Annotated in this window: 65 protein-coding genes and 1 pseudogene (1 of these 66 cut by a window edge); 17 read left to right on the top strand and 49 right to left on the bottom strand. The window is 56.5% G+C overall.

Annotated elements, in window-relative coordinates:
• Positions 1-390: 390 nt before the first annotated feature.
• Complete coding sequence (locus BFP92_RS09265) at positions 391-1,578, top strand: MFS transporter (RefSeq protein WP_065929249.1); 1,188 nt, start codon at positions 391-393, stop codon at positions 1,576-1,578.
• A gap of 94 nt (positions 1,579-1,672) precedes the next feature.
• Here the strand turns inward: BFP92_RS09265 and BFP92_RS32020 are convergent, their stop codons facing one another.
• The gene (locus BFP92_RS32020) at positions 1,673-1,894 is read right to left on the bottom strand and encodes a hypothetical protein (protein ID WP_083221725.1); all 222 of its coding nucleotides are present in this window, start codon (positions 1,892-1,894) and stop codon (positions 1,673-1,675) included.
• A gap of 146 nt (positions 1,895-2,040) precedes the next feature.
• Complete coding sequence (locus BFP92_RS09260) at positions 2,041-2,409, bottom strand: DUF6124 family protein (protein ID WP_065929248.1); 369 nt, start codon at positions 2,407-2,409, stop codon at positions 2,041-2,043.
• A 310-nt stretch (positions 2,410-2,719) separates the two neighbouring features.
• On the opposite strand from BFP92_RS09260, the gene BFP92_RS30320 reads away from it, so the two are divergent.
• The 4 genes from BFP92_RS30320 (at position 2,720) to BFP92_RS09240 (ending at position 5,294) form a co-directional block, all read left to right on the top strand.
• A complete protein-coding gene (locus tag BFP92_RS30320) occupies positions 2,720-4,018 on the top strand; it encodes a hypothetical protein (RefSeq protein WP_083221724.1) in 1,299 nt (432 codons plus the stop codon).
• Between the two features lie 254 nt (positions 4,019-4,272).
• On the top strand, positions 4,273-4,515 hold the full coding sequence (locus BFP92_RS09250) for a CopG family ribbon-helix-helix protein (RefSeq protein ID WP_017848887.1): 243 nt from the start codon (positions 4,273-4,275) through the stop codon (positions 4,513-4,515).
• On the top strand, positions 4,505-4,789 hold the full coding sequence (locus BFP92_RS09245) for a type II toxin-antitoxin system RelE/ParE family toxin (RefSeq protein ID WP_065929247.1): 285 nt from the start codon (positions 4,505-4,507) through the stop codon (positions 4,787-4,789). Before BFP92_RS09250 ends, BFP92_RS09245 begins: the two co-directional genes overlap by 11 nt.
• 292 nt (positions 4,790-5,081) lie before the next feature.
• The gene (locus BFP92_RS09240) at positions 5,082-5,294 is read left to right on the top strand and encodes a hypothetical protein (protein WP_065929246.1); all 213 of its coding nucleotides are present in this window, start codon (positions 5,082-5,084) and stop codon (positions 5,292-5,294) included.
• Here the strand turns inward: BFP92_RS09240 and BFP92_RS31120 are convergent.
• Entirely contained in the window at positions 5,291-5,623 is a 333-nt protein-coding gene (locus BFP92_RS31120) for a hypothetical protein (RefSeq protein ID WP_139114045.1), read from the bottom strand. The genes BFP92_RS09240 and BFP92_RS31120 overlap by 4 nt on opposite strands.
• Between BFP92_RS31120 and BFP92_RS09235 the strand changes: the two genes are divergently transcribed.
• Positions 5,622-6,575 (top strand): hypothetical protein, encoded by a 954-nt coding sequence (locus BFP92_RS09235; protein WP_065929245.1) that lies wholly within the window; start codon positions 5,622-5,624, stop codon positions 6,573-6,575. The genes BFP92_RS31120 and BFP92_RS09235 overlap by 2 nt on opposite strands.
• Positions 6,576-6,760: 185 nt before the next feature.
• On the opposite strand, the gene BFP92_RS31115 is transcribed toward BFP92_RS09235, so the two are convergent.
• The 37 genes and pseudogenes from BFP92_RS31115 to BFP92_RS09050 form a co-directional block, all read right to left on the bottom strand.
• Positions 6,761-7,006 carry a hypothetical protein gene (locus tag BFP92_RS31115; protein WP_139114044.1) on the bottom strand — a complete coding sequence of 82 codons (246 nt, stop codon included), beginning with the start codon at positions 7,004-7,006 and terminating at the stop codon, positions 6,761-6,763.
• Positions 7,003-7,398: a hypothetical protein gene (locus BFP92_RS09225; RefSeq protein ID WP_139114043.1), complete on the bottom strand. Its 396-nt coding sequence runs from the start codon at positions 7,396-7,398 to the stop codon at positions 7,003-7,005. The genes BFP92_RS31115 and BFP92_RS09225 overlap by 4 nt, the downstream gene beginning before the upstream one ends.
• Before the next feature lie 10 nt (positions 7,399-7,408).
• Positions 7,409-7,762: a hypothetical protein gene (locus tag BFP92_RS09220; RefSeq protein ID WP_065929242.1), complete on the bottom strand. Its 354-nt coding sequence runs from the start codon at positions 7,760-7,762 to the stop codon at positions 7,409-7,411.
• Positions 7,763-8,667: 905 nt separating this feature from the next.
• Positions 8,668-9,462, bottom strand: coding sequence for a DNA adenine methylase (locus BFP92_RS09210; protein ID WP_065929240.1), 795 nt, complete (start codon positions 9,460-9,462; stop codon positions 8,668-8,670).
• Positions 9,463-9,611: 149 nt separating this feature from the next.
• Positions 9,612-10,154 carry a lysis system i-spanin subunit Rz gene (locus BFP92_RS09205; RefSeq protein WP_065929239.1) on the bottom strand — a complete coding sequence of 181 codons (543 nt, stop codon included), beginning with the start codon at positions 10,152-10,154 and terminating at the stop codon, positions 9,612-9,614.
• Entirely contained in the window at positions 10,136-10,699 is a 564-nt protein-coding gene (locus BFP92_RS09200; protein ID WP_065929238.1) for a glycoside hydrolase family 19 protein, read from the bottom strand. The genes BFP92_RS09205 and BFP92_RS09200 overlap by 19 nt, the downstream gene beginning before the upstream one ends.
• 47 nt (positions 10,700-10,746) lie before the next feature.
• Complete coding sequence (locus BFP92_RS09195) at positions 10,747-11,793, bottom strand: phage late control D family protein (protein ID WP_065929237.1); 1,047 nt, start codon at positions 11,791-11,793, stop codon at positions 10,747-10,749.
• 93 nt (positions 11,794-11,886) lie between these two features.
• Complete coding sequence (locus BFP92_RS09190) at positions 11,887-12,093, bottom strand: tail protein X (protein WP_065929236.1); 207 nt, start codon at positions 12,091-12,093, stop codon at positions 11,887-11,889.
• On the bottom strand, positions 12,068-12,913 hold the full coding sequence (locus BFP92_RS09185; RefSeq protein WP_065929235.1) for a phage tail protein: 846 nt from the start codon (positions 12,911-12,913) through the stop codon (positions 12,068-12,070). The genes BFP92_RS09190 and BFP92_RS09185 overlap by 26 nt, the downstream gene beginning before the upstream one ends.
• A gap of 11 nt (positions 12,914-12,924) precedes the next feature.
• Complete coding sequence (locus tag BFP92_RS09180) at positions 12,925-16,089, bottom strand: phage tail tape measure protein (protein WP_065929234.1); 3,165 nt, start codon at positions 16,087-16,089, stop codon at positions 12,925-12,927.
• A 150-nt stretch (positions 16,090-16,239) separates the two neighbouring features.
• Positions 16,240-16,524, bottom strand: a complete 285-nt coding sequence (locus BFP92_RS32015; RefSeq protein WP_065929296.1) for a phage tail assembly protein — start codon at positions 16,522-16,524, stop codon at positions 16,240-16,242.
• A 39-nt stretch (positions 16,525-16,563) separates the two neighbouring features.
• Positions 16,564-16,839, bottom strand: a pseudogene (locus tag BFP92_RS32010) (phage tail assembly protein); the annotation flags it as partial.
• Between the two features lie 14 nt (positions 16,840-16,853).
• Positions 16,854-17,357: a phage major tail tube protein gene (locus BFP92_RS09170; protein WP_065929233.1), complete on the bottom strand. Its 504-nt coding sequence runs from the start codon at positions 17,355-17,357 to the stop codon at positions 16,854-16,856.
• A gap of 12 nt (positions 17,358-17,369) precedes the next feature.
• Positions 17,370-18,536, bottom strand: coding sequence for a phage tail sheath subtilisin-like domain-containing protein (locus tag BFP92_RS09165; RefSeq protein WP_065929232.1), 1,167 nt, complete (start codon positions 18,534-18,536; stop codon positions 17,370-17,372).
• Between the two features lie 102 nt (positions 18,537-18,638).
• On the bottom strand, positions 18,639-19,070 hold the full coding sequence (locus BFP92_RS09160) for a tail fiber assembly protein (protein WP_065929231.1): 432 nt from the start codon (positions 19,068-19,070) through the stop codon (positions 18,639-18,641).
• The gene (locus BFP92_RS32005; RefSeq protein ID WP_083221722.1) at positions 19,067-20,683 is read right to left on the bottom strand and encodes a phage tail protein; all 1,617 of its coding nucleotides are present in this window, start codon (positions 20,681-20,683) and stop codon (positions 19,067-19,069) included. Before BFP92_RS32005 ends, BFP92_RS09160 begins: the two co-directional genes overlap by 4 nt.
• A complete protein-coding gene (locus BFP92_RS09150; protein WP_065929230.1) occupies positions 20,680-21,369 on the bottom strand; it encodes a phage tail protein I in 690 nt (229 codons plus the stop codon). Before BFP92_RS09150 ends, BFP92_RS32005 begins: the two co-directional genes overlap by 4 nt.
• 1 nt (position 21,370) lies before the next feature.
• A complete protein-coding gene (locus BFP92_RS09145) occupies positions 21,371-22,252 on the bottom strand; it encodes a baseplate assembly protein (protein WP_065929229.1) in 882 nt (293 codons plus the stop codon).
• The gene (locus BFP92_RS09140) at positions 22,249-22,575 is read right to left on the bottom strand and encodes a GPW/gp25 family protein (protein ID WP_065929228.1); all 327 of its coding nucleotides are present in this window, start codon (positions 22,573-22,575) and stop codon (positions 22,249-22,251) included. Before BFP92_RS09140 ends, BFP92_RS09145 begins: the two co-directional genes overlap by 4 nt.
• A 5-nt stretch (positions 22,576-22,580) precedes the next feature.
• Positions 22,581-22,859: a hypothetical protein gene (locus BFP92_RS09135; protein WP_065929227.1), complete on the bottom strand. Its 279-nt coding sequence runs from the start codon at positions 22,857-22,859 to the stop codon at positions 22,581-22,583.
• 56 nt (positions 22,860-22,915) lie between these two features.
• A complete protein-coding gene (locus BFP92_RS09130; protein WP_065929295.1) occupies positions 22,916-23,449 on the bottom strand; it encodes a phage baseplate assembly protein V in 534 nt (177 codons plus the stop codon).
• A 29-nt stretch (positions 23,450-23,478) separates the two neighbouring features.
• Entirely contained in the window at positions 23,479-23,994 is a 516-nt protein-coding gene (locus tag BFP92_RS09125) for a hypothetical protein (RefSeq protein WP_065929226.1), read from the bottom strand.
• Positions 23,994-24,653: a hypothetical protein gene (locus BFP92_RS09120; protein WP_065929225.1), complete on the bottom strand. Its 660-nt coding sequence runs from the start codon at positions 24,651-24,653 to the stop codon at positions 23,994-23,996. The genes BFP92_RS09125 and BFP92_RS09120 overlap by 1 nt, the downstream gene beginning before the upstream one ends.
• Positions 24,650-24,970, bottom strand: coding sequence for a head-tail joining protein (locus BFP92_RS09115; protein ID WP_065929224.1), 321 nt, complete (start codon positions 24,968-24,970; stop codon positions 24,650-24,652). The genes BFP92_RS09120 and BFP92_RS09115 overlap by 4 nt, the downstream gene beginning before the upstream one ends.
• 2 nt (positions 24,971-24,972) lie before the next feature.
• A complete protein-coding gene (locus BFP92_RS09110) occupies positions 24,973-25,968 on the bottom strand; it encodes a major capsid protein (protein ID WP_065929223.1) in 996 nt (331 codons plus the stop codon).
• A gap of 61 nt (positions 25,969-26,029) precedes the next feature.
• Entirely contained in the window at positions 26,030-26,368 is a 339-nt protein-coding gene (locus BFP92_RS09105; RefSeq protein ID WP_065929222.1) for a head decoration protein, read from the bottom strand.
• Entirely contained in the window at positions 26,365-27,507 is a 1,143-nt protein-coding gene (locus BFP92_RS09100) for a head maturation protease, ClpP-related (protein ID WP_065929221.1), read from the bottom strand. The genes BFP92_RS09105 and BFP92_RS09100 overlap by 4 nt, the downstream gene beginning before the upstream one ends.
• Positions 27,504-28,985 (bottom strand): phage portal protein, encoded by a 1,482-nt coding sequence (locus BFP92_RS09095; protein ID WP_065929220.1) that lies wholly within the window; start codon positions 28,983-28,985, stop codon positions 27,504-27,506. The genes BFP92_RS09100 and BFP92_RS09095 overlap by 4 nt, the downstream gene beginning before the upstream one ends.
• Entirely contained in the window at positions 28,985-29,191 is a 207-nt protein-coding gene (locus tag BFP92_RS09090) for a phage head-tail joining protein (protein ID WP_065929219.1), read from the bottom strand. Before BFP92_RS09090 ends, BFP92_RS09095 begins: the two co-directional genes overlap by 1 nt.
• A 1-nt stretch (position 29,192) precedes the next feature.
• Positions 29,193-31,217, bottom strand: coding sequence for a phage terminase large subunit family protein (locus BFP92_RS09085; RefSeq protein WP_065929218.1), 2,025 nt, complete (start codon positions 31,215-31,217; stop codon positions 29,193-29,195).
• A gap of 3 nt (positions 31,218-31,220) precedes the next feature.
• Positions 31,221-31,823 carry a terminase small subunit gene (locus BFP92_RS09080; protein WP_065929217.1) on the bottom strand — a complete coding sequence of 201 codons (603 nt, stop codon included), beginning with the start codon at positions 31,821-31,823 and terminating at the stop codon, positions 31,221-31,223.
• A 205-nt stretch (positions 31,824-32,028) separates the two neighbouring features.
• A complete protein-coding gene (locus tag BFP92_RS09075) occupies positions 32,029-32,373 on the bottom strand; it encodes a phage holin family protein (protein WP_043046669.1) in 345 nt (114 codons plus the stop codon).
• Between the two features lie 527 nt (positions 32,374-32,900).
• Positions 32,901-33,266 (bottom strand): PA0613 family protein, encoded by a 366-nt coding sequence (locus tag BFP92_RS09070; protein ID WP_065929216.1) that lies wholly within the window; start codon positions 33,264-33,266, stop codon positions 32,901-32,903.
• Positions 33,259-35,478, bottom strand: coding sequence for a VapE domain-containing protein (locus BFP92_RS09065; protein WP_065929215.1), 2,220 nt, complete (start codon positions 35,476-35,478; stop codon positions 33,259-33,261). The genes BFP92_RS09070 and BFP92_RS09065 overlap by 8 nt, the downstream gene beginning before the upstream one ends.
• Positions 35,468-35,695 carry a TraR/DksA family transcriptional regulator gene (locus BFP92_RS09060; protein ID WP_065929214.1) on the bottom strand — a complete coding sequence of 76 codons (228 nt, stop codon included), beginning with the start codon at positions 35,693-35,695 and terminating at the stop codon, positions 35,468-35,470. The genes BFP92_RS09065 and BFP92_RS09060 overlap by 11 nt, the downstream gene beginning before the upstream one ends.
• The gene (locus BFP92_RS09055) at positions 35,688-36,206 is read right to left on the bottom strand and encodes a phage regulatory CII family protein (protein ID WP_065929213.1); all 519 of its coding nucleotides are present in this window, start codon (positions 36,204-36,206) and stop codon (positions 35,688-35,690) included. Before BFP92_RS09055 ends, BFP92_RS09060 begins: the two co-directional genes overlap by 8 nt.
• A gap of 329 nt (positions 36,207-36,535) precedes the next feature.
• A complete protein-coding gene (locus BFP92_RS09050; protein WP_065929212.1) occupies positions 36,536-36,796 on the bottom strand; it encodes a hypothetical protein in 261 nt (86 codons plus the stop codon).
• 78 nt (positions 36,797-36,874) lie between these two features.
• On the opposite strand from BFP92_RS09050, the gene BFP92_RS09045 reads away from it, so the two are divergent.
• Complete coding sequence (locus BFP92_RS09045) at positions 36,875-37,600, top strand: LexA family protein (RefSeq protein WP_065929211.1); 726 nt, start codon at positions 36,875-36,877, stop codon at positions 37,598-37,600.
• A gap of 14 nt (positions 37,601-37,614) precedes the next feature.
• Here the strand turns inward: BFP92_RS09045 and BFP92_RS09040 are convergent, their stop codons facing one another.
• The 3 genes from BFP92_RS09040 to BFP92_RS09035 are packed head-to-tail and all read right to left on the bottom strand — an operon-like array spanning position 37,615 to position 39,658.
• On the bottom strand, positions 37,615-38,328 hold the full coding sequence (locus tag BFP92_RS09040) for a hypothetical protein (protein ID WP_139114042.1): 714 nt from the start codon (positions 38,326-38,328) through the stop codon (positions 37,615-37,617).
• Between the two features lie 33 nt (positions 38,329-38,361).
• On the bottom strand, positions 38,362-38,808 hold the full coding sequence (locus BFP92_RS30300; protein WP_083221721.1) for a hypothetical protein: 447 nt from the start codon (positions 38,806-38,808) through the stop codon (positions 38,362-38,364).
• Complete coding sequence (locus tag BFP92_RS09035) at positions 38,792-39,658, bottom strand: hypothetical protein (protein WP_065929294.1); 867 nt, start codon at positions 39,656-39,658, stop codon at positions 38,792-38,794. The genes BFP92_RS30300 and BFP92_RS09035 overlap by 17 nt, the downstream gene beginning before the upstream one ends.
• A gap of 429 nt (positions 39,659-40,087) precedes the next feature.
• On the opposite strand from BFP92_RS09035, the gene BFP92_RS09030 reads away from it, so the two are divergent.
• The 5 genes from BFP92_RS09030 (at position 40,088) to BFP92_RS09010 (ending at position 42,430) form a co-directional block, all read left to right on the top strand.
• A complete protein-coding gene (locus BFP92_RS09030) occupies positions 40,088-40,669 on the top strand; it encodes a hypothetical protein (RefSeq protein WP_065929209.1) in 582 nt (193 codons plus the stop codon).
• A 9-nt stretch (positions 40,670-40,678) separates the two neighbouring features.
• Entirely contained in the window at positions 40,679-40,963 is a 285-nt protein-coding gene (locus BFP92_RS09025) for a phage antirepressor KilAC domain-containing protein (protein WP_065929208.1), read from the top strand.
• 155 nt (positions 40,964-41,118) lie between these two features.
• A complete protein-coding gene (locus BFP92_RS09020) occupies positions 41,119-41,445 on the top strand; it encodes a pyocin activator PrtN family protein (protein ID WP_065929207.1) in 327 nt (108 codons plus the stop codon).
• Positions 41,446-41,492: 47 nt separating this feature from the next.
• Positions 41,493-41,891 (top strand): FliH/SctL family protein, encoded by a 399-nt coding sequence (locus BFP92_RS09015; RefSeq protein WP_065929206.1) that lies wholly within the window; start codon positions 41,493-41,495, stop codon positions 41,889-41,891.
• Entirely contained in the window at positions 41,888-42,430 is a 543-nt protein-coding gene (locus BFP92_RS09010) for a phosphohydrolase (protein ID WP_065929205.1), read from the top strand. Before BFP92_RS09015 ends, BFP92_RS09010 begins: the two co-directional genes overlap by 4 nt.
• Before the next feature lie 245 nt (positions 42,431-42,675).
• On the opposite strand, the gene BFP92_RS31705 is transcribed toward BFP92_RS09010, so the two are convergent.
• Positions 42,676-43,257 carry a hypothetical protein gene (locus BFP92_RS31705; RefSeq protein WP_065929204.1) on the bottom strand — a complete coding sequence of 194 codons (582 nt, stop codon included), beginning with the start codon at positions 43,255-43,257 and terminating at the stop codon, positions 42,676-42,678.
• 71 nt (positions 43,258-43,328) lie between these two features.
• Here BFP92_RS31705 and BFP92_RS09000 point away from each other — a divergent pair, with 71 nt between their 5' ends.
• Complete coding sequence (locus BFP92_RS09000; protein WP_170875827.1) at positions 43,329-45,032, top strand: DNA cytosine methyltransferase; 1,704 nt, start codon at positions 43,329-43,331, stop codon at positions 45,030-45,032.
• A complete protein-coding gene (locus BFP92_RS08995) occupies positions 45,029-45,295 on the top strand; it encodes a pyocin activator PrtN family protein (RefSeq protein WP_065929203.1) in 267 nt (88 codons plus the stop codon). The genes BFP92_RS09000 and BFP92_RS08995 overlap by 4 nt, the downstream gene beginning before the upstream one ends.
• Positions 45,296-45,920: 625 nt before the next feature.
• Here BFP92_RS08995 and BFP92_RS30280 read toward each other — a convergent pair.
• Both BFP92_RS30280 and BFP92_RS08980 read right to left on the bottom strand, forming a co-directional pair.
• On the bottom strand, positions 45,921-47,300 hold the full coding sequence (locus BFP92_RS30280; RefSeq protein WP_083221718.1) for an AAA family ATPase: 1,380 nt from the start codon (positions 47,298-47,300) through the stop codon (positions 45,921-45,923).
• A 52-nt stretch (positions 47,301-47,352) separates the two neighbouring features.
• The gene (locus BFP92_RS08980; protein WP_065929200.1) at positions 47,353-48,486 is read right to left on the bottom strand and encodes a site-specific integrase; all 1,134 of its coding nucleotides are present in this window, start codon (positions 48,484-48,486) and stop codon (positions 47,353-47,355) included.
• 102 nt (positions 48,487-48,588) lie between these two features.
• Here BFP92_RS08980 and dusA point away from each other — a divergent pair, with 102 nt between their 5' ends.
• Entirely contained in the window at positions 48,589-49,608 is a 1,020-nt protein-coding gene (dusA, locus tag BFP92_RS08975) for a tRNA dihydrouridine(20/20a) synthase DusA (RefSeq protein WP_065929199.1), read from the top strand.
• A 364-nt stretch (positions 49,609-49,972) separates the two neighbouring features.
• Entirely contained in the window at positions 49,973-50,899 is a 927-nt protein-coding gene (gene tal / locus BFP92_RS08970; RefSeq protein WP_065929198.1) for a transaldolase, read from the top strand.
• Between the two features lie 197 nt (positions 50,900-51,096).
• Here tal and rssC read toward each other — a convergent pair whose 3' ends face one another.
• Positions 51,097-51,579, bottom strand: coding sequence for an anti-sigma factor antagonist RssC (rssC, locus tag BFP92_RS08965; RefSeq protein ID WP_010212025.1), 483 nt, complete (start codon positions 51,577-51,579; stop codon positions 51,097-51,099).
• Positions 51,579-52,760 (bottom strand): two-component system response regulator RssB, encoded by a 1,182-nt coding sequence (gene rssB, locus BFP92_RS08960; RefSeq protein WP_065929197.1) that lies wholly within the window; start codon positions 52,758-52,760, stop codon positions 51,579-51,581. The genes rssC and rssB overlap by 1 nt, the downstream gene beginning before the upstream one ends.
• 276 nt (positions 52,761-53,036) lie before the next feature.
• Here rssB and BFP92_RS08955 point away from each other — a divergent pair, with 276 nt between their 5' ends.
• Complete coding sequence (locus BFP92_RS08955) at positions 53,037-53,333, top strand: PilZ domain-containing protein (RefSeq protein WP_065929196.1); 297 nt, start codon at positions 53,037-53,039, stop codon at positions 53,331-53,333.
• A gap of 63 nt (positions 53,334-53,396) precedes the next feature.
• Here BFP92_RS08955 and BFP92_RS08950 read toward each other — a convergent pair whose 3' ends face one another.
• On the bottom strand, positions 53,397-53,932 hold the 3' portion of the coding sequence (locus tag BFP92_RS08950) for an MlaA family lipoprotein (RefSeq protein WP_065929195.1). 154 nt of this gene lie beyond the right edge of the window; only the last 536 of its 690 coding nucleotides appear in the window; its start codon lies beyond the right edge, outside the window — the gene reads right to left on this strand; it ends in the stop codon at positions 53,397-53,399.

Genomic DNA, 53,932 nt, shown 5'->3' with positions numbered 1-53,932 from the left:
CTGCAGGCCGTAGGGTGGGCACACAAGGCCGACGTAGCGACCTCACTGTTTTTGTCCCTTCTGCGCTGACTTCTTATCATTATTGGCTTCAGCTACCTGGGCGACAGCCAACCGCCGGGACGTATACGGGTGTACGCACCGGGGAAAGACTAGACCAAGACGGCGCGCAGAATATCACGCTGAACCGCCTTTATGCGCCGTTTGGCCAATTGACAGCGCTAAATCGCGGCTTTTAACGCGCAAGTGTCAAGCGTCACAGCCGCGACCTGGGGTCACAGGGTGTTTAATCAAACTGAACGCTGGCGCAAAACGCTGTTCTAGACACTTTCGTGGCGGCTTGCGTAGCATCGGCCACTGACCTTCGTGCACTTTTTTCCTACAGAGTTACCCATGACTACCCAGCAAACACCCGGGCACGTACTGCCCGCGCGCAGCGCCGCCAAAATGGAAGCGGCCATGGCCGTGGGCGCCTTCGCGATCGGCACCGGCGAATTCGCCATCATGGGCCTGATGCCCGACATCGCCCAAAACCTGAATTTGAGCGAACCCCAAGTCGGGCACGCCATCAGCGCCTACGCCCTCGGCGTGATGGTCGGCGCGCCACTGCTGGCGATCCTCGGCGCCAAACTGCTGCGCAAACACATGCTCTTACTGCTGATGGGCCTTTACGCCCTGGGCAACCTCGCCACCGCCTTCACCCCGACCTTTGGCTCGTTGGTGGCCTTCCGCTTTATCAGCGGCCTGCCCCACGGCGCCTACTTCGGCATCGCCGCCGTCGTCGCCTCCAGCATGGTGCCCAACGACAAACGCGCCGGCGCCGTGGCCCGCGTGATGATGGGCCTCACCCTCGCCATGCTGCTCGGCAACCCCATCGCCACCTTCCTCGGCCAACACCTGGGCTGGCGCTCGGCGTTCGCGCTGGTCAGCGCCATCGCCCTGTGCACCATCGCCCTCGTCTGGCAATTCGTCCCCGACCGCCACGACGAACCGCGCAGCGACCCGCGCAAAGAGCTGCGCGCCTTCACCAAACCCCAAGTGTGGATGGCCCTGTCCATCGGCGCGATTGGCTTTGCCGGCATGTTCTGCGTGTTCAGCTACCTCGCCCCGACCATGCTCGAAGTGACCAAAGTCTCGCCCCAGTGGATCCCCTTCGGCCTCGCCGCCTTTGGCGTCGGCGGCATCATCGGCAACATCGCCGGCGGCAAACTGTTCGACCGCCTGCAATTTCGCGCCGTGGGCTGGATTATGGTGTGGTCGATGGCCGTACTGATCTTCTTCACCTTCGCCGCCAGCTCGCTGTGGAGCGTACTGCTGGGCATCGGTTTGGTCGGCACCATGATTGCCATGGCCGCGCCGCTGCAAATCCGCCTCATGGACATCGCCCACGAAGCCCCAAGTTTGGCGGCAGCGTCCAACCACGCAGCGTTCAACCTGGCAAACGCGCTGGGGCCGTGGTTTGGCGGGATGGCGATTACAGCGGGATATGGGTGGACCAGCACTGGCTACATCGGCGCGGCTACAGCGTTGGTCGGCCTGGGCATCTACTTGATCGCCCGCCGCATGAAAGGCGGCCACTGACATTTTACAGGCCACCCCGGCTCCAATGTGGGAGCGGGCTTGCCCGCGATAGCGGTGGGTCAGTCACCAAATCAATGACTGCCCCACCACTCCATCAATCATCATGCAACAACCCCGACCCATACTCCCCATAACTACTCCCCAACCCACTCCCGCCAAAACTCATCTTGGTCGCCTTGCTCGGGCTATGGTCCCCAAACGCCTGGCATCCGCCAGTAAAACAAGGGTCACCCCTCCCGCCCGACGACCCCGTCGAACAAGCGCCCAACAGCAACGCACCAGCAATCAGCGCGACTTTAACCAGGTTCGAGATCATGTTTTCAGTTCCCTGTGGGCTGGAGGCACGGGGGTCCTCTCTTGAAGAGAGATCGTAGACCTCAAAGGCACTGGGGATTATGAAATTTTGCGCGGTGACAGCAGGGGTTCAGGTTGCCGCCTTGGGGTAAGGCGGCGGGGTTGGGGTCAGGCGGTGGCTGGGTTGGCAGCCGGTGCGACTTGCTCTTGGGCGCGGGCGACGAGTAGAGCGCTTAGGTCGATGAGTTGCTGGATGCCGAGGATGATGGCGCGGTGCGGGTCTTCGAGGTCGAAGGCCAGGGTGGCGGTTATTTGGTTGGCGGAATCGAGGTGCTCGGCGGCGTTGGCTAGGAGGGTTTCGGTGTCGATGTTGGGGCTGACGGAGAATAGGTTGCCGGGTGGGAGGTCGACGGGGGCGGCGTTGTCGTCAGATGGCGGCAGGTAATGATAAATTGCTCGTTGGGCAGCCGTTTGTAACTTGGCATCGACGGGTGCAGTCTTTTGATCGATATGAGGATTGCGTGATTTGTTAGGCATGGGCGAAGCTCCAATATTTTTCGGGAGTTAAAACGCCTTAGCAATACGGACTTCCACCTCCGGCCGCTGGGTTTGCAGCGGCTGGAGTAGGTTAGCTATGGGCGGTCTGACGGGCAAGCCGAGATAGTCGTAGGAGTTCTCCTGGGGCATCGTGGCCTGACAGCCGAAACAATTCTGCTCAACACATCTATATCGATGGCTTCTGGTGAGGCCAGCTACGCAAGCCACGAGGGAGCGGCATTTTCTAATATTTAAGCACGCTAGCAATACGAGCATTTAAAGTTGACACTAATCTCATAGAGATACAGGCATGAACCCCATCAGAGTTGAATTTAAAGAAAACGTGAAAGACACCCTGTATAGACAAGCAGGTGGGAGGTGCTCGATCCCAAGATGCACCAATCCGACAATGGGGCCATATTACAACATAAAAGGCTCAATAAACTTAGGAATGGCGTGCCACATTTTTAGTGCTTCCGAGAAAGGCCCGCGAGGTCGCGGAGGTATGGATAATGATTTCATTGGAAGCGAACGCAACGGTCTCTGGTGTTGCTCTTTGCACGGCACGTTGATCGACAAGGCCAATGGCAAAGACTATCCTGCAGCGGAACTTTTTGCATGGAAGGCACTTGCAGAAGCCCGAATTTTAAAGCAGATGATTGACAAACCTTCCCCACCAGGATGGGTTGATTCTATTGAGTCTGTAAAGTTCTCAAACTCTAAAGTCCCTCCCAGCGCAAAACTTTCTAGAAACACTATAATTTTCGGAGACAACGCTACTGGCAAAAGCTCTTTAGTAGAAGCTGCCGGGGCGGTGAGTAACTCAAGGCATGGTGAGAGATTTAAAGGTATAAGGGAAGTTAGAAAAGAAGGCCAAAGACCGGCAGAATTTACAGCTAGAGTTACCTACTCAACTGTCGACATACTGAGTAAGAAAGTTGATATAAAAATTTGCGGTGAAACTTTGACACGCTTTGAGAACGACGTGCCTTGCCTGCTTCCTCCAGGCGATATATCGGTCATAGTTTGTTCATCTCGAAACACCTTAATGGTGCGCGGAGAAGACCATATTGACTTTTTGAGTCGATATTTAGATGTAGATAAGAGCGCTCTTATGGCCATCATTGGATTAGGAGGAGGACCACTTCTTGAAGGAGACCTAAGGTTTCGGCATGCCTGCAAACTTAGTGAGGAGAGCGAAGACGAATATGTAGAAATTTACAAAGAGAACAATGAACCCTATATGGAGTTAGAATTCAGACACCTGCACGAAGAGTATTGGCTTAGCTTTGATTGTTTATCCGGAAGCGAGAAAGGCAAATTACTAGCCGGCCTATTAATAACCAAAGCAAAAGAGGTCAGCAAGCAACGACTGACGTTACTCCTGATCGACGGGGTAATTTCAACACTTGACAAGCAAAACTTTGAAAAACTACTCCAGACGCTATCCGCCACTTCCTTTCAAACAGTAATTGTTCTCCCCCCCTACCGAGAAAGTGACGTTATAGAATTCGACGGCAGCACTTTCAAGCTTAAGGAATCGGATTATTTGAAATCTTGGAAACTCGTTATCCTTGAACGCCCTCCCAGAGAAACAACCAAGATATAGAAATTTAATCACTTTTTTCACCGTTTAGCTAAGAGTGCCGCCTGGGACGCAGCGCTCTCGATCATTCTCGCTAGAATCAAGTCGTGAGCCAGGTTTTCCGCAGATATCGGGGTCAAGATATCGGGGTCAGACCACGATACTCCGGCAGTGATGTGGAACGAATCACTCCCGGATACACCTAGCGACGACCTGCCGATTCAAGCCGGCACTCCACGGTGTAAGATGCCCCATAACCATCCATAATCGAGGCCGCCATGACTGGAATCTCCCTAAACCTCCCGGAAGACCTGTCCAACTCTCTCGCCGACCTGGCCAAAACCAACGGCCAGACTGCGACCTACCTGGCGATGGACGTCCTCCGCGACTACATCGAACACGAAAAAACGCTGACCGCTCAAATCGAGCTGGCAGTAAAAGAAGCCGATCAAGGCAAATTCGCCACCGATGACCAAGTGGCAGCGATGCGCGCCAGGCGCTGGAGCAGGAATGCGGGTTGAGTGGCTTGAAAAAGCACTCAAAAATCTGGAAGACGAAGCAAACTATATTGCTCTCGAAAATCCAAAGGCAGCTGACGACTTCTCCGATGCCATTTTCGCCAGCGTCGACAAGCTAGCTCAGTTTCCCTCGATGGGCCGTGAAGGTCGGGTCAAACACACCCGAGAATGGGCGGTACCCAACTGGTCCTATCTGATCCCGTATCGAGTACGCGGTGATCGCCTGCAAATCCTCGGCATATTCCACACACGGCAACGTCCGCGCTCGAAGTGGTGAAGGCCGCAATATAAGCGCCTCCCACACCCAAGACCCATCCCTGATAAACTGCGCCCCATTCACCCCGCTGACTCAGATCCCCCCATGCCCCTACAAGCCGCCCCACTCTCCCGCCGCTTCTCAGTCGCCCCCATGATGGATTGTGCGCAGTACTCCACCAAAGCACCGGCTGCATTGACCAACCTACTGAAACTTCTTCGCTTTGTAGCAATTTCTAAGCAAGCTGTAATTACTGCCTGACAAGAGCAGTACCGATACTATGCTTATGCCTTTCTTGAATGGAGTCGATACCATGCCAGATGATTATTCGCTGTCGGATGTACTAGAGAGGATGCACAGCAACCAGCTGGCCTTGGAGGCAGCCTTGATGGAGCTAACACTGCATGTCGAACAGCAAGGTGCGCCAGAGGTGGGGGATAACGTCCGCGGGGCGCTGGACACGATTGGTGAAAACGCCGGCCACATCAAACAGGGTTTGGCCAAGCTTAGAACCAAAAATCTTTAACCGGCGCATACGCCGATGTGCTCGAGCACTAAAGGCATGGCAAGCGAAATGCCGTCCTTACTGGTGTTTGTAACGCTTTTATCGAACATTTGTAAACGCATAGCTGGTAATGAATGGCATGGATTGGCGTATGAATTGCCCAATTTTTGCCCCACAAGTTCTGCGCTAAAAGGAATGTAAGCATTCCTGACAGGCTTTTTTTCGGCCAAGACTGTACACCCAAATCTTGGATGAGCTGCCAGCACCACTGGTCCCTGACGACCTTCAAAAGCAATCGCCGCTCTCAGCGAGAGAGGGCTGATTTCGGAGCGCCAAGAAATGAGAAACATGAGTGCATCTGATTTTTGGAAAAACTTTCGGCTTGGCGAGGAGCTCCACATCGCAGGATCGTTCATCTACAACGGTCTGCGTCGATTCCACGAACTGCAATCGCTTGATCACACCGATGAACTATTCGAGTTCCTTTACGATCTGTCGGTCGGTATCGAACGGCTCTTGAAGATCGCTGTGGTTCTGCATGAGCATACTACGACGATAGATCAGGATGCACTAGAGAAGTCTCTCATTACGCACAACCACTTAGAATTGTTGGTGCGTGTGCGCAAGCATGTTCCGATCAACTTCGGTAAGCCGCAGAATGAACTTCTGCAGCTCTTGAGTGCATTCTACAAAACACTGAGGTACGACCGGTTCACTCTTAACTCGGCCTACAAAGGTAGTAGGGAAGCCCAGGCGATTCGTAAACTACTGAATAAGAACCTACGTATTGAATGCCCCGAAAGAAACCCTTTACTTGGCACAACCAATGAGGACAAGTTCCGCTCTTTCATTAGCAGGACGGTTTTGAAGATTTCGCAGACGATCTACAAAGTTATCGACGACCGCTCCAGCGCGCTTGGTTTGTATACCTACGAACTCAGACACGGTTCAAAGGCAGAAAGCGTGTTCCTACGCGGGGTAAAAATAGGTGACGAGGACGTACTATGGAAAGAGCTACTTATATTTTTTATGAGTGTGGATTCAATCACGGGCTACCTGAAATTCCTCAAAGGGATTAAGCCGTTGGGCTTTGACCCTGCCTTAGTCAGTGACTACCTCGACTGCTTCAAGTCAGATGCGTCGAAGGCTGCAGTTATGGACGAGTTGGAGTTTCACTACGAAGAAATGGATGCCGAGGAAAGGAAGCAGCGGCTCGAAATCATGGGAGTTATTGGCGCGCCGACTGTCTATTTTTACGACAATGACGAAGATGAGACGATAGAGAGCGAAGACAATCCCTGATCATTGTCCGTTCCCTGTATCCAGATGACACGAAAGACCGTAAAGGTCCAAACGCGCTAACTGGAGATGAAATTGTGTTGGGATGTGTATATGGATTTGCCCCTTTCTTGCGTCCTACATACCGCTTAATCTATTTCAACAAATCCGCCTACTTCCCAGAAGATGAACAGAAGGCGGAATCTAGATCATTTTCGAGTCTTCTTTTCAATTTCAGAACGACTACGCTGCGCACTCGCAGCAGCACGCTTTTCTTCGAGCTCATTCGAGAGCTGTTCAACTTTCCCAAGATTTTTGCGAAACTGGTTAATTACTTCTGGATTTCCTTGCCGGAGTTGCTGACCAGCAATACGTGCGTAAGTCTTATTACCAGCCATAACTCCACGCAAGAAGTGATCTTGGGCATCTAGCAAGCCTTTTTCAATTTCGCTCATATTACCACCTCATCGAGTTTAGCCACGATCACCCCAACATTTTCTGCTGGATTCAAATCCATATCAAATGGATAAATCACCCATCCATCATCGAGATCTACCTTGGACTCAACATCTAAGCTAAATCCAATTTTTTTCGAGACGAACAAGAGAGTTGTCTTCTTCCCCAGAACATTAAAAAGCCCATCTAACTGCACTCTAAATTTAATTGATCGCGAATTTAGAATACCTTTAACCTTTTTAATGAACATTAATTTTTTCTGGACAACATCTGAGTCAGAGATAAAATGACTGTCAAGCAGCGCTAGCAAACCCTCTACTTCATTTAAATTTTTTGAAAATTCAGGGCGTAGTTTGGGTTTCCTATCGCTAATACTTATTACATTAGTCATATCTTACCTGCTAAGCTCTTTTCTGCATATCCGACATAAACTCGTCTACGGGAGCCGTAGTATCTTGCGGCCTAGATTGTCGTTCTTTCTCAATCTTCCTCAACTGATCTCTAAGAATCTTTTTGATTTCAGAGTCCGCAAAACGATTCAATAGATCTCGAATCATTGGTTGATAACCAACATCATAATATGAGGCGATCGATTTCAAGTTCTTTAAAAGATCTTTTTGCAAGCGAATAGATATTGCCTGCAAACCTAGACTGTCATCTATCTCTATATTAAAGTCGAGGCTCACAGCGCCAACGTGATCTTCGGAGGCGCCTAACTCACGACTATCCCAAAGTTCTACGTTATCTTTTTTCATGTCTTCACCGTACCATATCTTCTGATATAAATATTTTCGCAACCTGCGAAATATTAGAGCAACCTTTCAAACTTGCTATCAGCCACTCTCGAAAGCATTACACATTTTTTGAATACTTTTCATAAATTCTGATCTCATTTTTGTCTGGTTCAAAAGCGGATTTTATCTCCACCGAGCTTTTATTTCCCTGATGCGGGGGTATAAAGCAAACCTTCAGTAAGCGTCCCGTATTTGTTTCAGCTATATACCAAAGAGTCGCAGGATCAGTTTTATGTTCCTCCCGAGTATCGAGCAAAAACCGCCTGCCTGCGTCCCTATTTTTGAAGCACTGCAGAATTTCAGCTACGTCGACGTTGTGCTTTTCCTGCAGCTTCTCCTTAACCTTATCAGAGCATATGATTTCTGCCACGTTCCACCAACCGTACACGTGAATTTTGTATATACAATTTACGCCGCTTTTCCGAGACAGTCAAATCAATGCAAGACATTGAAAATAAAGGTTTTTTTTAAAAAAACCCCTAGCCTGTATTTTTTTGTATATACAAAAGCATGTGCAATGGTGAACCCTTTCGCGTCTGAGAACCATAGCCGTTGGGCGCTTATCAAGCGTGCATTCAGCGCTACGCTACAGCCCTTCTAAATGCCCTAAGCTATCCGTAAGAAACGTTGCGAGAGAGGCCTACCAGCTTAAGCACCGTCCCGTATGAGGGCCTCACCCGTCTCTGTCCAAAATGCAGATTGGGGCTTACTTCTCCGTTCGGTGGCCCTTCCTCGTCCGCACACGCCAGCATGGTGAAACATCTCCCCCCCCCGCTCGATCAAGGAATGGCGACTGTTGAGCAGCGAATCAAGCTCGTAGAACGACTAAGTCGAGGGTAAGTTGCCTCGGATTCTATCCCCGGTGATCAGAACACCCCCCCCAGCGACGACCGCTCCCAGTTCATGATCACTAGTTCACTGCTGATCTCAGCCTTGCCTTGCCTTTGGTTTGTGGTGCTGTAACGAATGTCGACAGTTTCAAAATGGAACCCGTCAAACACTCGGCGAATGTCTGGGTGATCGTTAATGCTGACCATAACCTTACCCTTACATCGGCGCATAAATTCGGCCATTCGCTCGTAGTTCTCGAACGGGAAGTCGACCCCGTACCCGGCGGTCTGCCAATAAGGTGGGTCCATGTAGTGAAAGGTGTGCTCACGGTCATAGCGTTCGGCGCAGTCCAGCCAGGGCAGGTTCTCAACGTAGGTGCCGGACAACCGCTGCCAAGCTGCAGACAGGTTCTCCTCGATCCGCAGCAGGTTGATGGCTGGCCCAGTCGTCGCGGTGCCAAACGTCTGCCCGGTCACCTTGCCGGCAAAGGCATGGTGCTGCAGGTAGAAAAAACGGGCGGCGCGCTGGATGTCGGTGAGGGTTTCAGGGCGGGTCATCTTCTGCCACTCGAACACCTGCCGGGAGCTGAGCGCCCACTTGAACTGGCGCACGAACTCTTCTAGGTGGTTCTGCACCACGCGGTACAGCGTTACCAGGTCGCCGTTGATGTCGTTGAGGACTTCAACGGGCGCGGCCTGGGGACGCATGAAGTAGAGCGCGGCGCCGCCGGCGAAGACTTCAACGTAGCATTCGTGGGGTGGGAAGAGCGGGATAAGGCGGTCGGCCAGGCGGCGTTTGCCGCCCATCCAAGGGATGATGGGTGTGGACATATAAAAGCAAGACCTTTGCTGTATGGATAAACAGTGCTAGGCTCGCTCCGCTTTGTGCACGAAGCAGGAGCCTTGGCTGGACTTGCAGGGGCATTCTGCGGGGAAGGTGGCCGGGTTGGATGTTGACGCATCCTGCCCGGCCGCTCCTTTTACTTCGGTGTAGAAACTTCTTTTGCGTAGGCCTGACAGGCCCGCAGGGCGATCAATCCTTGGTCGCCGGTATCGGTGATGCCGATAATTCGTTGAGCATGCGCTGGGTCAAGTTGGACTCTTGTGGGGCCATGAACCACGCAGCCGGTGGCGGTGGTGGTTGGCATTGAACAGCTGCCGCTGGCGTCGGTGGTGGCGAGTACGACTGACAGCCGCAAATCAGCAGTGGCCAGGCGATCACGCAGGCGCGCCTGCTTGGTTTGTTCATCGGTCAATTCCTGATGGTGGATTTCGTCTTTGTCCCGAAGGCGCCGTTCCAGGCCGAGGCGCTTATCCTGCTCGTTGCGCTGCAGCGCAGCGCCGGCTAGGGATATCTCAGTGAGGGTGTCGGCATGGAGTCGCGCCTGGCGTTCCAACTGCTGGCCGTAACGCCAACCTTGAACGGTCCAGGCCAATGCAGCAGATCCAGCAGCCAGGACCACCAGCACCAGGCCCATGGCCGCAATACGGAACTGCGCAGGGATCAGATCGAGGAGACGCATAACACCGCCCTCGCCCTGGCCCACAGCTGCAGGCGATCTTCCAGACCGTTAAGGCCGCCATTGATCCGGCGGGTGATGGTGTTGAACTGATCCTGATCCGCGAGCGCATTCAAGCCGTTTATCGACCAGAACCACGCCGCAGACTCTGCGGCCCACTGCGGCAGTTCCAGCAATTCGGGAGTGCGCAGCAATCGCTCATCGCCGAACAGTGCCAGGCTGCAGCGCAGGTAGTTGTCGTGACCGGTGACCTGAATCAACCCACGACCGCGATACCGCTGACCATCCCCGTCGGCCTCCGGCGTGTTGCCAAGCTTGGCAGCCAGGGTGCCGGTGTCGTATTTGCTCAGGTACTGAACGCCGCCCAGTTCGCGGACGTACTGCAGTTGCCCCGACTCGTGGCCGACCTGGGCGAGGAATGCAGCCTGGCGCTTCGGCGTATCGATCTTACGGTTGACCATGGCTGCGTTCAGGGCAGATACAAAAACGCCCGCTTGGCGGCGGGCGTTCGGCATGATGCGTTGCAACTGTTGCTCGGTAACAGACATAAAAACTCCAGACATAAAAAACCGCACTCAGGCGGCGATGGGATGCACTACTGCTTCTCGACACTCACCACTTTGAGCGGCTTCTTTTCCTTCTTTTTCTTGCCTTTGGATTTACCTTGCTTACCGGCATTGCACTCCACCGTGGTCGACCAGCCAGACTGGGTGAACACCTGCTCCACCGAGTCCGCCAAATACTCACCATCAAGGCCGACCTTGAAGCCCTGGGCGTTGATCAGGCGTTCGGCAAAAATGTCTGTTCGGCCAGGCATCTCGAAACGCACGTCGGCGGTCGAGCGATTGAATGCCGCCAACCGAGCCTTGGCGGCAGCCTCGGCAGCGGTCTTGTTCGGATAGATATGCCGGTCTGTATGCACCGCCGGCAACCCATCAGGGGCGTCATCGTTGTCAACGGTGACCACCGACAGCTTGCCGTCCTTCTTGTTCTGATGCTTGGTCGCCACGGCCTTGTGCGAATTTCGATCCCCAAGGCTGAATTGCCATCGACTGAGGTCGCTTTTCGTCAGGGTGATCGCGCCGAACGTTTTGCCGCTGGCCGTCTGGCTACCTTGACGCGGCATCACCAACAGCTTGCCGTCGGCCACCTTGGCCGTGCAGTCGTATTGCTTAGCCAGGCGAGTGATGAAATTAAAATCGGACTCGTTGAGCTGATCCACCCGGGCGACTTTCGTCGGCAACGGACACACCGCCTGCCAACCATTGCGTGCGGCGATGTCGGCCACGATTTTCGACAGCGGCACGTCCTCCCAGCTTCCACTACGGATAGTCTTGCCACTGCCGCGCATGTCGCTGGCCTTGCCCTTGATCACAATCGTATCCGGCGGGCCGGACACTTCGACCGTGTCCACTGCGTAACGCCCAAGGCGCATCAAGGACGTCTCGGCGTAACCCAGGTAAATCTCGATTGAGCTACCGCGCCGGGGCAATTGCACCTGACCGTCACGGTCGTCGATACGCAATTCAAACTCGTCGGAATCCATACCCGGCTTGTCAGAAGTCCGCAGCAGCAACAGTCGATCATTGATCTTGGCAGTAATATCGGTGCCATCGGCAACGATTCGAAAAGTGGGAGTCATGGTTTTTGTCCAAAAAAATACCCGCACAAGGCGGGCTGTAAACAAAGTGCCGTTACGCGTGACGCAACGGGATCCTGGCTGTGTGGTTCGGGCTCAATCCCACAAACTAATCCCTTCCTCGGTCGGTCTTGGCAGATCCGGCAAAACGATCACCACACCCGTGCGGTAAGGCTGGGGCTCGTCTGCCAACCCCTGATTGGCATCAAGCACCGCCTCGACGCTGCCGTTTAAATGGCCGTAAACGTTATGACAAATGACATCAAGCATGTCTCCGTCAGACGTTCTGCATGTCGTCGCCATAGCGCGCAAACTCCAGAGTGAACCCTTGTTTACGTGGGATCCCGCCGTGAAGCAGAGCGCCCTGTTCCTCATTGATCGACTTCAAGCACCATGTCCCAATCACGTCGCCATAACCTGTGGTCAGCGTCAGCGGCTGCAACTTGCCGCCGATGGTGCGTAGCGTGTCGAGCTGCTTGAGGCCGCCCTTGAACCCTGGGTAAATCGTCCCCTTGAGAGTGAGTTTTTCCTCGCCGATGCCCACGGCCTGCTGCGCCGGGCGCCGCGACAGTCGCTCTTGAGAAGCCCAGCGGAATTCGGTCGAGCGGCTCAGCTCGTCGAACGCGGCCGTGTCCAGGTTGAAGTAATACGGCTGAACCTTGGGGTCACGGGGCTGGATGATCAGCAAGTGCGGGAACGGCTTCACCGCCTCCGGTGCCGGCGTGGCATCCACGGCAAAGGCACTGGTGGGCACGATGTTCGCCAACGACGGGCTGACCTTGCCGGCGACGTTGTTGATCGCCGTCGCCGCTCTGCCCGCCTGTTCCTTCAGGGCACCCATCCGCTCCTGCACTTCGGTGGCCGCCCGTGTCGCGCGGCCGTAAACAGCCACCACCTGGCCGACCTTGGTCTGCGCTGCATCCACGCCGCGCATCACCCTTTGCAGCTTGGCACCGACAGCTGGCCCCACGAACGGGATGTTTTCCAGCTCCGACGCTGCGCCGGTTAATTCCCTGATTGCGCCGTTGACCGGCCCAAGCATACCGTCGGCACTACGTCTGCCAGCCTCTCCCGCTTCGACCAGGTACTTGAGGCCCGACTGCATCTGTTCCATATAAGCCATAGCCCCCCCCCTTACAGGTGCGGTTCGTCGTAAAGCTTCGCGGCGTTTTGTTTCGCCGCATCCGCCATCATCAGCCGCATGTGCGGCATGAGGTCTTGCGCCAAGCGTTGCGGGTCTTTCACATCCCCTTGCACCGTGATCGGCATCGTCAGCGAGTACTCAAACTTCTGATCCACTTTGGCCGGCACGGGCTTCTCTGGTTCTTTGGGCTGAATCGCCACAGCCGCCGGCCTGCTCGGTGGAGCCACCGCCAGAGAGCGAGTAACATCACCCAGCGCCGGCGCTTGCGGTGCAGGAGCCATCAGCAGAGCACCCGAACCGTTTGCGCCATTGAATGACTTGCCCATGGTCGCCAAGCTTGGAATGGCTGGCCCCGGCCGGGGTGCCATCAGCAACGGCGTCACCGGAGGAGCGGGCTTTTCATCCTCACCTCCAAACCACGACTTACCTGCAGCTCCGCCCAGCGCCGAACCACCCATGCTGCCCAAGTAAGCGCCTACAAGCCCGCCAATTGCGGTACCAATAATCGGCACCACCGAGCCAATAGCAGCCCCGGCAGCGGCCCCGGCCATGGTCCCAGCAAGATTGCCGGCGGCTGCGCCGTAACCCTCGGCCTTTTCGTCCTTGGTCTTGGCGTTCTCATAGGTATCGAATGCCATGGCGCCAGCCTCCATCAGTGAGCCACCAGGTATCATCTTGGCAGCTTTACCGATCTTGCCGACCGCTTGCACTACCCCACCCAGTTTGGACAATGCGCCGCCAGGCACTTGAACCGGAGGGATCGGCGAGTGCGGGACCAGCACCGTAGGGCGTGGTACTGAGATAGTCGGGACAGACACCGAGGGCGGCAAAACTGGTGGACTCGGAACAAGCACCGGGGGCCTCGGCAATGACGGGCGCAGCACCTGCACAGGTGCTGGAGGCCGTGGCACTGACGGACGCGACACCGGCATAGATGCCGGAGGCCGTGGCACTGATGGACGTTGCACCGGCACAGGTGCCGGAGGCCGTGGCACTGACGGACGTGGCACCGGCATAGGTGCCGGAGGCCGTGGCACTGACGGACGTGGCGCCGGTACAGGTGCTGGAGTCCGTGGCACAGGTGGGCGTGGCGCCGACACTGAAGGTCGTGGCGCACCGCCTGCACGAGACGTTGTAGACCGACGACGTGGAGGATTACGCCTTGAACCGCGACCACGCCGACGTGTTTCGCTTGGGCCTCCAGTAGATCCGCCCATTGCACTCGCATTTACGACGAAAACCCTTTGAACCACGTCGTCACCTGCCGCCGAATCATTAGTCTTAGCGGCGTGGTCATCACCAGACACAGCCTCTTTAGCCAGGGAGACAACCTTAAGGCCCGTCGCGACAATGTCCAACTTCCCGGGCTTCTTATCATCTTTACCCTCGCTATCAGCTGAGTCACCCTTGAGAGCGGCCACGGCCTTGAGCCCGGTCTCAACCAAAGACAGGGCTTTACCGGCCTTTCCCTTGGGCTCGCTACCCTTGCCATCACCGCCGCCACCATCCGGGGCGTTCGTCACAAAGACTTTTTGCACTTCCCCGGACTTGCCACCCAGCGAGCCCCGCGCAACGTTGAGTAAACCTTTAGCAATTTTGAAGGAACTGAGCAGCCCCTTCAGTGCGACAAGTCCGCCACCCACCGCCGCGATGCCCGTCACCACCCCGGGCGCGCTGTCAGACAGCGAGGTAATACCCTTGGTGACTTTGGTCAACGCTTCAGCCACGGTGTCCGTGACCGGACGCAAGGCATCCCCGACACTGCGCATGGCATCATCCATCGACTGAGCCATTTCGGCCCACTTCTGCGAAGACGCCTCGCGCCGCTCGCTGAGGTTCTTGTCGAGAATGCCCGTCGCATCACGCGAATCGTTTTTGAGCTGGCTGTACAACGCCTTGTTCTGCATATATGCAGAAAGCGCGGCCTTCACCTGCATGTCAGCGAACAGGTCGCCAGTGCGCAAGGATTCCTCGAGCGAGGCCATCATGGCCTTCGCCTTCTCCGGGTCAGACTCCTTGCTGATTTTCGCCGTGGCCTCGGCCATTGCCGCCGCGCGCTTGGGATCGGTGGCTTGAATATACTTCTGCGCCAACGCCATGCTGGTTTCCAGCGTGGACATACCGTTCTGCAAACCGGTCTGCATCGAGCCCTTATAGTCGATACCGGCCTTTGCATACGCCTTGACGGTATCGCCTGAGCCGATTTTGCTCATCCAGTTTTTGAGGTTGTTGGCTGCCTCATCGGCGCCGCCGGCAGATTTCATCTGCACTTGCAGCATTGCACCCAACTGCGTCACCGCATCAATGCCGGTGATACCGAGGCTGCCCATGTTCGCCAATAGCTCAGGGAACCACTTGGCCATGTCGACCGCCTCAAAGCTGCCCGCCTGCCCTTGGTAGGCAATCGCTTCCAGAGCCTGCTGCATCTGCTTGGGGTCAGTGATCTTGGCGTTTTGACCCAGCGCGTTGATCATCTTCGCCGTGTCGACACCGTTCGATCCCTGCCCTACGACAAACTTGGCCGCGACTGGCGCATATTCCAGGGCCTTGCTCAAATCCATACCGGCGCTCACCAACTGGTTAACCACGTCGGCCACATCGTTGCGCGCCATGCCGGTGTCGCGCGAGGTATCGATGATCTTGCGAGACATTTCCTTTTCTTGTGGCTTGTTGGCAATGCCGGCCTTGATCGCGATGTCACGAACAATGGCTCCAAAATCCGCACTGACCTTGGTCGGTACAGCCAGCATACCGACACCCACGACAGCAGCGCCGACTGTGCTTTTCATGCCGTTTTTACCAGCATCCAGTTGCTGATGGCCCCGGGCCTTAAGCTCGGCTTTGTTGGCGGTCTGCCCCATTGAACGATAGGCTTTTTCCAGCCGGCCGACCTCAATGCCCTGCTTTTTCAAACTGTCGAGATTGGAGTTCAATCGGCCCAGCAGCTTGGATGCACCCTCAGAGCCGCTGTCATGGGCTTTCTTCCATTCATCACGCAAGCGAATAGTGTCGCCGATAGTGCGCTGTAGAACGCGCGCTTTGTTGCCTTCCGCCTCAAGACGCTTGATGCGCCCTGTTACATCTTTAAACGCTGCACCGACGGTCGAACTGACGGCGCCGCCGATCACCAGCCCGAGGGCGATTTTGTTCGCCATGTCGTGGCCCTCATTTGCGTAGTTTTATCGAAGGCGGCTCAGTCCGTGAGCCACCACACCATTTCTGCAAACGGCATCGACAGAATCTCGGCGGCGGAAAATCCGGTTTCCGCCGCCAGACGCTTCGCGGCCATTTTTATGACGACAGGATCAAATCCCGTCGTCTTGGTCCATGCGAAAATAGCCGGCCTGCAGGCGGTTAAAATCCACCAACTTCAGGCCCTCCAGATCTGCGATAGGCGCACCGGCAAGCGAGGCAAACAACACCAGCTCCCGCTGCTCGGCATCGCCAACAGCGTCACGATTTGCCGCGCGCACATCGCCCACTGTCGGGGAGCGCAGGGGCAATTTATCGACCGATACCCCGTTGATTTCACTCGGACAGGAAAGCGTCACTACGGCCTGATCGGTGGCCACCGACAACCAAGACGGCATCACGTCTGTGTAGTCGGTTTCGGGAACCAGGTGCGAATACGCAGCTTGAACACGGCGATAGTCAGTCAGCTTGAGGCCTTCAAGATCCTTAACGCCCACCTCAGCCAACCCGGCGAACAACATCAGCTCACGCTGTTCCTCGTCGCCATTCGACGCTTTGTCGGCTGCCCGTACTTCGCGCACGACCGGGGCACGCAAGGTGAGCGTCTCGACCAGTACGCCATTAGCATTGCTTGGCCGCGTGAGCGTCACGACAGCGGAGAGCGCGCTGAGCGACAACCAGGCCGGTACTTTCTTAGCGTTTACTTGATTCATTTGGATCTATTCCCTTAGAGGCCGAGTGCGGCGCGGATGTCAGCGAGCTGGTCTTTGCCGTCGACGACTTGAACACCCGCGACCATGTCGATTTCGTACATGACGCGCCCGTCGATTTCGAGCTTGTAGTAAGACGGCGCAATGGCGTGCTTGATCTCAGCCGGATCACCGGCTTTCCAGTCGCCCAAATCGACCTCTTTTAGCAAGCCGCGCAGGGTGGCGACCACCGCCGTCACTGCGCCTTTTTGCCCCCTGAAAGCCCCCCGGAAAGTCGCGTTAAATGCCGTGCCATCAGCCAAGCCAAAGTATTTCAACGACTCACGACGTACGCCCTTGGTGACGAAGGACGCCTCCATTTTTTCCAGGCCTTGAGCCATTTCGATAGCACCGGCCATGCCACCGGCACGATATTCATCGGTCTTAACCGTCAGCTTGGGCAGCGTCAAAGTCGGCACATCGCCGGCGAAATTCACGCCGTCGACAAACAGGTTTGTGTTGAACAAAGTTTGAGGAATCATTGACTAGGCCCCTTAGGCTGCTTCGAGAACTTCGGTCATCCACTGATCGGTGACTTCGAAAAGGAAATTCGGGTTTTCTGCTGGCGGCACGTCGGTGAAGCGGATGCGCCAATAAACTTTGCCCTGGGAGATCTGGCTTGCGGTGTTCAGCTCGGTGTCCGGGTAGACTTCAAAATTGATAATTGCGCCCTGGGCTTTCAGGTCGCGCATGAAAGCGTCCAGGCCGTCAGTCACATCCTTGACGTAGGTCTTGGTGATCGAGCGGTCCACGGCCCACTTGTGGCCGGCCTGCACTGCGTCCATAAGGATGAACAACGTGCGAACGCGCGTGACGAACGCCCACTTCGGATCGCTCGAAAGTGTGCGGTTGCCCCACAAGCGATAGCCGTCGTCGCGAATGATCGTCGCGATATTGGCGTTGTTCAGCAGGTTGGCACGGCACGTCTCGTCGCCGTCCAGGTACTCGACAGCCCGGGTCGTGCCGGTGATACCGGTGAACTCCTTGTTCGACGGCGAGGCCCAGAATCCATATTCGGCATCGGTCCAAGCAAACAAGCCTGCCGCCCAGGCCGAACCCGGCGCATCAACCGTCTTGCTGAGATCGGAGTCCCAGTACTGAACGCCTGGGTCAACCATGAACAGGTTGCGACTGCCGAAGTTATCGGCGTAGAGCATCGCCGCTTCATCCGTGGTGCCCGGGCCGTCGAGGATGCCGATAGCCCGCAGCTTCTGCGCCAGGCTATCGAGCGCGGTAGCCACTGCTTGCGTGGCGGTATGACCCGGCGCGATCAACAACCGCGGCTGCGCGTTGAACAGACTTTTACCATCCAGCAACGCCTGCAGGCCGGTGCGCTGACCCGACGCCAAAACGCCGCCGATAATCGCCGAGGTTTGCAGCGCCGCGTCTTCCAGCTTCGGCACGCCAATAGCGACGATCACCGCCTTGGCCTTGGTGTAGATCGCTTTACACGCCTTGGTGATTGCAGAATTTGCACCGAAAGCGGCAATGGCTTCGCGCTCAGTGGTGATCAACTTCAGCTCGCCGGCCTTGGCTGTGCCCCCATCCAGTCCACCTGGGGTAAAGGTGTCGCACAGTCCGATGATGGAAGACGACGGCAACGAAATAGTGCGCGCGCCCGTCTTGATGTCGGTCGTGGTAACGCCGTGAAAGAAACTCATAAGGCTCGATCTCCAGAAACGAAAAAGCCCCGCAAGAGCGAGGCCGTAATGGGGTGGTGCTTGTTGTGTATAACGTTAAAGAAAACGCCCTATGCAAGGCGTCTATTGAGCAAGTGTTGAGAGCCATTCGGGAGCAGAGGGCCGATGTTCCCTCAAAGGAAACTGACCGGCTTCAGGCCAACGGCGCAACGCACGTCGATAGGCTTGCAGCTCAGCGTACTGCTCGGCAGTGAGCGTGAGGTCCGATCCATCCTCCTGCTCGTCACGATGACGCGTAACCACACCGTCGGTGGCCGTCAGCTGCGCCGAACGCCAGTAACGCTCGATCTCCGCTAACTCTTCTTCAGATTGGGCGGGCGCGTCCACCAGCATCGGCCAGTTATCCGGGCCACATACCAAGCGTTTCCCCCGACTCTCTTCGGCTAACAACGAGTCTCGCTCTTCTGCGCTAAATTCACGGGCATCAGCAGGAATAAACGTGCAGATTTCGTCATCGTAAAAAAAACCGGACATCGGACTATAAAAGACAGTCATGCCTTACCCCTCACTCGCCAGAAGAATGATGCATTGCCGTTTAATAGGTTACGCACCGTGATACTTCCCTTCGTGCTGTTTCTCGCCTGCAATACCGGCGAACTGCCAACGCTTTCACCATTGGTAAAGTTGGCGTACGTCAGCTGAATGTTGTTAGGCACTTCCAAAAGCGCCACTGGCAGAGTAATTACCGTGTCCGAGCCGGCCGAGACGCTCACAACCAATCCCCACTGTTCGATATCCCCGCTGGGGAGCTTTTGATAACCGTTGGTGCCGAGCGATGCAGCGAATTGCGACGAGTATTTCAAGGCCGCGCTGCCATAAACACACCACACCGAACCCTCTTTCACCAAAAGCGCGGACTCCCCAGCAGCCATAATGATTTGGCTAAGGAATGCACCCTGGGGACTGATCTGCGAACCTGTCTTACTCGCGACTGTGACACCCACCCCATTGCGACAATGGAGCCCGATTGCAGCGCCTGCAGGTACATCGTCTACATGTGGCAGCGTGACGGTGTAGGCCGCTAAGCCACCTAATCCAATTGAGGCACCTACATCATCAAGCGTTAGAACTGTCGAGGCGTTGACTCCCCGAGCCGTCGCGAAAGAACCGAGCGATTTTTGAACGAACTCTGTAGTCGCTAGGCTTTTATCCTTCGTGAAAGGCGGTTTTGTTTCCCACGACGACAGCGCTGGCGAGAACCTTAGGGATGCATCGCCGCTGTCGAAACTCCACCCGCTCCCACCCAGTAGCCTGCGGAATACGCCGAGGGTGCCCTTCGGAATAATAAATGGTCCAGGAGTCGTCAGTAAGTTGGTCAAGGTGTCCGCGCCTTGAGGCTTGACAGTGACCGATCCCGAAAGAGAGCTACCGATTGTAATTACCGCTCCAGGTACAGCTGTCGACGCTAGGGGCAACGTAGCGATCGAGGCCTGCGGAAAATTGACCAGCCTACCCACGTCATCAACAGTCAATACCTGGTCGCCGGCATAGTTGACCTGGCCTGAGTAACTCCCCAGCGCCCGCTGCACATATTCAGTTGTCGCCAGCTTAGTGGTGCTGTCGAATTGCGGCGGCGTTGGAGCCGTTGGCACCTTTTTGAAGGCCGGTGACTCGATAGGCGCCAGATTCTTTACTGAGTCGTCGACGTATTGTCGTGTTGCCAGCACAACGGCCGGATCGATCTTCAGCACAACGTTTGCTGCGCTGGAGACAATGAAGTTCATCCGGACGACTTGCGTACGACCGGAGCCCTGGGACATTAACGGCTTGTAACTCGGCGCGCAGTTCGCCACAGCCACTAAGGCGCCGTCGGCGTCATACAAGCCGATCTCACGAATCCACCAGCCCCCCTCATCGGCCGGGATGATTTGCTCGGCCACGATGATATTAGGGTTGGCCGGATCCACCGAGAGCTTGTTCAACGGTCGGCGCCGACGCTCGTTAATGAGCTTCGTTTGTGCACGGTCAGGAATGGGGTCGGTGCCGTTGGCATCTCCCACACCCAACTCGGTAAGTTTCCAGGGTACGCCCAGAGCGTCTGCGTTGGCCTGTTTGGCCTCACCAATCGCGGTGAGCATCGCAAAGAATTGAGAGTTGGAATCAATCATGAGTGGATATCCAGTGTGTCGATGGAGTGTTCCCGGCCGGCGGCGCCTATGTGGCAAGTCAGGACGATGACGCCCGGTACTGGCGGGTAGACGTTGACGGTGTCGACGGTGTGCTCGCGTCCCGGTGCGCTGATCCGCCCCGTGGTGACGATGTCGCGAAGAACTGGCGGGTACACGTCAATCTCGTCGCCATCAGTAGAGCTTGCGAAAACATTGAGATGCCCGACGGTTTCGAGGCTTATGGCCAGGCCGATCAAGTGCCGACTGACCGGCTTAGCGTCGTCAATCAGCCTTTCAAGCTCGGCATACATCTCTTCAGTAATACCTGTTTCGAGGATGCCAACTTTCAGCGCAAAGGTGCCTGGTATGCCCTCGGGCACCATCTTGAACCACTCGATAATCTCGATTAGGTAGCCAAGAGGTTCGACCACACGCCGCAACGCACCGATGGTCCCTTTGTGCGCATGGATGTAGTAAGACGCCTTGATGGCGGCGCGCTTGGTCGCCTCAGTCCATCGATAATCCCAGCGATCCACCGACCAGGCCCACGCCAGATGCGGCAGCAAATGCACCGGGCAGGTATCGGCGTTATAGAGGTCGCGCAGAGGGACAATCGTTTTCTCAAAAAACGTAGCCTCCATGGCCCGTTCCAGTTGTGTGCTGTTGATCGGCAGTAGGCTTTTCATATCACCCCGCCAGCGTCACGGTGTAGTCCGTACAGAACGCCGCCTGAGCCTTGGTCGGGGCCAGGTCCTGCCATCCAATCAGCTCGACCCGCGAAACGCCGGCAACGTGCAGCTGCGCATCCACACCGGATCGTGCTACTTCGACGCCAAGCCGCTTTCGCGGATTGACCCAGGCAGCCAATCGATTCTTTGCCTCGGCCAAACTGGCGTCGGCTTCAGGGCCAGCGCTGGTCATGTGCAGAATCGCGTTGATTTGGTAACGGATCACCTGGGCGCTCTGCACCGTCACCCGATCTCCAACCGGCCGCACGTTTTCATCATTCAGCGCGGCGGCCACCGTAGCCAACAGAGCTGGTGACGCAACGCCCTCCCCGTCCAGCCCCAACACCGTCACCGTCACGTAACAAGGCGCAGGACTTTCGGCCGTGGCATCCGCGACCAGCCCGGACGCGTTTCGCGCATGGAGGATGTAGCTGTTACGCGGACCGGCCGTGGTCAGCCCCTCATATGCCAACTGAATCCGCTCCCGAAACGGGTCGTCGTCCTCCCTGACCTCCGGCACCGGCGGCACTGCCAGCAGATCTGCCGCCTGAATAACCAGGCGCTTTAGATTGACGTTGGCTCCCAAGTGATCGAGGTCGCCGCGTATCGCGTGTGCCAGCAGTACCGCCTTGCCGGCGTCATTGACCCGGGCGCGGTTGCCGACCTTGATGTAAGCGCCGACCTCCAAAACCTTAACCACTGGGTCGCTTTCAAGCGCGGCGGTCCAGTTGCCGCCCATATACCCGCGAAAAACGCTGAGCCCTTCCTGGTACACCTCTTCGAAGTCCAGCGGCTCCAACACGGTCGGTGCCGGCAACGAAGAAAGATCCACAATACTCATACGGCCACCTCCAACGTGACGGCATCGCCCAGGTACTGCCCGACGATTTTCAGGTTGATTTGCCCGCCGATAACGGAAATGACGCGTACCTGATCCGGTTTCAAACGCGGTTCCCAACGGCCTAGGGCGCGGGCGACTTCCGCCTGAACAGCGCTTTTCCAGCCCTCATTAACGGGCAAGTCAACAAAACGCCGCAGCTTGCTGCCGTACTCAGGCCGATGCCGGCGGCTGCCCAACGGCGTGCCCAATATGTCTGGAACTGATTGGCGCAAGTGCGCGATGCCGGAAATGGGCTGACCGGTGTGGCGGTCCATTCCGATCATTGTGATTACTCCTTCAATTGCTCCAGATCCGGGTGCGCTTTCAAGAACGCATATTGATCATCGCCACATGCGGTGACGCGACCGGCAATAACAGGAAGCGTCTCGCCGTTGGGCAGGACCAGTGTTCGCGAGGTGAAAACCTTGTCGCGAAAGACACGCGCGGGGCCGATGGACTCCACCGCGTCAGTAGTCGCGGGAATACCAAGCGGCGCGGGCTTCAACCCCACAACCGCAATCGATTCGACGGCCCCGGCCGAATCGCCATCAGTTCGAGACTTACTCATAAGGCAAACTCCAGGTGTAAAAAAACCCGCACTGGGCGGGCTGTTGGGGATTGAAATTAATGCGTGTGGTGATTGCTGTTACCACCGGCATCAATGATCGCGCCGGCACTGGTGATGCCCTTTGTAACGTGCAATGCACCGTCGATCAGCACCGCTGCTTTCAGATTGATGTTTCCGGTGGTTACATTCACAGCGCTGTCCGTGATGACCGCCTCTGTACTGGCGACCTTGATCGTCACCGTACCGCTCGGCACGGTGATGCTGTAGCTCTTGGCCTGCCAGTCGTAGATCAGCGAGCCGCCATCATCAAAGCGCCAGACTTCCACATGATCGCGGTTATCCGGTGGTGGGCCGGCATTGCCATACAAACCCGGGATGAACGTGCCTTGGGCCACATCACCGCTAGCACTGACCAAAGTTCCCTGCTCGCCCATGGATGGCGCCCGCCAGTGCCGGGCCTTGCCGGCGGCAATACTGTGCCAGCGCACCCAGGCGCTGACCCATTCGCCATCGGACACCCGGCACACCGGCGGCGAGGCGGCCAGGTCGAGCGCCACCACATAACAATCCTTCACCACCCCGGCGAGCATGCGGTCATGCTGGGCGCTGGCATAGCCGCTCAAATGTCCTCCGCTGGCACAAAGTCCTCTTTGACATCATTGTCGAAGCCAAACAACAGCATGCCCGGCGGCTGGTCAGGCCATGGCCATTGTTCAGGACCGACGTACACCTGCTGCGTCCACTCCACCAGCCACACGGTGTAACCATCCAAAGCCGGCTGGGTCCAATCCTGCAAGGCCTGGACGAACTCTGCTGGCTCGACCGCTAGCCCCCAGGTCTGTGCCCGCAGTAGAACGGCGAGTTGGGTAACCAACTGCACCGCCTGCTGTTGATGCAAGGGATCGATGGGGTCAACAATGATTCGCGCCTCGAACTTACACACCAATGCAGTTTCGCCCGTGCCGATATCGGTTCCGGGCTCGATCTCGGCCAGCTCCAGGAACACTGCCGGTAACGCAATGCGATCCTGAATGTTCGGCCAAGCTCTCACTGTCTGAACGCCTGGCAGATGTCTCACCAGGTGTTGCTCGACCGCTTGGTACAGCTGGTCCAGGCTAAAAGGTTCGTCAACCATTACCCGATCCTCTTGAGGTATTTCTGCAGCTCAAAGTTGAGTTCCTGTTTCAGGATTTCCAATAAGCGTTCATCAGCCTTTTGTACCCAGCTTTCAAAATGGGGACGGGCTTGCTCCAGAGAGACCTTCGCCTTTGCCAGCGGAAAGCGACTGCCGTTTTCCGCCACCCATCCCGAACTCGACCCGCGCCCCGGCGACACCGTGCTGTCAGGGTAATCGTCAGCATTGAAGTGCTTGCTCGCGGTACGGATCCAAATGTCCGGCTGGTTTCCGTAAACCTTCTTGAGAAACGCGCCCTGATACCGCCGCCCCGCCACCGACACACCGCTGCCTGTCTGCCGTGCGCGGCCGATCCGGCTGGACTCGATAGCGTTCAAACCGAACCACAGCTTGCCGCTCGAAGCCCCGCCGGACACCGGGTAACTGCGCAACCGTTGACGCACCGCCGCGACAGCTATGCGCTCTTGCCGACTAACCGCACGGGCGATGTGCGTGCGCAACCACCCCAGTGTCTTGTTGATGGCTCGACGGTGAGCAGTCGCAGCAGCCTTGGGCACCAGCTTGGCAAAGTCCTGAAACGCCTGCAGGTCTTCGGCTGACGACTGGATGGAGATCATGCCGCCGCCAGCCGAGGGCTTGTAGTAACTACCGATGCTCATGGCCGTAACCTCAGAATCAAGGCGACCAGACCGTCGCCACTCGGCTCCAGCTGCAGCAGGTCGTAATCGCCGCCGCCATCCAAAGCAGGCAAGTCGATGCTGACCAATAGCCCGCGTTTCAAGCCTTCCGAATCGCTGACGCGGATTTCAAACCGAGGCTCGCGCAAGCCGGTGTTCAGCTTGCCGAGCTTGGGCTGCAACCAGGGCGCCGCGAACATGCCGAGCACTGGTTCGTCACGACCCTCGATCCGTGCGGTATCGCCCAGTGTTTCGAACACCACCGCGTCAATGTCGTCGATCAGTTCGCGGAAGGACACGGTCACATCTCCAGCAGGATCTGCGCCCGAGGCCGCGTGCACAGGTGCAGCGGGTTGGACTGGGCTTCACCGGCCACGCCCTTGTTGAACGGCAGCGGCTCGATCTTGCTGTAGTACGGAATGCCCTGGGTGTTGACCGTTTCCATGTAGTCGGCCGGTGCGAAGGACGAGATATACAGGTCCGGCACGCCTTCAGGGATCAGCAGCGCCTTGTCGTCGTGGACGAACGAAACGCCAGCAACCTTGCCGCGATAGCGCTCCCAGACGATCCCGCCAAACTCGAAGCTTTCACGGGCATCACCGCGCAGGGACGCGGCCTGCATGGTGTTGAGGTAGGTCTCCTTAACCGACTTATGCACGATGAGCTTGTTCCAGAAGTTCTTGCCGCACATCGCGCGGGAGCCGCTGCTGGTGACGCTGCCGAGGGCTTCCTCCTGCATGTCCAACGCTTCGCCGCATTTGACCCGCAGCTCGGTGTCTGGACTGTTCAGCCCCATCTGAAGCTTCTGACGATTCACGCCGAAGGATTTATAAATATCCAACAGGACCGTCTTGCCATCGGCGTCCAGGACCTGACCGTTCAACGCGCCCATACGCTGGAACTCGTGGGTGGCATCCAACTGGCGGCGCGCTTTCGCCAGGCGCTTGTTGACCACGTCCTGCACGGCCTGCAACTCACTGCGGGTACCGAAGGCGCGGATGCCTTGGATCTCATCGGCCTTGATGGTGAAGCGTTCCGGCAGGTGGACGGTGTTGAACGGGATCAGTTGACGCTTGGTACCGCCAACCACCAGGCCTGAGGTACCGCGCTCGCCCGCTGGCACCAGCGCCAGGGTGTCGCCGTCCTTCTCGATCTGCACGGTCAGCGTGCTGATGCCTTCTTCGCGAAACAGTCCCAGACTGCTGATGCGGCCTGGCAGGTATTCCTGGTCATTGATTGCAGCGGTCAGCGAGGAGACGCTGAACGCATCGTCTTCAAAAATGGCGATATCGGCCATGGGTACTCTCCAGAAACGAAAAATCCCGCACGCGGCGGGATGGATAAAGGGTGTGAAAGTCTTAGCGGACGATCACGAAGTGGGTAGCCAGGGCCTTTTCAGCAGCAGGATCAAGGCCGGTCAGATGTGCTTCGCTGACCTCGGCCAGCCGCACGATGGCGCGACCGCGACGTGGCACATCCGATTCGCCCAGCGGCCCATAGAGGATTGCGATGGCGTTTTCGGTGCCGTCTTCGGCGGTCGGCTTATACGGGGCGAACTCGCCGGTGAGTGTGACCAGGCCAAGAATCTGGCCAGGCTCCAAGGCGGCACCAGCGGCGACGTTGATCGCTTCGCGGGAAATGTTGCCAGCGCCTTCCGACAGCAGGAACTCGCCCGCGTGCATCGATTCGATTTTCATGCTCTTGCTCCTTTCGAGGTTCCGGTCTGTGCCGCCTGACGGGTGGCCCAGATTGAGTGGGTGTCGACCTGTTTAGCCTTGATCGTTGCGGCTGGGTCATCATCCAGCGGCAGGCTGTTGTTGATTTCAAAACCGCCGCCGCTGCTGACCAGCTTGTCGAACAACCGCGCGCGAACTGCCGATTCGTCCAGGCCGGCTGTAATGAACTCGACGGTCAGTTCGGGCAAGCGTGCCGCGACACAGAGGCCGTGTAGCGCTTTGGCCTTGGTCAGCGCCGCCTGGACCACGGCTTCACTTTCCAGCTTCGTCGCCGCTAGTATCGGGTCTACCAGGTTGCTGATGCCTGCTGCCGCACACCCTTTGGTGACCATCAGCGCCAACCCGGCAGCGTCCAATATAGGTGCCGGTGCCGGTGGATCGACAGGCTCAGCCGGATCGACTTCCGGTTCTTCATCAAGCTGGGCAAGCAATTCAGCAGGAGCATGCTGGAAACGCTGCAGCACGCTGCCCTGGCCGAGACAGGCGCTGACTTTGAGGCCATCGCCCACTTCATCGGCTAGGCCCAACGCCACTGCCTCGTTAGCCGTGAGCCAGGTTTCAGCATCGACCATGCGCCGCAGCTCGGCTTCGTCGATGTCCGGCGCCTTGGCCTTGTACGCCGCGATGATCGCTTCCAGGGTCTGGTCCAGCACATCCGCGACACGGCGGAAGTCTTCGGCATCCCCACCTGCATAGGTGTATGGGTTGTGGATCATCAGCATGGCATTGGCCGCGATCACCACTCGGTGAGCGCCGCATACCGCGACACTGGCCGCACTCGCCGCCAGGGCGTCAATACGACCGGTGCAACGCTCGCCCAGGCGCGACAATGCGTTGTGGATCGCCAGGCCGTCGAACAAGTCCCCGCCGATGCTGTTGAAGGCAACAATCACCGGTGACGCGCCGTCATCCATGGCGCGCAGATCCTGCACGAACTGCTTGGCGGTGACGCCCCAGGCGCCGATCTCGCCGTACACAAAGATTTCAATGTTGCGTTGCTCGGCTTCGCCGCTGGCCTGGAGGGTGTACCAGCTTTTGTCGGCAACCTTGACCTGCTTGCCGGCCTTGTCATAAACGCGAGGTTTGGCTTTCTTGCTCATGGTTGTTCCTTGTCATCGATCACCTCGATGGCTTCAAGAGTTGTGTAGTTGAGGCCGAGTTCGGTGGCTCGGACCAGATCGGCCGCGTTTTCCGTATCGACCGTTTCCGCGTCGTAACCGGTACGCAGCACCATCTCGCTGCGCGAGGCGAAGCCCGCCTGCACTTCCATCCGCCGCGCCTGTACGTCCTGCACCGGCTGGATGTAGGCCCATCCCTGCGGTACCCAACGCGTGCGCAGATATTCGCGTCGACGTTGCGCGTAGTCCGGCAGCACCAGGGCACCGGACAACACCGCCATGTCCATCCAGGCAGCCCGCACAGGGCGACACAACTGGTGCACATACACGCCGAACTGCAGTTGCTCCAGACGCCGCCGGAACTCGTTGAGCACCACTCGCAGCGCCCGGTCGTTGACCTCGCGCATGTCGCCGGTGAGGATCTCGTAAGGCGTGCCCGATCCCGCCGCCGCAGCCATCAGCTGCTGCCGCATGAAGTCCGGGTAGTTGTTGCCGGCGTCCGGGGGTTTGGAGAACTCCACCTCTTCACCTGGCCCCAGCTCCTGCATGGTGCCGGGTTCCAGCGCGACCATCGGCGTGAAGCCGTCGCGGTCGGTGGTCAGCAATTGCCCCGTGACAGGATCGCGTGGCTGCTGCCCACTGTCCGGGGCCGGCCGCTTGATGAAGCCGGCGAACAGATTCGCCACCTCCTGGCGAAACAGAACCGCGTCGTCGTAGTTGTCGAGGCTACGCAGGCGCTTCAACACTGGTGCCAAGCGCGGCACGCCGCGCAGCTGCCCGGGCTCCATGGGTTCGAAGATGTGCAGCACCTGCGTGGCCGGTACACGCACCAACTGGTTGTAACCAGCGTTCAGCGATGACGAGTCGCGCGGATGCGAGAGATACATCCAGTACGCCACACGCTTACCGGCCGGGTTGAATTCGATCCCGGCGCGGATCACGTTGCCGTTTTTGGCCGTCTCGAACTTGTCGTGAGGAACAAACTCAGGAGCCAGCGCCTGCAGCTGCAGAGGCACCGCCAAGCCCTCACTAGGGCTGCGTGGTCGCAACCGCACGAAGCATTCACCGGCGGTTTCAACGGTGCGTGCCACCAGGGCCTGCATGCCGTAGAAGTCGGTCAGCTCATCGGCATCCGCCTCGTCCACCCAGTCATCCCACAGCTGCTGCTGAAGTTTGCGCAGGTCTGCGTCTTCCGTGGTCGGCCTAGGTGTTATGCCGGTGCCGATCAGATTGCTGACGCGCTTGTCGATGACGTTGAACGCATAAGGATCATTGCGTACCGCCGCCCGAGAACGTGCTCGCAGGTTGCGCAGGGCCGGGGTATTGATGCTGTTAATGCCGTTGTCGGTGGCTTCCCAACTAGCCGAACGTCGGCCCTCCCCGGCGCCTTCGTAACTGGCCTTGATGTTCGACGGCAGCAAGAATCCATTACGGGTCAGCGTCGGATAATGTCGAGCCATTAGATTCCCTTGCCTCCGTGGTAGAGCCGGACTACGCGTGAGCGCGGCCCGGCGGCTTGGCTTAGCGACGTGCGAATCTCGTCGCGGGCCTTGAGCAGTTCGTCGATAGAGCGGTACTCCACCGTGCGGTCGCTGTAGCGCACGGTCTTTTCACCGCGTGCAATGGCGCGCTCGATGGCGTCGAGGTGCTTCGGGGTAAACGACATATCAGCGTCTCTTCAGGTAACCGCTGGTGGAACTGCGGCGTTGTGGGGATGCGGCGGGTCGCGGCTGGGCCACAGTTGCTGCAGGTGGCGGTGCAGGTAGCGACTGACGCGCCGCAACCGGTGCTGGTTTTTCGTCAGCGTCGACGCGCTCGCCTTGTACGGGCTTGACGCCCAACACATCGTCGAACAAACCGGACTGAGCCAGCGCTTGGCGTACCCGCTCCCAGTCGTGTTCCTGGTACCGATTGATACCCAGGTAATGCGCCATCGCCAGGCAATACACCATCAGGTCGAGCGCTTCGTTGCGCTCAGCCTTGCCCTTGACCCACTCGATACGCTTGTAGCCTTTGACGTACCGGGCGACCTTGCGCTCGGCCACGCACTGGGCGAAGAAGTCGTCCGGCAGGTCGTTGGCAAAGTGCAGTGAGCCAGGCCCGTCCTCGAAGGCGTAGCGGTTGTAGATCCAGTCCTTCGCGGTGTCGGTACCGACGAACCACAGCTCGGCGCCGCCGCGTTCGGTCTGGCCCTTCCAGGTCACGTCGACCATGGACGGCCGCTGAGCAATCACCGGCTTGCCGGGCTTGCTCGCGCCCTTGATGGCGAAGATGTTGCGCCAGCGCCGCACACGGCAGAACTGGTACACCTCGTCGGTATGGTGACCGCCGGAGTCGACGCCCGTCGCAAGGATCGCCAACGCGACACCGCACGGATGCCGATATCGAACCTTGAGCTTTTCGTCCAACACCGCCCATGTGCGTTCATCGGCAGGGTCGCCCCAGATCACCTGGTGGTCGACCACCCAGCGTTCCATGCCGACACCGAAGCCCATCACCATCAGCTCCAGGCGGTTGGCCTGGACGTCGACGGCGCCGGTCAGCATCAGCACGCCCACCGGCATGCTGCCGAGGGTGTAGGTCTCCAGCCGCGCCCGAGCGACCAGCACTTCGGCCTTTGTTTGCTCTTGCGCGCTGTCCCAGACCTTGGCGAGTCGGGTGTTGTAGAACACCTGCATCAGGCCCATATCGCCCTTGGCCTGGGCCTTCTTGGCGTCTTCGAACTCCTCGGCAAGCGAGGCCCAGTCCTTCCAACCAATCGGCGAGTACAGCGCGTTGAGGTGGAAGCCAACGCTCTTGCCGTCGCCGCTGCCATGGGCACGCCACTCGCCACGGGCGAGCATGTCGGTTTTGTGATGCTCCTCGATCAGGACGTCACATTCAGTCGCGGCGCACTGGTAGTGAACCGCGCTGTAGTCCTCGTTGTAGAGCAGCCGCTCCCACTCCAGCACCTGCATATGCCCGCAGGTGGGGCATGGCACGTAGTAGTAACGCTGGTCGCTGGACTCGAACAAGTCCGAGATCCGCGAGGCGCCCTTGATCGTCGGCGAGCTGGAGAAGTAGATCTTCGCGTTGCGGCCGAAGTTGGTGGCCCGCGTTTCCGCCAGAACGATGGGGTCACCTTCCTGGCCGACATCGTTTTCCCATCGGTCGACCTCGTCGCCGTAGATGTAGCGCGCCGATAGCTCGGACAGGTTGGCCGCTGAGCCTGCCGTGGTGACGTACAGGGAGCCGCCTTCGAACTCCTTGGTGTCCATCGTGTTGCGCGCATCCCGCGAGCGACTGGCGGCTACGCGCTTCGCCAGCTCCGGGGTGGCCTTGATGGTCTTGCTGATCCGCCCGGACACCCGCTTCGACAGGCCCAGGCTGGGCAGCAGCGCGAGGATGTTCGACGGCGCCATGTGGATCAGGCCGCCCATCCAGTTCAAGGCGATCTGGGTTTTCATCAACTGCGAGGCCACCATGGTGATCACCCGACGGCACGGGTGAGCCGGTGACAGGCAGCGCATGGGCTCGCGAGCGTATGGCGTGCGCTCGGTGCGGTACTGGCCGGGCTCAGGGGCGCCCGTGTCTCGCGGGATGCGCATGTACTCGTCGGCCCACTCGTCGATCCACAAGTCGGGGTCGGGTCGTAGGCCACGGAAATACGCCTCACGGAAGACCTTCTCACCGTCAGGGATTTCCGGGTGCATAGGTCAGCTCGAAGTCATTGCACGTTCAAGGTCGGATGAGGACATGCGTTCAGCCTCTTCCAGTGTTTTACGCAGCGTCGCCGCCAGGTGTTTTTCGATGTCCCAAGGGTCGGTCATCGCGGACAGCTTGTGCGACAGCTGCGGCAGCTGGCCGAACAACTGGTCGCGCAAATGGCGCCCGGCGTTGTAAGCGCCCAGCTCGACCGCATCCCTGCCGACCAGAGAGCCTTGCGCCTTGTGCAGCTCGATCTCGGCCAGCTGCGCCAGGTTGTGTTCGCGCATGGCGCGAGCCTTTTGGAAGTCGTGGCCCTTGGCACCGACAGCAATAGGCAGCTGCGGCGCAGCCGTGTTAGTCGGCTCGACCTGGGGGGACAGTTGGCTGTAAACGTCGCGCTGGATCCGGTCGTGCTGGTGTCGAGCCGCGACGGCGGCCTTGCTGGGGTCGGCGGTTTCGAGGATTAACGCTTCGGTTGCCAGCACGTCCACCATCTTGCCGTCAGGCGACAACACCAGGCGGTTGTTGCCTTTGAGCCAAGTGATGTAGCTCGGCGTCCTGCCGATGCGAGCCGCGAAAGCGCTTTTAGACAGAAACAGTGGATCCGTCATAAGCCCTCCTTTTCAACGGCTTTTCAATGGAAACTTTTCAATTTCAATGGATTGAATTTCAGTAAGCTGGCAGCCCACCCGCTAACGCTTTCCCGCGGGTTTCATGCCCCGTGTCCCTCGAATGCCGCCAGGGTCCCCGGCGACTTTCGGCGCACAATTTTGACGCGCCCCGCTACAGACCACGTATTCCGTGGCCTCCAGCGCATCATGCCTGACCGCTGCCCGAGGGCGGCACATCGCACACGCCCAACCGCTTGGCGGCCCAGCGTTCATACAGCCCGATGGCGACATCGGCGCCGGCCATCGCGGTGAGGCATCCAATGCTCCCTGCCGCCAGGACCGACATGCCCGAAGCGTGCAGCAACATCATGGTGGAAAGCCCGCAGACCACGCAGGCCCCGGATCGAAGGAGCAAGCGGCGAATCAAAGACCAGCCGCTTACCCCCGCTTTGTCGGCTCGCCATGCTTCGCCGGATATGCCGCCGACCAGGGACAGCACGATCACCATCCAGATCGGCATATCAATAAGCGCTTGCTGCTCGTTCGTCATCGCCCTACCCCATAAACGCAAAAACCCGGCGCAATGGCCGGGTTCAGTGTGGTGGTGTGTCCCGCTGCATGCGGTCGCACCTATCGAAGATGGGTACTTTTTACAGGTGGATTCCGGTGGCAGCAAGGGAGTTTTAATGCCATAGCGCAATACGGGTGCAATACAGGTATGACGCAGGTGCAACGCAGGGACAACGCATTCAATCGGCTATCGCTTCTGATGCCCTGTCTTACTTGTCCCACTATTCTGGATCGAAGTAGGACAGCTACAGACGCCTAAATACGGGGCTCTGCCCTACTGTCCTACCTTTTTTACTTTTCTCTTGTGTATAGAGAGAAAGTTAAAAGCACGCGTGCGCGCCATGGGCGCGACTACGTGCCCGCTATGCTCATGTGTGCGTGGGGCGGGTAAAGGTTGGACAGTAGGACAGCCCAGTAACGGCGCGGCCTGCGTCTGTCCAACTGTGCCAAATCGCAGTCGGACAAAGCAGGACAGTAGGACAGAGGCACGCGGAGTGATGCCGAGGATCATGCAGCCTTCCCCATCAGCATTCCGGCGATGTGCAGGTGTGCCTCATGGAGCCGCTGGTAATAGGTATCTCGACTGCATCCGCAGTGGGTGTACTTCTGCGACAGGAAGCTTTCGTGGTTGCAGTAGTGCTCGCGTACGACAACCGACAGCTGCGGCGGCAAGTGCTTGTTGACGATCAGCTCAATGTCGGCCGATTCATCCAGCAGCACCCGACTTCCACGCGTGCCGCGTATCAACTCACCTTTGCACTCCATCAGCATGGCGATCATGTTGCCGCCACTCGGCCCGCCAGCACCATCCGGCACGGGGGAATGCAGATCCTGCGCCCAGAGTTTGAGCATCTCGTCGATTCGCTTAATCATCGAAGCAAGGCTCCTCGATCACCGCCTGCTGCAACGCAGACGCACGCCCCCAGCCCGCAGGCTTTACATAGGCCCATGGCCGCACGCCGCTTTTTGGCAGTGCGGGCATACGCCGCTTGCGCCAGCCCAGCCGGTGCATGATCGCCCCAACCCGCATCTGCTCGGGCTTGCCCCAATGGCCGAAGTCCAGTTTCAACGCCTGGGTCAGGATCTCGTTGCCGGTGGCGGTTTCCCCGATCTGCGACTCTTCCATCCAGGCCAGGATTGGCCCTTCCCATTCATCCACCACAAAGCGCTCGTCTTGAGCCTCGGCGAACATCTTGGATTCGTCCTTATTCACCCACCAGATATCGCCCGCTTCAAAGCAGAACAGAGCCTCAGCCCACAGCTGATCGCGGATCTCGCGCAGTTGCTCCAGATCGACCTTGTTGCAGAACACCGGCCAGTAACGACGGTTTCCCGTGGCGTCCTTGAGGTATTCCTCTTGGTTGGTGGTGCCCACGAAAACACACTGGCGTGGCACGTCATTCGTTCTGCGGCCGTAGCTCTCTCGGTAGGTATCGGTGGACGCAGAGAAGAACTGTTTGGCCTTGGTGCTTTCCGCTTTGTTGAAGCTGTCCAGCTCGCCCAGCTCGACAATCCACTTGCCGCGAATCGCTTGGAAGCTGTCCTTGTCGCCGAGGGCGAAGGGCGTATCCATGAACCACTCGCCGCCGAGGACGCCCATGGCCGTGGACTTACCGGCGCCCTGTCCGCCTTCGAGGATCATCACAGAGTCGGCCTTGCAGCCTGGGCGCATCACACGGGCAACCGCTGAGATGAGCCAGCGCTTACCGACCTTGGCCGAGTACTCACTGGCCTGGACGCCCAGCACGTCGGTCAGCCAGGTTTCAATGCGTGGCACGCGATCCCATTCCAGCTTCTCCAGGTACTCTCGCACCGGGTGAAAGGCGTGGTCGTGGGCAACCACGCTGACCGCCTCAATCACATGGGAAGCTTTGACCCGCAGGTTGTATTGCTGCGCGAGCCACTTCATCACTCGCATGTCGTCAATGTCGGCCCAGTCGCCGGCACCGCCGCCGAAGGGCGCAGACCGCAGCTTGACGATCTTGGAGCTGAACACGCTGTAGCCGATGACACCGGCCCAGCGTTCGTCATTGCCCAGGATTAGCTCGACGTTTTGCATGTGCGCAATCAGGGAGCCGTTTTCGGTGCGGGCCAGTTGGTCCTTCCAGCCACCCGCTGCAGGAGGCTTGACCACCGCGAGCACCTGGCGGCGGACAGCCTCCAACCCCTCGGCGACGTGAAGGTCGTTGAAGTCGGTCCACTTGATCTCGCGCTCGCCGGAAAACACCGGGGCTACGACTTGACCGCCGACAACCAACGCGGCGTTGTTGGCTTTCTCTTCGCCAGGGTTCCAAGGGTTACCGTTGGGGCGCTTGGTTTTCCAGTCGTCATCACGACAGATGATCAGCGGGCAGCCGGGGAAGCGCTCGCGCATGGCCTTGGAAACCGGTAGCAGGTTTCCCGCGTCAAAGGCGATAGCGATCGTGAGCGACGTCGCCATATGCAGGCTTGCGCCCGTGGCATAGCCCTCACACACCAGCACCGGCTCGCCTGGCTCTGGGTGGGGGCCGATCAGGTGGAAAGCCCCCTCTTTTGACATGCCGGGCGGCCAGTACTGCTTATCCCGGCCAGTGTCTTCTTGCTTGGCCGGGAAGATCACCTGCAGGCCGACGATCTGGTCGCGGACGTTGCACATAGGCACCAAAAATGCACCAGTACGTGGCGCATAGCGAACCTTGAAGCCAACGATCTGCTTTCGATCCAGATAGGCGCTCTTACCCTTTTCGGGCATTCGCTTGAACAGGCCGGCAGCACGGTTGGCCGCTCGGCGTGATGCGTTGGCCGCAATCTCGGCGGCCTTACGCTTGGCATCTTCCTGCCGAGCGCGCATGACCTCCCGCTCTTCGGGACTCATGCGTCCGGGCTTGACCTTGATCTTTTGAGTATCGCCAGACCGCCAGTCACCGAAACTGCCGAAGATCAGCGTCTCGTTTTTTTCGGTGCGGTGTTCGTGGATGACGTACCAGCCGTTTTTTTCTTTGCCTTTGTCCTGGGTAGTTTTGCAGCGGGTAAGCTTGCCAAATACCAAGGGTTGAGCAGGCTCAAGACCATAGTCCGCGAACTGATTGATCACATCATCGAGCATAACGGGCAGCCCTCTGATCATCGACGGTCTTGCACTCAATGCAGAGCGTGCAACCGGGCTGTGCCAAACGACGGGCCTCGGGGATGGGGCCATCGCATTCTTCACAGAACATCAGCGAATGCTGAGCCGTGTTGGACATCAGCGCCAAGCGTGCAGCGACGGCCTGATCAATGCGCTCTTGCACTAGGTCATTTGCGAAGTCAGCGATATCAGCCACGTTCCACCCCACAAGTCGTCTGATTGACGTAGCGGGCGCGGTTGTACATGCCCAACAACCCCTGAATGCCTCGAAACACCAGCTGGCGTATCTCAGCCAGCTCATGGTCATCGACCTTGCCGTCGCCAATGTGCTTGGCCCAGGTTTCGGACAAATCGGCGACCTGCCGGAAAAACATGGCTATACCCGTGGTCAGGGTCTCAGGCATGTCGTTGGTGTACGCCTCAGCCAGTTCCTGCCAGATCGTGTCGCCGACAAGGGCGTGCACTGCATCAAGAATGCGGCGGTCCTTGGTCAGTTCGAGGATCTCGCCGAACTCCTGAATGTTGACGGTGTGCGAGGGATGGGTGGGAGACAACTTGTGCTGCAGCGTGGTGGCATTGCGGCCGGTGGTGGCGGCGATTGCTGCGGCACCGCCGGGATAGTCCCGTGCGGCGTGGTACAGGGCTAATTCGAGCGTCAGTATTTCCTTTTGCGCTCGATCAACACAGCTTAAAGCTACTCGGCTCATGGCATTAATCCTACTAAGTTGCCAGTGCCCCGCGACGTGTAGTGGTGATACATTTGCCGCGTGGCTTGAAAGGGCCCAAACGCCGGCTAGATCTTAGGGATCGAAACCGGCACCGTGCCGAGACGAACAATCCATTGCTCACCTCTGGCGCAACAGCTGCCTAATCTGTGGTGGAAAAGGCAGCAACCCAAGACATCCGTGTCTTGGCAGCGCGATAAAGGGAGGTGGTTTGCATGTGGTGTGCCCTCCTACCTTCGTCGCGACCCGACAGCACTGTGGTGGTGTGTGCCGGGAGGAACTGGGCGGCCCTTGGGTCGCCTTTTTTCTATCTACGCTGCAGCTTTTTGCGGGGCCGATGCGTTGAGCAGCCAGGCAGCGTCAAACGCGTTGCCCTTTTGCTCTGCAGCAGTCGCTAGAAGCTTCGCGTAGTGCGTTTCACCTGTGTAATCGGTGCGTGGAAGGCTGGCAGCCAAGCGCCATTTATTGAGTGCTTGGTAACTCCTGTCACATACCTTGGCGGCAGCTCCAATGCCGCCTACTGCTTCAAATGCGAACGCAATGGCGTTCGGAAAATCTGCGGGGTCCAACATGGCAACCTCCATTTATCAACTCGCGGTTGATATTAACATCAACTGACTATTGCGCAACCCCTGTGAGAGTATCAACTCATGGTTGATAAGAATGAGTTACGGGCAGCTTTTGCGGCGCGCCTTCATGAAGCACTTGACGATGCCGGTGTACGCACCCGGGGACGTGGGGTGGATATTCATAAGCATTTGGTGAAGGTTGGAGTCGAGAAAAGCACTCAGGCCATCAGCAAATGGCTGAATGGGGAATCAATACCTGAGGCTGATAGCATGGTTGTGCTGTGCTCATGGCTGAAGGTGCGGAGGGAGTGGCTGGAGTATGGCGTACTGCCAAAAGAGCAAATCGGAAACAGTAATGTCCGCCAGATCGGCGCGGTAGGTGAAAGCAATGTCCGTGAGGTGACTCGTCAGTTTGGGAAAGTCCCGTTGATTTCATGGGTGCAGGCGGGTGCATGGTGCGAGTCAAATTTTGAGCAGCATGATGGTGAGTCGTGGCTTTCTTGTCCTGTCACAATCAGCGAAAGCGGATATGCGCTGAAGGTCCTTGGGGACTCGATGACTAATCCCGGGCCAGGTCGCAGCTATCCAACTGGGTGCATCATTTTTGTTGATCCAGAAGCTGAAACTAAGACGGGTGATAGAGTAATTGCAAGAGTTCCACGTACTAATGAAGCCACTTTTAAGGTATTGGTTGAAGATGCAGGCCGTCAGTTCCTGAGGCCTATCAACCCGCAATATCCAATCATTGACATTACGGAAGAAACTCACATATGTGGAAAGGTAGTGGGCTCGTTTATTCCAGAGTAGAATTACAAAAACTGTTACTCCCGATCAACCTTAACACTAACCTCACCTAGACTTGTGAGACGAGAATTTATAGCCCTTATATACGAAACTATATTCCTATCGTAAATTCGTAAATTTTGAACATTCCGCGATGCATTTTTGCTGTTAGAGTTAACATTTTCGAGCAAATTTTCAGAGCTCTTGAAAATCATAGTTTTGATTACCGCAGAATGCCTAATATCACACTCTAGCGATTCTGCTAACACCATCATGCTATGCTCTGTTTCCGGAGGCATGGCACAAGGAGATGGGCTACTTAAATCCTCATAGTTCTGACCTGAAATAAGCTTCTCAGTATTAACTAGCTGATCAGCAATATCCTCACCAAAATACCTCTCTACCTTATAATGCATAATAATCATATCTCGACGCCACCCTTTTTTAAAGGTGAGATACTCTGTATAAGGACCACTGACGAACTCACGCCAGTCAGTACTGTAATGCACCGCAGAGTTAAACTTATCTATTTGCTTGTAACCATCAAACAAAAGCACGGTGAGATCATCTGCAACCTTGTGTGCCTCTGAAATCAGGCGATCTCTACGATTCAGTTCCCACTGATGATTAAACGTTAAAAAACCGCCAAAAACCGTGATTACTACCGCTAGAAGAGTCACAAAATTCGACACCCAGAAACGATCAACTCCGCTCTGATATTCCGCATCTCTATCTTTATAACGATTATCCAACTCAAAGTCCCTTGAACAAATCATCCCTCAAGATCACCCGGAGCTTTTGCTCGTATCATCACGCTGCAAAAGATACACCGTGTAACCGTCAGAAAAATGGAGAAAAGTCGCCAGCAAAAACAGTCCAAACTGAGCAAATCCGAGAGATAGACTTGGTTTAGATATCATGCCGAAATAAAACGCTGCTGACACTACAACTAGTAGAAAACGCTTTGCAGTGTATAAGCCATAATGTTGTTCGCTAGTTTTTCTTTTTGTCTTTGCAACTGCTTTAGAAATCTTAAAGGTCACTTGCCCAAAAACGATACAAGATATCAATGACCAATCCGCAGACAGAACAATATCCTTCCAAACCCCTATATATAATTTAACAGCAACCAACAAAATGAAAGGAATAAGGATATATAAATACTCTGCCTTCAAGTCTGCGTAAACTGCTTTACGCTCCTTACGGATCCGGGGATCAGAGCCCGAGGACATTTTGCTTATCACTATTCCCACCACGGAGTACGCCAAGCACATTATTTATCTTAGCATTCCTAATTTGAACTCTACCCTTACCCTCCGGCGGAGTATATATAACATATGACAACTCAGCATCTAACATATCAAACGGCCCAATGGCAGGAATCAGCCCCCCTTGATATCTTTCCAACCACTCCTTATGAGTTATTTTTGCAGGGAATTTTTGTTGGGTTGCCGGGCTCTTGAATGTCCAAACCGAATTCCCCTCATTAACTTGAATCATGGCAAACAGTTTATCTCTACCTTCAAAAATCTCAGTCTTACCCAAGAACATTTTGGCAGCATCGCCTGTAAAGCTCCAGCTTGTATTAATTGAGTGCGGCTTATCAGCTTCAGAAGTAAAAACCTCCACTGTCTCGCCTGACTGCATTTTCTTGTTCGCTAATGAAAACTTATTTAAGACGAAAGCTAATCCTTGCCGATCCACATGAGGCGCCACTAAATTCCCAGGCATTTCATCTGCAAGCCTATTCTCCAAGGTAACAGCAAGCCCCTCTACATCTTCTTCGCTTTCGGTTTGGCACTCGTCTGAAAGCTCGTCAAAAAGAGCCATTCCAGACTTATAGAAAGATTGCTCAAAGAAGTCATCAACCCCATTTCTAAGACGACTTAACTTACTTATTATCGACCCTTTTTCTATCCCATTAAGCTGAAATTCAAAGTCAGCCTTTAACTCAACCGAGTTAGCCAGGACCTGGCATAAATCACGGTATGCGTTTATATATAAACCCATCGCTTCAAATATTTGAGCTGGATTAGTTCTTTCCTTATTGTAATCAATGCTAATTGCCAATTCAGAGTTCAAGCTTATTACTCGCATCCTTACTGATTATAAATTCGACACATTCCGTCATGCCCAGGAGCAAGGCGAGTAAAAGTCGCTGGATGCCGAACGCTCATAAGTGGACGCTACTATCTTGCCACCACACTGTCTAGCGTCTTTCAACCACACCCAAACAGCCCGCAGATCTCAACAACCGATATCAACCAACAGTTGTTGACACAAATCAACCAATGATTGATATTTGCTTCACTCTTCCACCACAGAGCGAGGCAACACCATGCACACCACAGCTACCCTGCACGTCCACCCGGCCGCTGCGAACCCCTCCCGCATCTTTGAAATCCGCCGCCTGGCGAAAGACCTTGGCTGCACATTCATAGCGTCCAAACCCAAACTGAAAGAACGCAACGCGCCCCGCCCGTTCGATCCAAACGGCGGGGGGCACGCGGCATGAGCAAGTACAAACTCGACAATCGCACCCTGACCCTGCTCAAGGCCCAGGTGAACCTAACCGAAACCTTCAACCACCTGCTGCGTGCCGAAGTTCAGCGTGAGGCCCTAGCCTTCCGCCTGAAAGTCGAGCGCCGCAAAGCCGACACGCACTTCACTGTTGACCTGGGAAGCGAACGCCACACGCTGACCCTGACCAACAGCAAGAAGATGCACCTTAAGCTTGCGGACTTTATCGAGGAGATTGTCAACGGGCCCGCCAACCCAAGCGATCCATCGTCTGTGCCGCACGCAGACCGCCGCTACGGCGTCTTCGAAATTGAACACAAGCAGCGTGTGTTCGACCTGGTGCAAACCGGCGGCGCGCTGAGCCTCGATATGGGTTTTGAGCAACCTATCAACCTGGCAATCCATCGCAACAAAACCCGCACGGGCATCACCACCATCATGAGCATCGGCGTCAAGAAGCCATTCAGCAAGTGCTTCACGGTGTGCGGCAGTGACGTGGAGATCTACTCCATGGTGGCCGAATCCATCACTCACCTGGCAGCCGTGGCGACTCCCGCCGCGCATGCAGCCTAGGAGGTCGCGATGGAACGTAGCCTGGAAAAGGCCGCCAAGTACTTCGGCCTCACCCGCCCCAAACTGATCGCGCTGATGCGTGACAAGGGCTTGCTCACTGACCGCAACCTCCCGGCGTTCCCTGTACGTGACCGGGAATATCTGCGGATCAAGAACGGCAACTGGTACCACGAGACGGCCGGAATGCAATACAGCCAGTCGACGAAGGTCCGGCAAGCCGGCATGCCCTGGCTGGCAAGTCAGCTGGGCCTCGAGCTGCCAGCCATCCCGGCAGACAACCGTGACGTGGCCTAGGGAGTACGCCCGCCAGATCGTCGCCATGCACACACGCGAGGAGCGCAATGCCGCGCTCCTCGAAGTGCCGGAGCATCTGCGGGAGCTGACCAAACGCCACTGCCTGAATGCCTGGAATCACCCCTCACGACTCAAACGCAAGGAGGCCGCTACCCATGAGCAACAACAGTCAAACACCGCTACGGCTACAACCCGCGCCGGATAGCGCAACCGTCGAGATGCTGCACCAACTCTTCGGCGACGTGCTTATCCCCCTGGAAAAGCTGCGTGTGCATTACTTCAAGAACCTCAACGAGAAGACTTTCACCGAGGCGATCAATAGCGGCCGCATTCAGCTGCCGGTGACCACCCTGGATCACAGCGTCAAGGCGTTGAGGTATGCCCACATCAAGCATGTCGCGGCACTGATTGATATCCGCGCTTACAGGGCGGATGAGGACATGCCGCGGCCACAAACTGACTCAACCGAGCCAGAGCAGTAACACAACGGCTGCCACCACCAGCCAACAAATCACCAGGAGCACACCACATGACCGTAATTCAAATCTGCGCACTGATCACCATCGTTATCGCGCTCGCGATCCTTTATTGGGTCGGCTACAGAGGCGGCTTAACGGATGGTCTGGCTCAGGGCTACGACGAAGGACACGCAGAAGGATTCATTGAAGGGATGGACGAGGGGGAGTCAGCGGGCTCTACCGCTCTGGAGCAGATCTCCGAGCGTTGTCGGCGCCTGCAGCTGATATTGGACCATCAGCCACTGGATCGCCTCACCCTGTTAGCCATTGCCGAAAAGCTCAAGCTAGCGGCCGACACCTTCCGAGCGGTGAGATCTGACAGCCAGGCGACTCAAGCACTTGCCTTACGTGACAAGGCGCTGAACATAGCTGCCCAGTTGGACCCATTCGAGTTGGGAGACGCAGCATGAACTGGATCCTGACCCATTCGGGCAAACACTTTGACCTGCTCGAACCCGACGCCGACATGATCGACCCACGGGACATCTCGCACGCACTGGCCCACCTGTGCCGCTTCAACGGTCACACACGCGAGTTCTACAGCGTGGCCCAGCACAGCTGCATCGTCGCCGAGCTGGTGCCGGAAGAACACAAACTCGCGGCCTTAATTCATGACGCTCCCGAGGCATACCTGGGCGACATGACGCGGCCACTCAAGCAATGGATCAGTGCCTATGAGCACTTCGAGGACTGTATCTGGTGGCGCGTCTGTGATCGGTTCGATATTGCACCAGAACTCCCCGCCTGCATCCACAAGGCCGACCTGATAGCGCTGGCTACCGAACGCCGCGACCTCATGCCACCTGATCCGGCTATCTGGGATTGTTTGGTCGGCATCGAACCCATGGCCGAAACCATCCGTCCATGGTCTGCCGCAGAAGCCCGCAACACCTACCACCAGCGCCTGATGGACCAACTCGCTATCGAACACCGGAGGAAAGCGGCATGAAGAACCAACAGAACAACGCCAGCGCCTTGTCCGCTTTGCTCCGCACTGCAAATGGTGGCGACACGCTAGAAATAAACAGTCTCTGCTGCGCAGCAGCAGGCATTATTGATCCTCTCAGCGCCACTGCCGAGGCACTTATACCCCACGAAAAGCTGCGCGGGGCAGCGCTCAGTGATGCAACGCTAACCGCTCCAGCACGCCCGCTCGCGCAGCCTGCCTTGGGGTATAAAAGCAAAAATAGGTTTCTACGAAAGCCGCATCTCCGACAGTTTCACCGCCGCCATGTTGACGGCCTGAGAATTGTGCGAAAGCGTCGTAACGCACTTCAAGACATCAACCGCCGAACCGTCAGAGAGCAGTTGTGCCATTACAACACTCTTTTCCAATGCACCCCGAATAATCAGAAACGGCTCGACCATATCGGGCAACGGCAAATCCACCGGATTGATACCGCGCATAGCCAGCGTTTGTTCTTCAACAGTCGTCATAATTTCAGTCCGCGCAGCGCGGTCGTTCGACTGCATAGTGTCGAAGTTTTGAAACAAGAGGCTACTTACGGCAGCAGCACGCTTAGCAACACCACAGACGAGTCGGAATACTACTTCATCACGGTTTCGCCTTGCTTTAGCGATATCACGAGCTTGTTTGTTCGCCACGATCAGGGCGGTTACCACGGCAGCCAAGCTACCGATAACTTGAAACCAAGCAGGCGCGTCCGGCTGCTTGAAAATCAAGACAAGAGTTCCTATCACCGCTACAGCACCGACGGGAGAAATAAGCCACATGGACAAACTGCGGGAATTGAACGTGAAACCGTCGGCAGCCATTGCCAGCCCTCTTTTCCAAAAATAGAACTGAGCTTGCCTCCACTCGAAGGATTCGTCTATGGAGGTGCGAAATGAGGGAAGTTGATGCTATTACCAATGCAATCGTTAAAACGCAATTCGGCCTAGACTACGCTGGCGAGATTCGCGTGGACCTTTTCGCCGGGGGCGGCGGTGCAACCATGGGCCAAGAGATGGGCACCGGCATACCGGTCGATATCGCCATCAACCATAACCCTGACGCCATCAGCATGCACAAGCGCAACCACCCAAGCGCCGAGCACTACATCACCGACGTCTACGACGTGTGCCCACGACTGGCGACCCGCGGCCGTCCAGTTGCGCATCTGCATGCCAGCCCCGAATGCACCCACCACAGCCTCGCTGCCGGCGGACAGGCGCGCAGCACCACCAGCCGTTCGCAGTCATGGGTCATCCAAAAATGGGGAGGCCAGGTCAGCCCTCGCATGATCACGATGGAAAACGTCGTGCAGATCCTCCAGTGGGGGCCGCTGATCGCGAAGCGCTGCAGCAAGACTGGCCGAGTCGTGCGCCGTGACAAGACTGTCGCTGCTGCCGGCGAGCGGGTACCGGTACAAGAACAGTACCTGGTGCCCGATCCACAACGGAAAGGACGAACCTGGCGTCGCTTCGAAAACAACCTGCGGTCCATGGGCTACGACCTGATGTACGGCAAACTCAAAGCCTGCGACTTTGGCGCCGCCACCACCCGCGAACGCTTGTTCCTGATCGCTCGCCGTGACGGCCTGCCACTACGTTGGCCGGAACCGACGCACTTCAAGGCCCCAGCCAAGGGACAGTTAGCCTACCGTACCGCCGCCAGCTGTATCGATTGGTCTCTTCCATGCCCGAGCATTTTCCTCACCAAGGAAGAAGGCCGCGCTGCAGGTGTGAAACGACCACTGGTGAACAACACCATGGAGCGTCTGCGCAAGGGTGCCAAGCGCTATGTCCTCGAACACAAGAACCCGTTCATTGTCAGCATCAACCACACCGGCAACGACCTGGCGCGATGCCAGTCCGTAGACGATCCGACGAAGACCATAACCGGTGCGCAGGGGTTCGCCCTAGTCACGCCGCAACTCGCGCCCTTTATCACCGAACACGCCAATGGCAGCAGCCAGCGCAACATGCCAGGTGACGATCCTCTACGCACAATCTGCAGCGGCGTGAAGGGTGGTCACTTTGCCCTGGCCGTCGCATACGTCGCCCAGCATAACGACAGTTACAACGTGACACACACGGGCAGCCAGCAGCAGATCGTCACTGCGCACATGTCAACGCTTCGCAGGAACTGCGTCGGCCGAGCCATGGACGAGCTGGTGCCGACTATCACGGCCGGTGCCGAGCATCATGCCCTGGTCGAGTACAAACTGGCGCCCGAGGTAGAAGCAGGCGCCATGCGTGTTGCTGCCTTCCTAATGGGCTACTACGGCAGTGACAACACCTACGACCTGCGCGACCCGGCCGCCACCATCACCACGCGTGACCGCCTTGCACTCGTCACTGTGACGATCAAGGGCACGCCCTATGTAATCGTCGATATTGGCATGCGAATGCTCACTCCACGCGAGCTTTACCGTGCACAGGGCTTCCCCGATAACTACGTGATCGACCGTGGGCACGACGGACGCAAGTTCAGCAACAAGACGCAGGTGCTGATGGTGGGCAACTCGGTGTCGCCGTGGCCAATGATGGCGCTGGTTAGCGTGAATAGAATTCAAATAGGTGAGTGTTTGACAGGAGTAGCAGCATGAATACGCTTTTCTTGCTCATGGCTCAATATGATGGATGCGCGGTTATACCACTAGATAGAGTGTGCGCTGACTACATGAACCTGACGGTTGAAAAATTCAAACTGAAACGCCTACAAGGTGAAATTGATATTCCGATTGTTCGGCTAGGCGCCCAAAGCCAAAAGGCTGCTCTCGGAATTCACTTGAAAGATCTAGCTGAATACATAGATCACCAACGACAAGCCGCTGTAGATGAACAGTTAAAGCTACATAGAAAACATTAAGCAGGCTTATTAGCAACCCAGCCACTCAGGGCTGGGTTAGCTTTATAAATCAACCCTACCCTCTTCAAAAAAAAGCTCCGACTTTTGGACCAGCTCCGCGTCATCCACAAACTCGTCGCAACGGCCAAACCGGGTAAAAAACCTATTTAAATTACAAATATAAACTGTATATCCCCCCTTATCAGTGCAACCCACATAAACCCTATTAGATTTCAGTATATGATCACCATACTCATCAAAATGAGGATGCACAATCCGAAATGCTCTGCTCATCAGTGGATAATTAACCCGAGGAGCTACCAGTATCGGATCAAAAACCTCTTTTTTGCTTTTGTACTCGTTACAGTCAGGACATACAACGCAGAGATTCTTGGGCTCAAACATGAAGTTCAAATACTGAGACTTCGGGACAATATGCTCAACTGGCGCACCAGCTGCTGACCTAACGGCTACCGCGCCCAAACAATACACGCACTGTAAACGCTGAACATTTCTATAATAATCCCTGATTTCACATCGTACACCCTCTAGATCTGGCGAACTCCAATCGCGGTGCGAATAATTTTCATCGGCAACCTTCTCATTAATCTTAGCTTGTGATGCTTCGCTATATACTAACGGCGCATTAATTATTGGCATAATGCTTACACACTTCTGCTACCGAGTTAATCAACTCCTTTACGGGGTCTCCTCTTTCAACTTGTACATCAAGAGCTAATAAACGTTCTAGATCAAGCGAAGATTCTTCGCTGACCGCCTTGTTTGCCTTGACACGAGCAAGAAGATTGAATGCAAGACGAGATATATATTCATTCATAATGCCAGGAGCATCAAAAAGCTCTGCCAATTGATAGTCTGCCGAGCGCTGATAAAACTCCTCAGCGTCATATATCCTATGTTTCGATAACGAAGTTATAAAACACGCCCGACTATTAAGTCTCGCAATGACCTGAGGAGAGTGAGTAGCGATGATGAAATGACAACCCTTATAGGAGGCAAAGGACTTCATCAACATCATCATAAACTCTTCCTGCCATCTCGGATGCAAGCTAATTTCAGGCTCGTCGATCAACACCAAAGAACCATCGGTAATATGTCCAGCAATACCAAGCATTAAAACTAGCAGGCATTGCTCGCCCGAGCTTGCTCGCTTTAGAGATAACTCACCGTAACCTTCTTTCTGCAACTTCAAATCCATCAACCGCATTAAGCCCGCATTCATGAGAATTAGAACGGACTCAATAAAGCTGTCGTCAGTAACAACGCCATCTAAGCGAGATAGCCCGCCTGCGAAATTAACGGTCAGCTCAACAGCTTTCCTATGCGCTAAAAACTTATTCACTTTAATCATAGAGTGAATGACTTTATGACGCTGGGACAATGTTAACGATCTTAAACTTCCAAAATAACGCTCATCTACTCGTATACCATAATCCCGATCCAAATTTCTAAGTTCAATTTCTAAACTCGGATCCTCAATAATATCAACAACAAAAACACCAGACTTACTTCTTAAGTATCCCGGCTTAAATATAAAATCTACCACAGGGGAAAAGCTCAAAGATTCAAACACAGACAATAAATTATGGCCCGCCGACTGAACCAGCAACTGGTCTAATAAGCCTTTAGCGGCAGAGGATATTAAAGATACCGCTGATGAAGGTTGATAGAGACCTTCAGTCCTCATACCGACATAACGATAATTTGTATTACCTTCTATGTCAGCTTTACGTCGAGGAGGGAATTTATCGAAAGGACTAGTAGATACCGCAATCACCTTAGGCTCACCGCTCCAAACTATAGCCTTTCTGGCAGAACTTCCAAAATTAGATAACTCTAACCTTTCCTCGGCATTAGCTTTGACTATCTCTGCTAATAAACGACTTTTACCAACTCCATTTTTCCCGACTATAACTGTAAATACATTTTCGTCATTATCTAGGCGACCTGCTTTAATCAGCTCAACATTTATACCATCATGATAGTGAGAATAAATTCTGCCCATGTTAGAGGTCGTCTTCCGTGATTTTCTCACAGAATATGACGACCTGTGTCATTTAGCCATTACTTTTTGCTGAATGCGATAGTATTGACTGAGCATCGCATCCTATTTTCGCGGCCCATTTCCACCCCCTGTAAGCATCTCCTCGCCCCCTCAAATGAGTGTAACGCCTCAGAGAGTTCCAATCTCTGTGGCCGGACACGCTTGAGACCCTAGGGATATCCCAGTCCATCTCAAAAAGACGACTAACGCCCTCATGTCGAAGGTCATGGAAGTGCAGATCCTCGATCTCAAGCAAAGGACAAGCCCTTGTGAAAGAGGCTGAAACGGACTTTGCATTATAAGGAAAGATCTCCCGATCAGTCTTAGGCATGCTGTGCAGGATCGCCCAGGCCTCATCCGGCAAATGACACCACACGTCATTACCGATTTTTTGCCCAGGATTCTTCATGTCTCGCACGAGCACCGCCTGCCGAACAAGGTCGAGATCCTCCCAACGTATACGCGTGATCTCTTCCTGCCGGCGTGTAGAGAACAGTGCGAATGCAATCATCTTCGGCATGTGAATAGAATCCGGCCGGCGCTTCTGCATCTCGAAGAAATGCCCCATGAGCTTGTCCAACTCATCGAGTGTGGGCCGGCGATTACGCTCTTTGCTCTTGCTGACCATGCCAAGCTTGCGCAAGACCTTGCGAGCGTCAGGCATTGCATGAGAATCGACTTCATAGCCCCATGCCGGCCGCGCCACAGACAACACAGCGCCTAGGTGCGACAGATCATTACCAACCGTCTGCGCCTGCACACCGCCGCCTTCCTCGCTCATCCGCCACTGCGCATACTCCACTAGCTTCTGGCTGTTCAGCGCTGAATCCTCTAACTCACCTAACCAGGTATCTTTGATCGCGCTTAAAGTCGCGCTCTTCGTCTTCCCCAGCGGCCGGATCTTCTCGTACTCATCCAGGTACTGCTCGATCATCTTCTTGATCGTCACCCCCTTCCGATTCGCCCGCTCAATAGCACCTGGCTGGGCCAGCTCCGTCTCCCGTCGCTTAATCCAGGCCTGAGCTACCTGCTTACGGTCGAAGGTTTGGCTTTCCTGATAAACTGTCTTGCCATCCCGATTGATCCGTATCTGCGCCGTGTAGGCTGTTGAGTTGTCCTTGCGCTTACGTGCTGTGATCGTGCCCATTTCCAGTTGCTACATTGCCAAATTCGATCGCTACAATGTAGCAACCGACTTTAGAAAACAAGGGAAAACGGGTAAAAACTGCTGTATAAAAGATCAGTATTAATGAATTTCGAAAAAGCCGAATCTCCAGTAAACGCTAGCCTTTACCGCTCAGAGCCGTCACGCCGTTTTAGCGTGGCGCCGATGATGGATTGGACCGACCGCCACTGCCGGTACTTCCTGCGCCTGCTCTCCAAGCACGCCCTGCTCTACACCGAGATGGTCACCACTGGCGCGATCCTCCACGGCGACCACGAGCGCTTCCTACGTCACAACGAAGCCGAGCACCCACTCGCGCTGCAACTGGGCGGCAGCGTCCCCGCCGACCTGGCCGCCTGCGCACGCATGGCTGAGGCTGCCGGTTACGATGAAGTGAACTTGAACGTCGGCTGCCCGAGTGATCGGGTGCAGAACAATATGATCGGCGCGATCTTGATGGCGCACCCGGCCCTGGTGGCGGAGTGTGTGAAGGCGATGCGGGATGCGGTGTCGATTCCGGTGACGGTGAAGCATCGTATCGGGATCAATGGGCGGGACAGTTATGCCGAGTTGTGTGATTTCGTTGGGACGGTGAGGGATGCGGGGTGTACGAGTTTTACGGTGCATGCGCGGATTGCGATTCTGGAGGGGTTGTCGCCGAAGGAGAATCGGGATATTCCGCCGTTGCGGTATGACGTGGCGGCGCAGTTGAAGCAGGATTTCCCGGCGTTGGAGATTGTGCTGAACGGCGGCATCAAGACGCTGGAGCAGTGCCAGGAGCATTTGCAGGTGTTTGATGGGGTGATGTTGGGGCGGGAGGCTTATCACAATCCGTATGTGTTGGCGCAGGTGGATCAGCAGTTGTTTGGCAGTGCGGCGCCGGTGGTGAGTCGGGCGCAGGTGTTGGCGCAGTTGCGGCCTTATATTGCCGAGCATTTGGCCAGCGGTGGGGCGATGCATCATGTTACTCGGCACGTGTTGGGGCTGGGGACTGGGTTTCCGGGGGCTCGGCGGTTCAGGCAGTTGTTGTCGGTGGATATTCATAAGGCGAGTGATCCATTGGCGTTGTTGGATCAGGCTGGGGAGTTGTTGGAGGGGCGGTGATTTGGCAGGGTGGGTGTCAGTGGGTGGGTTTGGTGGGTGACAGGCCGCTTTCGCGGGCAAGCCAGCTCCCACAGTTGTGGGTGATGATCGTTCCCATGCTCTGCGTGGGAATGCAGGGCTTGAGCCGTGCGTGGGTGGCGGGACGCAGAGCGTCCCAGGATGCGTTACCACGCGGAGCGTGGGAACGATCGGTAGAGTGGGTTGAACCTGTCGGGGGTTTTGGTCTCCTATTTAGCAGTATGGCCGGTGATTCAAACGGCTGTTTTCAGGTTGTTGCCCGCGCAAACGACCGAATGTATTTGCGCCCTTGAGCGCTTGTCGGCGCTCGGGTAATGTCATCAGACCCACAGGACAGAGCACGCCCATGACTTCCAAGCTGGAACAACTCAAGCAATTCACCACCGTTGTAGCCGATACCGGCGATTTCTCCACCCTCGCCAAGCTCAAGCCGCAAGACGCCACCACCAACCCTTCCCTGCTGCTCAAGGCCGCTTCGATCTCAGGCTATGCCAAGCTGCTGGATGAGTGCGTTAAGGACTGCAACGGTGACGTGGGCCTGGCCAGTGACCGTTTTGCGGTGGCGGTGGGTCAAGAGATTCTCAAAGTGGTGCCGGGCCGTATTTCCACTGAGGTGGATGCGCGCTTGTCGTTCGATGAAGCCGCAATTCTCAAGCGTGCGCACCGTCTGATCGACCTGTACGACAAAGCCGGCGTAGGCCGTGACCGTGTGCTGATCAAGATCGCCTCCACCTGGGAAGGCATCCGCGCGGCGGAGAAGCTGGAAAAAGAAGGCATTCAGACCAACCTGACGCTGCTGTTTTCGTTTGCCCAGGCCGTGGCCTGCGCCGAAGCCGGTGTGTTCCTGATTTCGCCGTTCGTGGGCCGTATCTACGACTGGTACAAGAAGGCCAACGGCAACGACTACACCGGCTCGGAAGATCCGGGCGTGCAGTCGGTGACGCGCATCTACAACTACTACAAGGCCAATGGCTATAAAACCGTAGTCATGGGTGCAAGCTTCCGTAACCTCAGCCAGATTGAAGAGCTGGCCGGCTGTGACCGCCTGACCATCAGCCCGGACCTGCTGGAGAAGCTGGCCGCCGATGAAGGCAAGCTGGAGCGCAAGTTGGCGCCAGGCCATGCCGGTGAAGCGCGGGTGCATCTGACTGAAGCGCAGTTCCGTTGGGAGTCCAACGAGGATGCGATGGCGACGGAGAAGCTGGCGGAGGGGATTCGTCAGTTTGCTCGCGACCAGGAGAAGCTGGAGGCGTTGTTGACTGCCAAGCTGTAAGGCAGGCAGCGACAAAAAGGGCGGCACCTGTGAGGGTGCCGCCCTTTTTTGTGTTTGCTGATCTCAAGCCAGTCACCGTTCAAACTGTGGGAGCGGGCTTGCTCGCGAATGCGGTGGGTCAGTTATGAATTTTCTGACTGACACACCGCATTCGCGAGCAAGCCCGCTCCCACATTGGATTGGGTTTCAACTGAAGGTCAGTGGCGCTCTAGGGCGTTGACCAGGTCGTGGAAGGCTTCGCGGTTGGACTCGTTCAAGCCCATCAAAATCTTGTGCGCTTCCAGCACCTTGACCCGTACGATCTCCTCGGACTGGTCTTGCGAAGGCAGGTCGGTCAGGCATTCCGGGCACGGGATCGGGCGGTCAACGATGTTGAACACTTGATCAAAGCCCATGGACTGCAACAGCCGGGTGATGTCTTCGTGGGTGGTGACCACCGTCGGCAACAGGCCGACCTTCTGCCGAGACAGAATGGACAACTTGGCCAAAAGGCCCAGGGTTGTGCTATCGATGCTGCGGGTTTCGGTCAGATCGATCACGATCGCTGAGAAGTTCAGCGCGGTGAAGATCCGCTCAATCGTCGCATCCAGCGCCGAACACAAGGTCAGGCGCACTTCACCCACAAACTTCAGGACGAAGGTCCCGTCTTGCTCGGCGAATTGGATTCTTCCGGTACTCATCAAAGATTCCTGCTCAACACCAATAGGGCGATATCATCCGGCATCTCCCCTAGCGTGGCCAATCCAAAAACTTGCCGCAGACCATCCAGGCTGCCGCCCGCCGACTTGACCTTTTGGGGCAAGGCGGCTTCTTTCTCTTTGAGTGTAGGCTCTGGAAGCAGGTCCAGGATGCCGTCGGACATCAGCGTAAGGCTGAACGTCGGCGGCAGTTCCAGGATGTGGTCTTCGTAGGTGGCTTCGTTAAACAAGCCCACCGGCAAACCACGGCCTTCCAGGTAACGCACACTGTCGGGAGTGTATAAAACCGGCATCGGCAGGTGGCCGCCGATGCTGTAGGTCAAAAGACCGGTTTCTTCATCAATAACGCCGCCGACCATCGTCACGTGCTTGCCCAGCTTACAGCTGATCAGGCCCCGATTGATGTGGCCGAGCACCTGGGAGGGAGTGAACTCCGGCAAGGTGCCATTGCGCTTGGATTCGAACAACAGCCGTGTGGTCATGAACTTCAACAACACGGTCACAAAAGCAGAAGATGCGCCGTGGCCGGATACGTCGGCCAGGTAGAACGCCACACGTCGCTCATCGACGCGGAAGTAGTCGACGAAATCACCCGACAGGTACAGCGATGGGATGATCTGGTGCGCGAAATTGAATTCGTCGATGGTCCACGGGCTCACCGGCAACATGTTCATCTGCACCTGGCGACCGGCGTTCTGGTCTTCCTGGAGCAGATTGAGGCTGGCTTCGAGTTCGCGGTTGGCGGTTTCGAGCTTTTCGCGATAGCGCTGGTTTTCCAGCAGCAGGCGGTCACGGTCCAGCGCGCGGCGCACCGAGTGCTCCAGCACCGCCAGGTCTTCCAGGGGCTTGATCAGGTAGTCGGCGGCGCCCAGGCGCAGGGCCTCGACAGCATCGTTCATCACGCCGGCACCGGACACAACAATCACTGGTGTCTGCGGCGCACGCTCGGTTACCTGGCGAATCAGCTCAAGGCCGCCCATCTGGGGCATGCGCAGGTCGCAGATCACGAGGTCGGGCTTGTCGCGCTCGAACACCTGGAGACCCTGTTGGCCATTGCTGGCCTGCAGGACGCTGAAGCCACTGTCTTCCAAATAGGCCGCGAGGCTCGCGCGCACTACTTCGTCGTCATCGATTATCAGCAGCGTGGCACTGGTTTTTTGCATGTGGGCAAACGGCGCCAGAATTAGGTTGGCGTAGGCGGCTCGGCAATGGCCGGGCTCACGTACTGGATTCGCTTTCTAGCCTCTCTGTCCTACAAAGCATTGGGATTTCTCCCATGCACAACGGTAAAGCAGAGGTGCCCTTCTAAGGCGCAGACGGTACTCCCATCCGTCAGGGGTTTCAAGCTCATGCCGATGGTCGCCGGGCGTCTTTACACCGCAAATCACCGGGAGTTATAAGAACAGTCACCACCACAACACAAAGTAAGGATGGAACCCGTGAGCGAACATGAGCGCGGCTACGAAGAAAAACGCGATTTCATCCGCATGCGCGTGGATGCCGATGTGTCTTTGATCCACGCCGGGCAAGAGATTGCCGGGGTTTGCGTGGACCTTTCCAGCTCCGGCATGCAGGTTGAGGCACCCCGCCAGTTTCAGGTGGGAGACCCACTGACCGTGCGCATCGATTCGGAGCACGCCGCCCTTGCGGGCCTGGAAGCGGACACCGAGGTGGTGTGGGCCAAAAACGATGGCGAGCGCCAGCATCTGGGCCTCAGGATCTTGAAAATGCGTTGAAAACCGCGCACAAAAAAGGCGACCTATAGCGGTCGCCTTTTTTTCATTTCAAAACGTCACGGCTTAAAAGTCGTCGACGACCTTGCCGTCTTTTACCTTGAACTCACGGTTCTGCAGGTAAGCGTTACGGATAAAGGTGTACTTGTCGCCAGTGATCAGCTTCTCGCTGTCGAGCAGGCTGGCACGGGTATCAACGATGTTCAGGCCGAAGGTGCTGTTGCGCCAGCCGATATCGTTCATGTAGCGGTACGGTTGGGTGTAGCTGTCGACGTATTTGGACGGCGCATCACGCAGGGTGCTTGGGCCCAGCAGCGGCAGCATCACGTAAGGACCGCTGCCGACGCCCCAGTAGCCGAGGGTTTGGCCGAAGTCTTCATCGCTGCGTTGCAGCCCCATTTTGGTGCCGACATCAACAAAGCCGAGCACGCCGAAGGTGGTGTTCATCAACAGGCGCGCGGTGTCTACACCGGCGGCGTGCGGCTTGAGCTGCAGCACGTTGTTGGCCAGGTTGCCGACATCGCCGATGTTGCGGAAGAAGTTGTGGATGCCGTCTTGCACAAATTGCGGGGTTACAAATTGATAACCCTGGGCAATCGGCT

Source organism: Pseudomonas sp. 58 R 3, from assembly GCF_900006605.1.
GTDB lineage: Bacteria > Pseudomonadota > Gammaproteobacteria > Pseudomonadales > Pseudomonadaceae > Aquipseudomonas > Aquipseudomonas salomonii.
The sequence above is the reverse complement of the archived record's forward strand: the minus strand, read 5'-3'. Positions and strand labels throughout refer to the sequence as shown.

What these genes read in the sequence shown, in the direction of transcription:
- BFP92_RS32015 (WP_065929296.1), bottom strand. Translation starts at nt 16,524, where the DNA reads ATGCCGTCTTGGTTGTCGGTGGCCACCGATCAGGCCGTAGTGACGCTT.
- BFP92_RS09240 (WP_065929246.1), top strand. Translation starts at nt 5,082, where the DNA reads ATGCCAGATGATTATTCGCTGTCGGATGTACTAGAGAGGATGCACAGC.
- BFP92_RS31705 (WP_065929204.1), bottom strand. Translation starts at nt 43,257, where the DNA reads ATGGCTGCCGACGGTTTCACGTTCAATTCCCGCAGTTTGTCCATGTGG.
- BFP92_RS09220 (WP_065929242.1), bottom strand. Translation starts at nt 7,762, where the DNA reads ATGAAAAAAGATAACGTAGAACTTTGGGATAGTCGTGAGTTAGGCGCC.
- BFP92_RS31120 (WP_139114045.1), bottom strand. Translation starts at nt 5,623, where the DNA reads ATGTTTCTCATTTCTTGGCGCTCCGAAATCAGCCCTCTCTCGCTGAGA.
- BFP92_RS09165 (WP_065929232.1), bottom strand. Translation starts at nt 18,536, where the DNA reads ATGAGTTTCTTTCACGGCGTTACCACGACCGACATCAAGACGGGCGCG.
- BFP92_RS09075 (WP_043046669.1), bottom strand. Translation starts at nt 32,373, where the DNA reads ATGACGAACGAGCAGCAAGCGCTTATTGATATGCCGATCTGGATGGTG.
- BFP92_RS09010 (WP_065929205.1), top strand. Translation starts at nt 41,888, where the DNA reads ATGAACTGGATCCTGACCCATTCGGGCAAACACTTTGACCTGCTCGAA.
- BFP92_RS09130 (WP_065929295.1), bottom strand. Translation starts at nt 23,449, where the DNA reads ATGCTCGCCGGGGTGGTGAAGGATTGTTATGTGGTGGCGCTCGACCTG.
- BFP92_RS09090 (WP_065929219.1), bottom strand. Translation starts at nt 29,191, where the DNA reads ATGTCGTTTACCCCGAAGCACCTCGACGCCATCGAGCGCGCCATTGCA.
- BFP92_RS09145 (WP_065929229.1), bottom strand. Translation starts at nt 22,252, where the DNA reads ATGAGTATTGTGGATCTTTCTTCGTTGCCGGCACCGACCGTGTTGGAG.
- BFP92_RS09065 (WP_065929215.1), bottom strand. Translation starts at nt 35,478, where the DNA reads ATGCTCGATGATGTGATCAATCAGTTCGCGGACTATGGTCTTGAGCCT.
- BFP92_RS09095 (WP_065929220.1), bottom strand. Translation starts at nt 28,985, where the DNA reads ATGGCTCGACATTATCCGACGCTGACCCGTAATGGATTCTTGCTGCCG.
- BFP92_RS09235 (WP_065929245.1), top strand. Translation starts at nt 5,622, where the DNA reads ATGAGTGCATCTGATTTTTGGAAAAACTTTCGGCTTGGCGAGGAGCTC.
- BFP92_RS09055 (WP_065929213.1), bottom strand. Translation starts at nt 36,206, where the DNA reads ATGAGCCGAGTAGCTTTAAGCTGTGTTGATCGAGCGCAAAAGGAAATA.
- BFP92_RS09170 (WP_065929233.1), bottom strand. Translation starts at nt 17,357, where the DNA reads ATGATTCCTCAAACTTTGTTCAACACAAACCTGTTTGTCGACGGCGTG.
- BFP92_RS08995 (WP_065929203.1), top strand. Translation starts at nt 45,029, where the DNA reads ATGAATACGCTTTTCTTGCTCATGGCTCAATATGATGGATGCGCGGTT.
- BFP92_RS09025 (WP_065929208.1), top strand. Translation starts at nt 40,679, where the DNA reads ATGGAACGTAGCCTGGAAAAGGCCGCCAAGTACTTCGGCCTCACCCGC.
- BFP92_RS32020 (WP_083221725.1), bottom strand. Translation starts at nt 1,894, where the DNA reads ATGATCTCGAACCTGGTTAAAGTCGCGCTGATTGCTGGTGCGTTGCTG.
- BFP92_RS09185 (WP_065929235.1), bottom strand. Translation starts at nt 12,913, where the DNA reads ATGGCTTATATGGAACAGATGCAGTCGGGCCTCAAGTACCTGGTCGAA.
- BFP92_RS09110 (WP_065929223.1), bottom strand. Translation starts at nt 25,968, where the DNA reads ATGGCCGATATCGCCATTTTTGAAGACGATGCGTTCAGCGTCTCCTCG.
- BFP92_RS30280 (WP_083221718.1), bottom strand. Translation starts at nt 47,300, where the DNA reads ATGGGCAGAATTTATTCTCACTATCATGATGGTATAAATGTTGAGCTG.
- rssC (WP_010212025.1), bottom strand. Translation starts at nt 51,579, where the DNA reads ATGAGTACCGGAAGAATCCAATTCGCCGAGCAAGACGGGACCTTCGTC.
- BFP92_RS09080 (WP_065929217.1), bottom strand. Translation starts at nt 31,823, where the DNA reads ATGACGGATCCACTGTTTCTGTCTAAAAGCGCTTTCGCGGCTCGCATC.
- BFP92_RS09070 (WP_065929216.1), bottom strand. Translation starts at nt 33,266, where the DNA reads ATGATTAAGCGAATCGACGAGATGCTCAAACTCTGGGCGCAGGATCTG.
- BFP92_RS09020 (WP_065929207.1), top strand. Translation starts at nt 41,119, where the DNA reads ATGAGCAACAACAGTCAAACACCGCTACGGCTACAACCCGCGCCGGAT.
- BFP92_RS09000 (WP_170875827.1), top strand. Translation starts at nt 43,329, where the DNA reads ATGAGGGAAGTTGATGCTATTACCAATGCAATCGTTAAAACGCAATTC.
- BFP92_RS09015 (WP_065929206.1), top strand. Translation starts at nt 41,493, where the DNA reads ATGACCGTAATTCAAATCTGCGCACTGATCACCATCGTTATCGCGCTC.
- BFP92_RS08980 (WP_065929200.1), bottom strand. Translation starts at nt 48,486, where the DNA reads ATGGGCACGATCACAGCACGTAAGCGCAAGGACAACTCAACAGCCTAC.
- BFP92_RS09050 (WP_065929212.1), bottom strand. Translation starts at nt 36,796, where the DNA reads ATGTTGGACCCCGCAGATTTTCCGAACGCCATTGCGTTCGCATTTGAA.
- BFP92_RS30300 (WP_083221721.1), bottom strand. Translation starts at nt 38,808, where the DNA reads ATGTCCTCGGGCTCTGATCCCCGGATCCGTAAGGAGCGTAAAGCAGTT.
- BFP92_RS09100 (WP_065929221.1), bottom strand. Translation starts at nt 27,507, where the DNA reads ATGAGCAAGAAAGCCAAACCTCGCGTTTATGACAAGGCCGGCAAGCAG.
- BFP92_RS09260 (WP_065929248.1), bottom strand. Translation starts at nt 2,409, where the DNA reads ATGCCTAACAAATCACGCAATCCTCATATCGATCAAAAGACTGCACCC.
- BFP92_RS09120 (WP_065929225.1), bottom strand. Translation starts at nt 24,653, where the DNA reads ATGAGCATCGGTAGTTACTACAAGCCCTCGGCTGGCGGCGGCATGATC.
- BFP92_RS09135 (WP_065929227.1), bottom strand. Translation starts at nt 22,859, where the DNA reads ATGAGTAAGTCTCGAACTGATGGCGATTCGGCCGGGGCCGTCGAATCG.
- BFP92_RS09105 (WP_065929222.1), bottom strand. Translation starts at nt 26,368, where the DNA reads ATGAAAATCGAATCGATGCACGCGGGCGAGTTCCTGCTGTCGGAAGGC.
- BFP92_RS09205 (WP_065929239.1), bottom strand. Translation starts at nt 10,154, where the DNA reads ATGCGTCTCCTCGATCTGATCCCTGCGCAGTTCCGTATTGCGGCCATG.
- BFP92_RS09190 (WP_065929236.1), bottom strand. Translation starts at nt 12,093, where the DNA reads ATGGCGACGACATGCAGAACGTCTGACGGAGACATGCTTGATGTCATT.
- dusA (WP_065929199.1), top strand. Translation starts at nt 48,589, where the DNA reads ATGAATTTCGAAAAAGCCGAATCTCCAGTAAACGCTAGCCTTTACCGC.
- tal (WP_065929198.1), top strand. Translation starts at nt 49,973, where the DNA reads ATGACTTCCAAGCTGGAACAACTCAAGCAATTCACCACCGTTGTAGCC.
- BFP92_RS09225 (WP_139114043.1), bottom strand. Translation starts at nt 7,398, where the DNA reads ATGACTAATGTAATAAGTATTAGCGATAGGAAACCCAAACTACGCCCT.
- BFP92_RS09200 (WP_065929238.1), bottom strand. Translation starts at nt 10,699, where the DNA reads ATGTCTGTTACCGAGCAACAGTTGCAACGCATCATGCCGAACGCCCGC.
- rssB (WP_065929197.1), bottom strand. Translation starts at nt 52,760, where the DNA reads ATGCAAAAAACCAGTGCCACGCTGCTGATAATCGATGACGACGAAGTA.
- BFP92_RS09085 (WP_065929218.1), bottom strand. Translation starts at nt 31,217, where the DNA reads ATGCACCCGGAAATCCCTGACGGTGAGAAGGTCTTCCGTGAGGCGTAT.
- BFP92_RS09210 (WP_065929240.1), bottom strand. Translation starts at nt 9,462, where the DNA reads ATGTCCACACCCATCATCCCTTGGATGGGCGGCAAACGCCGCCTGGCC.
- BFP92_RS09265 (WP_065929249.1), top strand. Translation starts at nt 391, where the DNA reads ATGACTACCCAGCAAACACCCGGGCACGTACTGCCCGCGCGCAGCGCC.
- BFP92_RS09180 (WP_065929234.1), bottom strand. Translation starts at nt 16,089, where the DNA reads ATGGCGAACAAAATCGCCCTCGGGCTGGTGATCGGCGGCGCCGTCAGT.
- BFP92_RS09125 (WP_065929226.1), bottom strand. Translation starts at nt 23,994, where the DNA reads ATGGTTGACGAACCTTTTAGCCTGGACCAGCTGTACCAAGCGGTCGAG.
- BFP92_RS09250 (WP_017848887.1), top strand. Translation starts at nt 4,273, where the DNA reads ATGACTGGAATCTCCCTAAACCTCCCGGAAGACCTGTCCAACTCTCTC.
- BFP92_RS30320 (WP_083221724.1), top strand. Translation starts at nt 2,720, where the DNA reads ATGAACCCCATCAGAGTTGAATTTAAAGAAAACGTGAAAGACACCCTG.
- BFP92_RS09045 (WP_065929211.1), top strand. Translation starts at nt 36,875, where the DNA reads ATGGTTGATAAGAATGAGTTACGGGCAGCTTTTGCGGCGCGCCTTCAT.
- BFP92_RS31115 (WP_139114044.1), bottom strand. Translation starts at nt 7,006, where the DNA reads ATGAGCGAAATTGAAAAAGGCTTGCTAGATGCCCAAGATCACTTCTTG.
- BFP92_RS09030 (WP_065929209.1), top strand. Translation starts at nt 40,088, where the DNA reads ATGAGCAAGTACAAACTCGACAATCGCACCCTGACCCTGCTCAAGGCC.
- BFP92_RS09140 (WP_065929228.1), bottom strand. Translation starts at nt 22,575, where the DNA reads ATGATCGGAATGGACCGCCACACCGGTCAGCCCATTTCCGGCATCGCG.
- BFP92_RS09195 (WP_065929237.1), bottom strand. Translation starts at nt 11,793, where the DNA reads ATGACTCCCACTTTTCGAATCGTTGCCGATGGCACCGATATTACTGCC.
- BFP92_RS09150 (WP_065929230.1), bottom strand. Translation starts at nt 21,369, where the DNA reads ATGAAAAGCCTACTGCCGATCAACAGCACACAACTGGAACGGGCCATG.
- BFP92_RS09245 (WP_065929247.1), top strand. Translation starts at nt 4,505, where the DNA reads ATGCGGGTTGAGTGGCTTGAAAAAGCACTCAAAAATCTGGAAGACGAA.
- BFP92_RS09160 (WP_065929231.1), bottom strand. Translation starts at nt 19,070, where the DNA reads ATGACTGTCTTTTATAGTCCGATGTCCGGTTTTTTTTACGATGACGAA.
- BFP92_RS32005 (WP_083221722.1), bottom strand. Translation starts at nt 20,683, where the DNA reads ATGATTGATTCCAACTCTCAATTCTTTGCGATGCTCACCGCGATTGGT.